At 69.3% G+C, this 57,391-nt stretch carries 48 protein-coding genes (1 of these 48 cut by a window edge); 11 read left to right on the forward strand and 37 right to left on the reverse strand.

The genetic code is table 11. The features are described 5' to 3' along the window. Positions 1-125 precede the first annotated feature (125 nt). Both ACIBB8_RS20565 and fdxA read right to left on the reverse strand, forming a co-directional pair. Positions 126-1,223: a bifunctional succinyldiaminopimelate transaminase/glutamate-prephenate aminotransferase gene (locus tag ACIBB8_RS20565; protein ID WP_398954042.1), complete on the reverse strand. Its 1,098-nt coding sequence runs from the start codon at positions 1,221-1,223 to the stop codon at positions 126-128. Positions 1,224-1,373: 150 nt separating this feature from the next. Further along, positions 1,374-1,694 carry a ferredoxin gene (gene fdxA / locus ACIBB8_RS20570; protein WP_037688837.1) on the reverse strand — a complete coding sequence of 107 codons (321 nt, stop codon included), beginning with the start codon at positions 1,692-1,694 and terminating at the stop codon, positions 1,374-1,376. 117 nt (positions 1,695-1,811) lie between these two features. On the opposite strand from fdxA, the gene ACIBB8_RS20575 reads away from it, so the two are divergent. From ACIBB8_RS20575 to ACIBB8_RS20590, 4 genes are all read left to right on the forward strand, one after another. Next, a complete protein-coding gene (locus ACIBB8_RS20575; RefSeq protein ID WP_398954044.1) occupies positions 1,812-2,813 on the forward strand; it encodes a GNAT family N-acetyltransferase in 1,002 nt (333 codons plus the stop codon). 10 nt (positions 2,814-2,823) lie between these two features. Next, on the forward strand, positions 2,824-3,660 hold the full coding sequence (locus tag ACIBB8_RS20580; protein WP_398954046.1) for a tetratricopeptide repeat protein: 837 nt from the start codon (positions 2,824-2,826) through the stop codon (positions 3,658-3,660). Positions 3,661-4,419: 759 nt separating this feature from the next. Beyond that, positions 4,420-5,943, forward strand: a complete 1,524-nt coding sequence (locus ACIBB8_RS20585) for a hypothetical protein (protein WP_398954048.1) — start codon at positions 4,420-4,422, stop codon at positions 5,941-5,943. Between the two features lie 151 nt (positions 5,944-6,094). Then, positions 6,095-6,874 carry a class F sortase gene (locus tag ACIBB8_RS20590; protein ID WP_398954050.1) on the forward strand — a complete coding sequence of 260 codons (780 nt, stop codon included), beginning with the start codon at positions 6,095-6,097 and terminating at the stop codon, positions 6,872-6,874. A gap of 178 nt (positions 6,875-7,052) precedes the next feature. Here the strand turns inward: ACIBB8_RS20590 and ACIBB8_RS20595 are convergent, their stop codons facing one another. The 9 genes from ACIBB8_RS20595 to ACIBB8_RS20635 all read right to left on the reverse strand — a co-directional run bounded on the left by ACIBB8_RS20595 (position 7,053) and on the right by ACIBB8_RS20635 (position 15,215). After that, on the reverse strand, positions 7,053-7,508 hold the full coding sequence (locus ACIBB8_RS20595; protein WP_398954052.1) for a GNAT family N-acetyltransferase: 456 nt from the start codon (positions 7,506-7,508) through the stop codon (positions 7,053-7,055). A gap of 94 nt (positions 7,509-7,602) precedes the next feature. Further along, positions 7,603-8,214: a response regulator transcription factor gene (locus ACIBB8_RS20600; RefSeq protein ID WP_398954054.1), complete on the reverse strand. Its 612-nt coding sequence runs from the start codon at positions 8,212-8,214 to the stop codon at positions 7,603-7,605. Then, positions 8,211-9,389 carry a sensor histidine kinase gene (locus ACIBB8_RS20605; RefSeq protein WP_398954056.1) on the reverse strand — a complete coding sequence of 393 codons (1,179 nt, stop codon included), beginning with the start codon at positions 9,387-9,389 and terminating at the stop codon, positions 8,211-8,213. The genes ACIBB8_RS20600 and ACIBB8_RS20605 overlap by 4 nt, the downstream gene beginning before the upstream one ends. Then, entirely contained in the window at positions 9,386-10,141 is a 756-nt protein-coding gene (locus tag ACIBB8_RS20610) for an ABC transporter permease (RefSeq protein WP_398954059.1), read from the reverse strand. The genes ACIBB8_RS20605 and ACIBB8_RS20610 overlap by 4 nt, the downstream gene beginning before the upstream one ends. After that, on the reverse strand, positions 10,135-11,073 hold the full coding sequence (locus ACIBB8_RS20615) for an ABC transporter ATP-binding protein (protein ID WP_398954061.1): 939 nt from the start codon (positions 11,071-11,073) through the stop codon (positions 10,135-10,137). Before ACIBB8_RS20615 ends, ACIBB8_RS20610 begins: the two co-directional genes overlap by 7 nt. A 139-nt stretch (positions 11,074-11,212) precedes the next feature. Beyond that, positions 11,213-13,333 carry a hypothetical protein gene (locus ACIBB8_RS20620; protein ID WP_398954063.1) on the reverse strand — a complete coding sequence of 707 codons (2,121 nt, stop codon included), beginning with the start codon at positions 13,331-13,333 and terminating at the stop codon, positions 11,213-11,215. A 175-nt stretch (positions 13,334-13,508) separates the two neighbouring features. Next, positions 13,509-13,955, reverse strand: coding sequence for a DUF6113 family protein (locus ACIBB8_RS20625; protein ID WP_398954065.1), 447 nt, complete (start codon positions 13,953-13,955; stop codon positions 13,509-13,511). Further along, positions 13,952-14,899 (reverse strand): N-acetyl-1-D-myo-inositol-2-amino-2-deoxy-alpha-D-glucopyranoside deacetylase, encoded by a 948-nt coding sequence (mshB, locus tag ACIBB8_RS20630; protein ID WP_398954067.1) that lies wholly within the window; start codon positions 14,897-14,899, stop codon positions 13,952-13,954. Before mshB ends, ACIBB8_RS20625 begins: the two co-directional genes overlap by 4 nt. A 121-nt stretch (positions 14,900-15,020) precedes the next feature. Beyond that, positions 15,021-15,215, reverse strand: coding sequence for a hypothetical protein (locus tag ACIBB8_RS20635; protein ID WP_358861943.1), 195 nt, complete (start codon positions 15,213-15,215; stop codon positions 15,021-15,023). Between the two features lie 204 nt (positions 15,216-15,419). Between ACIBB8_RS20635 and ACIBB8_RS20640 the strand changes: the two genes are divergently transcribed. After that, positions 15,420-17,552 carry an alpha/beta fold hydrolase gene (locus ACIBB8_RS20640; protein WP_398954069.1) on the forward strand — a complete coding sequence of 711 codons (2,133 nt, stop codon included), beginning with the start codon at positions 15,420-15,422 and terminating at the stop codon, positions 17,550-17,552. Positions 17,553-17,964: 412 nt separating this feature from the next. On the opposite strand, the gene ACIBB8_RS20645 is transcribed toward ACIBB8_RS20640, so the two are convergent. The 12 genes from ACIBB8_RS20645 to ACIBB8_RS20700 form a co-directional block, all read right to left on the reverse strand. Further along, positions 17,965-19,116 carry an ABC transporter ATP-binding protein gene (locus tag ACIBB8_RS20645; protein ID WP_398954071.1) on the reverse strand — a complete coding sequence of 384 codons (1,152 nt, stop codon included), beginning with the start codon at positions 19,114-19,116 and terminating at the stop codon, positions 17,965-17,967. Further along, entirely contained in the window at positions 19,106-20,083 is a 978-nt protein-coding gene (locus tag ACIBB8_RS20650) for an ABC transporter ATP-binding protein (protein WP_398954073.1), read from the reverse strand. Before ACIBB8_RS20650 ends, ACIBB8_RS20645 begins: the two co-directional genes overlap by 11 nt. Positions 20,084-20,096: 13 nt before the next feature. Next, a complete protein-coding gene (locus tag ACIBB8_RS20655; RefSeq protein WP_398954075.1) occupies positions 20,097-21,071 on the reverse strand; it encodes an ABC transporter permease in 975 nt (324 codons plus the stop codon). Then, positions 21,064-21,987 (reverse strand): ABC transporter permease, encoded by a 924-nt coding sequence (locus tag ACIBB8_RS20660; protein WP_398954077.1) that lies wholly within the window; start codon positions 21,985-21,987, stop codon positions 21,064-21,066. The genes ACIBB8_RS20655 and ACIBB8_RS20660 overlap by 8 nt, the downstream gene beginning before the upstream one ends. A 92-nt stretch (positions 21,988-22,079) precedes the next feature. Next, complete coding sequence (locus ACIBB8_RS20665) at positions 22,080-23,711, reverse strand: ABC transporter substrate-binding protein (protein WP_398954080.1); 1,632 nt, start codon at positions 23,709-23,711, stop codon at positions 22,080-22,082. 452 nt (positions 23,712-24,163) lie between these two features. Further along, the gene (locus tag ACIBB8_RS20670) at positions 24,164-25,306 is read right to left on the reverse strand and encodes an ABC transporter ATP-binding protein (RefSeq protein WP_398954082.1); all 1,143 of its coding nucleotides are present in this window, start codon (positions 25,304-25,306) and stop codon (positions 24,164-24,166) included. Further along, positions 25,299-26,345 (reverse strand): ABC transporter ATP-binding protein, encoded by a 1,047-nt coding sequence (locus tag ACIBB8_RS20675; RefSeq protein WP_398954084.1) that lies wholly within the window; start codon positions 26,343-26,345, stop codon positions 25,299-25,301. Before ACIBB8_RS20675 ends, ACIBB8_RS20670 begins: the two co-directional genes overlap by 8 nt. A gap of 51 nt (positions 26,346-26,396) precedes the next feature. After that, positions 26,397-27,320: an ABC transporter permease gene (locus ACIBB8_RS20680; RefSeq protein ID WP_398954086.1), complete on the reverse strand. Its 924-nt coding sequence runs from the start codon at positions 27,318-27,320 to the stop codon at positions 26,397-26,399. A gap of 33 nt (positions 27,321-27,353) precedes the next feature. Continuing rightward, positions 27,354-28,280 (reverse strand): ABC transporter permease, encoded by a 927-nt coding sequence (locus ACIBB8_RS20685; RefSeq protein ID WP_393301730.1) that lies wholly within the window; start codon positions 28,278-28,280, stop codon positions 27,354-27,356. Between the two features lie 184 nt (positions 28,281-28,464). Next, the gene (locus ACIBB8_RS20690) at positions 28,465-30,120 is read right to left on the reverse strand and encodes an ABC transporter substrate-binding protein (RefSeq protein ID WP_398954088.1); all 1,656 of its coding nucleotides are present in this window, start codon (positions 30,118-30,120) and stop codon (positions 28,465-28,467) included. 718 nt (positions 30,121-30,838) lie between these two features. Continuing rightward, positions 30,839-32,710 carry a translational GTPase TypA gene (gene typA, locus ACIBB8_RS20695; RefSeq protein WP_398954090.1) on the reverse strand — a complete coding sequence of 624 codons (1,872 nt, stop codon included), beginning with the start codon at positions 32,708-32,710 and terminating at the stop codon, positions 30,839-30,841. Between the two features lie 689 nt (positions 32,711-33,399). After that, a complete protein-coding gene (locus ACIBB8_RS20700) occupies positions 33,400-35,778 on the reverse strand; it encodes an ABC transporter family substrate-binding protein (RefSeq protein ID WP_398954092.1) in 2,379 nt (792 codons plus the stop codon). Between the two features lie 284 nt (positions 35,779-36,062). On the opposite strand from ACIBB8_RS20700, the gene ACIBB8_RS20705 reads away from it, so the two are divergent. The 4 genes from ACIBB8_RS20705 (at position 36,063) to ACIBB8_RS20720 (ending at position 40,038) form a co-directional block, all read left to right on the forward strand. Further along, complete coding sequence (locus tag ACIBB8_RS20705) at positions 36,063-36,311, forward strand: hypothetical protein (RefSeq protein ID WP_398954095.1); 249 nt, start codon at positions 36,063-36,065, stop codon at positions 36,309-36,311. A gap of 170 nt (positions 36,312-36,481) precedes the next feature. After that, positions 36,482-37,351, forward strand: a complete 870-nt coding sequence (locus ACIBB8_RS20710; protein ID WP_398954097.1) for a hypothetical protein — start codon at positions 36,482-36,484, stop codon at positions 37,349-37,351. Next, positions 37,352-39,268: a fumarate reductase/succinate dehydrogenase flavoprotein subunit gene (locus ACIBB8_RS20715; RefSeq protein WP_398954099.1), complete on the forward strand. Its 1,917-nt coding sequence runs from the start codon at positions 37,352-37,354 to the stop codon at positions 39,266-39,268. Then, positions 39,265-40,038 carry a succinate dehydrogenase/fumarate reductase iron-sulfur subunit gene (locus ACIBB8_RS20720; RefSeq protein WP_398954101.1) on the forward strand — a complete coding sequence of 258 codons (774 nt, stop codon included), beginning with the start codon at positions 39,265-39,267 and terminating at the stop codon, positions 40,036-40,038. The genes ACIBB8_RS20715 and ACIBB8_RS20720 overlap by 4 nt, the downstream gene beginning before the upstream one ends. Positions 40,039-40,149: 111 nt before the next feature. Here ACIBB8_RS20720 and ACIBB8_RS20725 read toward each other — a convergent pair whose 3' ends face one another. The 5 genes from ACIBB8_RS20725 to ACIBB8_RS20745 form a co-directional block, all read right to left on the reverse strand. Further along, positions 40,150-42,708: a SpoIIE family protein phosphatase gene (locus ACIBB8_RS20725; protein ID WP_398954152.1), complete on the reverse strand. Its 2,559-nt coding sequence runs from the start codon at positions 42,706-42,708 to the stop codon at positions 40,150-40,152. Between the two features lie 193 nt (positions 42,709-42,901). Further along, a complete protein-coding gene (locus tag ACIBB8_RS20730; protein ID WP_358861431.1) occupies positions 42,902-43,330 on the reverse strand; it encodes an ATP-binding protein in 429 nt (142 codons plus the stop codon). 152 nt (positions 43,331-43,482) lie between these two features. Further along, positions 43,483-43,962, reverse strand: coding sequence for a (deoxy)nucleoside triphosphate pyrophosphohydrolase (locus tag ACIBB8_RS20735; protein ID WP_398954103.1), 480 nt, complete (start codon positions 43,960-43,962; stop codon positions 43,483-43,485). A 77-nt stretch (positions 43,963-44,039) separates the two neighbouring features. Beyond that, on the reverse strand, positions 44,040-44,222 hold the full coding sequence (locus ACIBB8_RS20740) for an SPOR domain-containing protein (RefSeq protein ID WP_398954105.1): 183 nt from the start codon (positions 44,220-44,222) through the stop codon (positions 44,040-44,042). A 463-nt stretch (positions 44,223-44,685) separates the two neighbouring features. Next, a complete protein-coding gene (locus ACIBB8_RS20745) occupies positions 44,686-45,438 on the reverse strand; it encodes a GntR family transcriptional regulator (protein ID WP_398954107.1) in 753 nt (250 codons plus the stop codon). Between the two features lie 219 nt (positions 45,439-45,657). Between ACIBB8_RS20745 and ACIBB8_RS20750 the strand changes: the two genes are divergently transcribed. Then, positions 45,658-46,761 carry a threonine synthase gene (locus tag ACIBB8_RS20750; RefSeq protein ID WP_398954109.1) on the forward strand — a complete coding sequence of 368 codons (1,104 nt, stop codon included), beginning with the start codon at positions 45,658-45,660 and terminating at the stop codon, positions 46,759-46,761. A 34-nt stretch (positions 46,762-46,795) separates the two neighbouring features. Here the strand turns inward: ACIBB8_RS20750 and ACIBB8_RS20755 are convergent, their stop codons facing one another. From ACIBB8_RS20755 to ACIBB8_RS20795, 9 genes are all read right to left on the reverse strand, one after another. After that, on the reverse strand, positions 46,796-47,278 hold the full coding sequence (locus ACIBB8_RS20755) for a cupin domain-containing protein (protein ID WP_398954111.1): 483 nt from the start codon (positions 47,276-47,278) through the stop codon (positions 46,796-46,798). A gap of 211 nt (positions 47,279-47,489) precedes the next feature. Further along, positions 47,490-51,872, reverse strand: coding sequence for a trypsin-like peptidase domain-containing protein (locus tag ACIBB8_RS20760; protein WP_398954113.1), 4,383 nt, complete (start codon positions 51,870-51,872; stop codon positions 47,490-47,492). After that, positions 51,869-52,213, reverse strand: coding sequence for a CU044_2847 family protein (locus ACIBB8_RS20765; RefSeq protein WP_398954114.1), 345 nt, complete (start codon positions 52,211-52,213; stop codon positions 51,869-51,871). The genes ACIBB8_RS20760 and ACIBB8_RS20765 overlap by 4 nt, the downstream gene beginning before the upstream one ends. A 348-nt stretch (positions 52,214-52,561) precedes the next feature. Then, positions 52,562-53,044, reverse strand: coding sequence for a S26 family signal peptidase (locus ACIBB8_RS20770; protein WP_398954116.1), 483 nt, complete (start codon positions 53,042-53,044; stop codon positions 52,562-52,564). Next, positions 53,041-54,873 carry an ABC transporter ATP-binding protein gene (locus ACIBB8_RS20775; RefSeq protein WP_398954118.1) on the reverse strand — a complete coding sequence of 611 codons (1,833 nt, stop codon included), beginning with the start codon at positions 54,871-54,873 and terminating at the stop codon, positions 53,041-53,043. The genes ACIBB8_RS20770 and ACIBB8_RS20775 overlap by 4 nt, the downstream gene beginning before the upstream one ends. Continuing rightward, on the reverse strand, positions 54,870-55,439 hold the full coding sequence (locus ACIBB8_RS20780) for a TlpA family protein disulfide reductase (RefSeq protein WP_398954120.1): 570 nt from the start codon (positions 55,437-55,439) through the stop codon (positions 54,870-54,872). Before ACIBB8_RS20780 ends, ACIBB8_RS20775 begins: the two co-directional genes overlap by 4 nt. A 15-nt stretch (positions 55,440-55,454) precedes the next feature. Continuing rightward, positions 55,455-55,790, reverse strand: a complete 336-nt coding sequence (locus ACIBB8_RS20785) for a MauE/DoxX family redox-associated membrane protein (protein WP_398954122.1) — start codon at positions 55,788-55,790, stop codon at positions 55,455-55,457. 73 nt (positions 55,791-55,863) lie between these two features. After that, positions 55,864-56,043, reverse strand: coding sequence for a hypothetical protein (locus ACIBB8_RS20790; protein WP_093896832.1), 180 nt, complete (start codon positions 56,041-56,043; stop codon positions 55,864-55,866). A gap of 73 nt (positions 56,044-56,116) precedes the next feature. Continuing rightward, positions 56,117-56,650, reverse strand: a complete 534-nt coding sequence (locus ACIBB8_RS20795; protein WP_398954125.1) for a peroxiredoxin family protein — start codon at positions 56,648-56,650, stop codon at positions 56,117-56,119. A 110-nt stretch (positions 56,651-56,760) separates the two neighbouring features. Between ACIBB8_RS20795 and ACIBB8_RS20800 the strand changes: the two genes are divergently transcribed. Beyond that, positions 56,761-57,391 carry the 5' portion of a BTAD domain-containing putative transcriptional regulator gene (locus ACIBB8_RS20800; RefSeq protein ID WP_398954127.1) on the forward strand. Its footprint extends 167 nt past the window's final position, so only the first 631 of its 798 coding nucleotides appear in the window; its start codon is at positions 56,761-56,763; the stop codon falls past the right edge of the window.

The raw sequence follows: 57,391 nt of genomic DNA on the forward strand, positions 1-57,391 counted from the left end.
GGCCCCCCCGCCCCGCGGGCGGGGTCCGGGCGGGGCGGGGCGGCCCCCCCCCCCCCCCCCCCCCCCCGCCCGCGCGCCCGCCCGCCCCCCCCCCCCCCCCCCCCCCCCCCCCTGTCCGGTACGGGTCAGGACAGCCGCTTGACCGCGGCCGCCACACGTTCGTCCGTCGCCGTGAACGCCACTCGTACGAAGTGATCGCCCGCCGGTCCGTAGAAGTCACCCGGCGCCACCAGGATGCCGAGCTCCGCAAGGTACGCCACGGTGTCCCAGCAGGGTTCGTCGCGGGTCGCCCACAGGTAGAGGCTCGCCTCGCTGTGCTCGATCCGGAAGCCGTGGGCCTCCAGCGCCGCCCGCAGCGCGGTACGCCGGTCCGCGTACCGGGTCCGCTGCTCCGCCACGTGCGTGTCGTCTCCGAGCGCCGCGACGGTGGCGGCCTGGACCGGGGCGGGCGTCATCATCCCGCCGTGCTTGCGGATCAGTAGCAGTTCGCCGAGGACGGCCGCGTCGCCCGCGATGAACGCCGCGCGGTATCCGGCGAGGTTGGAGCGCTTGGAGAGCGAGTGGACGGCGACGATGCCCTCGTACGTGCCGCCGCAGACATCAGGGTGGAGCACGGAGACCGGTTCGGCCTCCCAGCCGAGCTCCAGGTAGCACTCGTCGCTGAAGACCAGCACGTCGTGCTCGCGCGCCCAGGCCACGATCCGGATCAGCTCGTCCTTGGACAGGACCCGGCCGGTGGGGTTGGACGGCGAGTTCAGCCAGAGCAGCTCGAGTCCGGCCGGGTCGAGCTCGGTGGGGTCGTCGTAGACGACGGGCTCGGCGCCGCAGAGCCGGGCACCCACCTCGTACGTCGGGTAGGCGAGCCGCGGGTACGCCACCTTGTCGCCCGCGCCGAGGCCGAGCTGGGTCGGCAGCCAGGCGACGAGTTCCTTGGAGCCGACGACCGGCAGCACGTTCTCGTGTGCCACGGAGACCGCGCCGAGCCTCCGCTCCACCCAGCCGGTGAGGGCGTCGCGGAGTTCGGTCGTCCCCCACACCGTCGGATAGCCGGGGCTGTCCGCGGCGGCGACGAGCGCCTGCTGGATCAGCTCCGGCACCGGGTCGACGGGCGTGCCGACGGAAAGATCGACGATGCCGTCCGGGTGGGCCGCAGCGGTCGACTTGTAGGGCGCGAGCTTGTCCCAGGGGAAGACCGGGAGGCGGGAGGAGACTGCTGCGGACACGGCTCTCTGCTTTCTCGTACGAGGGTGACGAGGATGGTTCGGGTGGTTCGTGCGGCGCCGGGTATGTCGGCGGCCCAGACCGGAAAACACCTCGGTCCCGCACGGTGACGAGCCGTACGGGACCGGGGCGGCGCACGTGCTGGCCGCTGGTTACTGGTTCTGCGGCGGCAATGCTGCGATGAACGGGTGGTCGCGCTCGATCAGACCCAGCTTGGAGGCACCACCCGGCGAACCGAGGTCGTCGAAGAACTCGACGTTCGCCTTGTAGTAGTCCTTCCACTCCTCCGGGGTGTCGTCCTCGTAGAAGATCGCCTCGACCGGGCAGACCGGCTCACAGGCTCCACAGTCGACGCATTCGTCCGGGTGGATGTACAAGGACCGCTGGCCCTCGTAGATGCAGTCGACGGGGCACTCTTCAATGCAGGCCTTGTCCTTTACGTCGACACAAGGCTGCGCGATGACGTAGGTCACGCTGTCGTTCCTCCTCGGTAGGGCGTTGGCTCTCGCGCGGGAGCGCGGCGTCGTCGATGCCCGCACCTAGTATCTCCGTTCCTGGGCACGAACCGAACAGGAGGGGCTGAGAGAGCTGTGGAATTCACCATCGGCGGACAGGCTGAGGTCCGGATTACCCCGGCTGACGTGGGCAAACGGGTATCAGTCCGACGTCGTTCGGAGGACAGCGCGGCGGGCTGGAAGTTCACCGACACCGTCGGGGTTCTCACATCCTGGAACAACCATGTGCTGTCAATCACACCGAAGAGCGGTGAATCCGTCCACATCGAGGAATCCTCGCTGGTGGCGGGCAAGGTCGTCCCGTCCGCCCCGGCCCGGCGCCGGGGTCCGTCGGCCACGTTCGCCGAGCTCGCCCACGTCTGTGCCCGCGCCTGGCAGCCGGTGGAGAGCGAACTGCTCGGGAACTGGCAGCTGCGCGCGGCGGAGGGGTTCACCCGGCGTGCCAACTCCGTACTGCCGCTCGGCGATCCGGGGGTTCCGCTCGACGAGGCGCTCGCGCGGGTGGAGCGCTGGTACGAGGCCCGCGGGCTGCCCGCGTACATCCAGACCGCGACGGGCGCGGAGGGCACACAGGAGAATCTGTGCGCGGACCTGGAGGAGCACGGGTGGCGGCGCGAGGTCACGGCGCAGGTGCGGATCGCGGCTCTGGCGCCGATCGGCGATCTGGACGCGGACGTTGCGCGGGTGCGGCTGAGCCGGGAGATCGACGAGGCGTGGCTCTCCCGGTACCAGCGCTTCCGCACTCCGGGCCCGCGTGTACTGAAGGTGCTGGCCAGCGGACCCTCGGTGTGGTTCGCGACCGTGCCGGGCGACGCGGCGGCCGAGGCGCCCGCCGCGATCGGACGGTGTGTCGTGGACGGGCGCTGGGCGGGCTTCATGGCCGTCGAGGTCGACGCCGCGTACCGGCGTCGGGGCCTGGCCTCCGCCGTCATGACCGCACTGGCCCGGCAGGCGCTGGACGAGGGTGCGTCGGCGGCGTGGCTGCAGGTGGAGGCGGAGAATGAGGGGGCACACGCGCTGTACGACCGCATGGGTTTCGTGACCCATCACCTGTACCACCACTTCCGGTCCGCGTAGGGGCAGGAGCATGTCCCCCATGAACCCAGGGCTGAACCCACGCCGGCAGTTCGCCGAGGAGGCCCGCGCCGAACGCCCCGACCTCGCGCTGCTCTGCCTGCTGCTGGCCGCGGAGGCCGACCCGGCGCTGGACGCGGACGGGATCGACGCTGCGCAGATCGAACTGGACCGGCTGGCTGGACTGCTTCCGTACGGGGTACGGGGCGGGCGCGACTGGGCCTCGGCGGTGGCCGAACTGCTCGGCGAACGCTGCGGGTTCGAGGGCTCGTCGACGGACTACCAGCGGCTGCAGTCCTCGCTGCTGCACGAGGTGCTGCGGCGCCGTCGCGGGCTGCCGATCCTGCTGTCGGTGGTGTGGATCGAGGTGGCGCGGCGGGCGGGCGCTCCGGTGTACGGGGTGGCGCTGCCGGGTCATTTCGTCGTCGGGTTCGGCGATCCGGCGGAACAGGTGCTGGCCGACCCGTTCGCCGGCGGCAGGCCGATGACCGGCCAGGACGCGCAGCTTCTGGTGACGGGGACGACCGGGGCACCGCTCGAGCCGTCGATGCTGGTGCCGGCCCGGCCGCTGGAGATCGTGCTGCGGATCCTGAACAACATCAGGGTGTGGGCGGCGGCCCGCCCGGAGTGCACGCGAGTGGCGCTGTGGGCGGTGGACCTGTCGCTGCTGCTGCCCTCGCATCCGGCGCGGCTGCGCTACGAGCGGGCGCAGTTGCTCGTACAGAGCGGGGAGTTCCTTCGTGGGGCGGAGGAGATGGAGGAGTACGCGGAGCTCGTGGAAGCCGTGGAGCCGACGGCGGCGGAGATGGTTCGGGGGCGGGCGCGGGCGGCGCGGGCCTTGCTGAATTAGTGGCGCGGGGGCCTGCGGACCGGGGGCGTCCCGTGGGCGTTCGGACCTTGGCCGCCGGCGGGCCCGGCACGCCGACTGGCGGGCCCGAAACGCCCGCCGGTCGCTTCGAAGCGGGTCGCGGTCAGGCGAGAGGAGCCGCCGTTCCTTCGAAGGCCGTCGGGGGCGGGCCCCGTGGAGGACGCCGAGGCGCTGTCGAGATGTTCCTGCTCGTGTGCGATCTCAGCGGTTGCCAACGGTGCGCTGACTCCCTGCGGGCGGTGGTGGACGGCTGCCGAGGGTGCCCTGCATCGGGTCGGAACGGAGCCGCGCAGGTCCGGATGTTGCCCGAGAGGGCGCGTGCTCTCTCCTGCGTGCCACGCACGCCACTCCTCACACTGGCCCTGCAGGGCCTCTTGAGTGACCCGGAGGGCACTTCCCGGGCGATCACCTGTGTACAGGCATCGCCAACCACCCGTCGATGCAAGCGAGTTCGAGCCGACCGCGAGGGTTCCGCTGCCCCGATCGCACGATGCGTCACCATGAGGAAGTGTCAGCAAACGGGTGGGCCTGTGGCCCCAAACCTGATTACGCCACGATATGCAGTCCGATGGGTGATTATCGGTAATTCGCCACTCGAAGGGCTCATGGCGTAGCCCCAATGCACAGTTCCCCGATGGCGCCGAGTCGCATTCCGGTTAACGGTGGATCACGTCGCAACTGCGTCACCTTGAGTCGACATCCCGTCACTCATCGCAGTCGCGTCGAAAGGAATGTGTTCAGATGCGCTCTGCCCGCACACTGTTCGCTTCGGCCGCGATCACCGCGGTCCTCGCCATCACCACTCCTGCTGCCCATGCCATCACCCTGACCGATGACTGGGACGGCGGTTCCTCCTCCAGCAGCGACGACCACGGCGACCGCGGCGACGAGCACGGCAACAAGGGCCACCACGGCGAGAAGGGCGAGAAGGGCCACCACGGCGAGAAGGGTGAGAAGGGAGACCACGGCGACAAGGGCGACTGGGGCGACGACCAAGGCGACGAGGGCGACTGGGGCGACGACCAAGGCGAGAAGGGCCACCACGGCGAGAAGGGCGAGAAGGGCCACCACGGCGAGAAGGGCGACCACGGCGAGAAGGGCAGCTGGGGCGACAAGGGCGAGAAGGGAGACCACGGCGAGAAGGGCGGCTGGGGCGACAAGGGCGAGAAGGGAGACCACGGCGAGAAGGGCGGCTGGGGCGACAAGGGCGAGAAGGGAGACCACGGCGAGAAGGGCAGCTGGGGCGACAAGGGCGAGAAGGGCGGCTGGGGCGAGAAGGACGACAAAGGCGGCTGGGGCCACGGCAGCAAGGGCGAAAAGCCCAGCGGCGGCGTCCACACCGGTGGCGGCGCCATGGCCATGACGGTGGCCAAGGAGTGGCAGCCCGGCAACGACTCCGGCGACGGCGGCGACGACGAAGGCGACAACGAGAGCGCCTGGGGCGACGGCGACTGGACCGACGGCGACAAGGGCGACCACGGCGACGAGGGCGACGAGGGCGACAAGGGCGACAAGGGCGACGAGGGCGACAAGGGCGACCACGGCGACAAGGGCGAGAAGGGCGAGAAGGGCGAGAAGGGCGAGAAGGGCAGCTGGGGCGACAAGGGCGACAAGGGCGACAAGGGCGAGAAGGGCAGCTGGGGCGACAAGGGCGAGAAGGGCAGCTGGGGCGACAAGGGCGACAAGGGAGACAAGGGCGAGAAGGGCAGCTGGGGCGACAAGGGCGACAAGGGCGGCTGGGGCCACGGCAGCAAGGGCGAAAAGCCCAGCGGCGGCGTCCACACCGGTGGCGGCGCCATGGCCATGACGGTGGCCAAGGAGTGGCAGCCCGGCAACGACTCCGGCGGCGACGAGGGCGGCTCCGGCAGCGACGAGGGCGGCTCCGGCAGCGACGAGGGCGGCTGGGGCGACAAGGGCGAGAAGGGTGACAAGGGCGAGAAGGGCGACCACGGCGAGAAGGGCGACCACGGCGAGAAGGGCAGCTGGGGCGACAAGGGCGACAAGGGCGACCACGGCGAAAAGGGCAGCTGGGGCGACAAGGGCGACCACGGCGAAAAGGGCAGCTGGGGCGACAAGGGCGACAAGGGCGGCTGGGGCCACGGCAGCAAGGGCGAAAAGCCCAGCGGCGGCGTCCACACCGGTGGCGGCGGGACCGCGGTGACCGGTGGCGGTCTGGCTGCCGGTTCGGCGTTGCTCATCGGTGGACTCGGCGTCGGTGCATACAAGGTGCGCCGCCGTCAGGCCACGGGCGGCGCGGTGGCCTGAACGAACTGAACCGCTGATCTCGCGCAGCTGTCGCGGTCGCCGTCCCCCGGGGCGGCGGTCGCGGCGGCTGCGTTTCCCCGGTTCCGCCAGCTGACCGAGCACCAACTGACTGATGCCACACAGAAGACGGACAGAAGAAAGGCACGCTCCCATGGCCGCCCCGCAGTCGTCCGATTCCACCCCCTCCCGGCCTGGCTCCCCCGCCATCGGCCGCGCCCTGCTGTGGCCCGCAGCAGCGACAGGGCTGGGCCTGCTCCTGATCTACAACTCCCTCGGCGTCTCGGACGACAACAAGCCGTTGACCACCCCCGCGGTGCTCGCACCCGCCGTCCCCGGGCCCGGCGTTCCCGGAGCCCCGGCAGCCGCCCCACCGGCAGCCACCCCACCGGCAGCCACCCCACCGGCAGCCACCCCACCGGCTCCCAGCACCCCCTCGGCCTCCGCCTCCCGCCAGGGGCCGTCCATGCGCCCCTCCGAGCCGAAGCGGCTCCGGATCCCGACGATCGCCGTCGACGCCCCCTTCACCCGCCTGTCCATCGGCCCGACCGGACAGCTCGACGCACCGCCCCCCAACGACAAGAACCTGGTGGGCTGGTTCAAGGACGGCGTGACGCCCGGTGAGCGCGGCGCGTCCATCGTCGCAGGTCACGTCGACACGACGACCGGCCCGGCGGTGTTCCTGCAGCTCAGGTTCCTGAAACCGGGCGCCACGGTCGACATCACGAGGGCAGACGGCAGCGTCGCCTCGTTCAAGGTCGACTCGGTGGAGACCTTCAGCAAGGCACACTTCCCCGACAAACAGGTGTACGCCGACACCCCGTCCGCCCAGCTCCGCCTGATCACGTGCGGCGGCAACTACGACAGGAAGGCCAAGGACTACAAGGACAACGTGGTGGTGTTCGCACATCTCGACAAGGAGACGCGCGCCTGAAACACAGGGACAGGATAGGAGGGCACTGAAGATCTTGGCCGGGCTCCCGACGCCTTGCACGCACATCTGCGGCGTTGCCAAAACGGCCTGATAGCTCCGCTATGAGGCCGCTTCGGCGCCTTGCAGCTGCACGCACCAGACGCCGCTCGCTGATCCGGTCAAGATCTTCAGCACCCTCCTAGCCGGCGTTCTCCGTCCGTTCCAACTCCTTGAAGAAGTGATGGCGGGTGTGGCCGCCCGGGAGCCCACCGCCGCTCCCGGTCTCCAGGTAGCCCTGTCGGCGGTAGAAACCGGGCGCCTGGAAGGACATCGACGAGACGATCACGGAGGTGCAGCCGCGCGCCAGAGCCTCGTCCTCGGCGGCGCGCACCAGTCGGGCGCCCCACCCCTCGTGACGCCGGTCGGCCCGCACCCACACCTCGGAGATCCCGGCGCACCCACCCCAGGTCCAGCCAACCAGCCCCGCGACCAGGTCACCCGCCTCGTCGGCGACCCGCACCGAGAGCCCCCGGTCGTCGTGGGCGCCTGTCGCATGATTGTTGAAGGCGGTCAGCTCTTCGCTCAGCCGGGCGGAGAGCTCCGCGTCCTCCGCACCGACGCGCAGGTTCATGCCCGCGCTCCGTCCAGTCGTCATGAAGCAGGAGTGTCCCAGCTCTACTGATCTTGCGAAACCGGAATTTCTCCAGGTCAGGGCGGCGCCGAAGGCTGCCGCACGCCCGAGGCGGATGCTACAGCCAACCCTTCTCACTCGCGATGCGCACCGCTTCCGCCCGGTTGCGTGCCGCCGTCTTCTGGATCGCCGTGGACAGATAGTTGCGGACCGTGCCCTGCGAGAGATGGAGGGCCGTGGCGATCTCCGCGTTGGTGGAACCGTCGGCCGCCGTGCGCAGCACGTCGCGTTCGCGCTCGGTCAATGGGCTCGCGCCGTCGGCAAGCGCGGCGGCCGCCAGGGTCGGATCGATAACGCGTTCGCCGGCGAGCACTCTCCGTACCGCTATCGCGAGCTGGGACGCCGGGGCGTCCTTCACCAGGAACGCGTCCGCGCCGGACTCCATCGCCCGGCGCAGGTAGCCGGGGCGGCCGAACGTCGTGACGACGACGACCTTCACAGCCGGGAGCTCCCGGCGCAGCACGCCCGCCGCTTCGATGCCGGTCATGCCCGGCATCTCGATGTCGAGGAGGGCGACATCGACGGCATTCTCGCGGGCCGCCGCGAGGACCTCGTCACCGCGGGCGACCTGGGCCACCACCTCGATGTCGGGTTCCAGGCCGAGCAGCGCCGCGAGGGCCTCGCGCACCATGGACTGGTCCTCGGCAAGGAGGAGTCTGATCATGCTCATTCACCGGATCCTAGGGCGGATCCGAGCGGAACACTGAGCGTGAGGGTGAAGCCTTTACCGGAAACGGAGCCGGTGGCCCGGGTGGTCAGCATGCCGTCGACGGTGGCGAGTCGTTCGCTGATGCCGGTGAGGCCGTTGCCCGGCTTCGTTCCGGAGCCGCCCCGGCCGTCGTCCGCCACCGTGAGTTCGAGGATCCGGCCGTCGAGCGTCTGCCGGAGGGTGAGCGTGACCGCGCAGCGGCGGGCGCCGCTGTGGCGTACGACATTGGTGACGGCTTCCCGCAGCGCCCAGGCAAGGACCTCTTCCGGCTTCTCGGGCAGCTCGGCGGGGACGTCCGCCGGGATGTCGGCGATGATGCCCGCGGCGGCGAGTGCGGTACGGGCCCCGGCCAGTTCGCCGGGGAGGGTGGGCCGCCGGTAGCCGGTGACCGCGCTGCGGACGTCCACCAGCGCCTGGCGGCTGACCTGTTCGATGTCGGCGACCTGGAGCGCTGCCTGGTCGGGGCGGTCGGGAAGCATCCGCCCCGCCAGCTCGCTCTTGAGCGTGATCAGGGAGAGGGAGTGGCCGAGCAGGTCGTGCAGATCGCGGGCGAGCCGCAGCCGCTCCTCGTTGGCGGCGAGCTGGGCGACGGTGGCGCGGGCCTCGCGCAGCTCGATCGTCGTGCGGATCATCTGCCGTACGCCGGTCATGGCGAACCCGCCGAGCAGAGCGGGGAAGACCAGGGCGGTGATGACATCACGCGGATGGTCGACGGTCAGGCCGATACCGACGAGTACGGCGGTGACGACGGGGATCAGCCAGCCGGCGGTCCGCGGGGGCAGGGTGGCCCCGACGGTGACGGAGACGTACACGAAGAGGACCAGCCACGGGGTGCCCAGTGTCAGGGAGAAGACGGCTGCCAGGGCGCCGAGGAAGGCGACCGTCGCCCCGACCCGGCGGCGGTCCAGCGCCTTCGCGGTGTGGCGGAAGACCAGGACCAGGTACGTCCCGACGAAGACCAGCAGGCCGAGAGTGCCCAGCGCGGCGGCCCACGGGGTGTGGTTGCCGTCGATGAGGTCCTTGACCGGGGCGCTCATGAACGCGAGCCAGATGCCGATCCAGAGCAGCTTGACGCCCACCTGACGGCGGTTGGTCGGCGGGCGCCCGATCCCCACGAACGTCTCGTCGTCGTTCACGCCTTCAGGGTGTCCTTCCGGTAGAGCCAGGCCGCGCCACCCGCGAAGAGCAGGAAGTAGGCGCAGAGGATGGCGACGTCCTTGGCATGCGGCGAGCCGCCCGTCTCGACTGCCTGGCCGAGTGCAGCGTACGCGTGGGTGGGCAGCCACTCGGAAATGTTCTGGAGCCACTGCGGGAAGGTCGCGCTCGGCATCCACAGGCCGCCGAGGATCGACAGACCGAAATAGATGATCATGGTGATCGGGCGGACCGCGTCCCCGCTGGCGATGTAGCCGATGGCAACCCCGAGCGCGGCGAAGACCAGCGATCCGGCCCAGATGACCCCGATCAGCGCGAACCACTGCCAGGTCTCCATCCGTACGTGCTTGACGACGGCGGCGACCAGGAACACAACCACGATGCACGGCAGGGTGACCATCGCGGCACTGGCGATCTTCGCCAGGACGTAGCCGCGGCTGGGCAGCGGGGTGAGGCGCAGCTGGCGGACCCAGCCCTTCTCGCGCTCCTTGGCGATGCGCTCGCTGTTACCCATGAGGACGGCGGTCAGCGCGCCGAAGGAGGCCATCGAGACCATGAAGAACGCCTGCATGGTCAGATCGGTGTGCGGGACCTTGTCGGTGGTGTTCCGGGTGCCGGAGATCAGCAGGTAGATGACCGACGGATAGATGATCGAGAAGAACATGAACTTCTTGTTCCGCAGGGTGCGGGTCACTTCGAGTCTGATGAGCGCCCACGAGAAGAAATTCAGCATGCGGTCCTGGCCTCCTCGGCCTCGGTGATGGCGACGAAGGCCTGCTCCAGGCCGAGTCCTGCGACTTCGAGTTCGCGCGGGTAGAGGCCGAGTGCGTAGACCGCGTGGACGGTCGCGTCGGCGTTGTGCGACTGGATACGGACCCGGTTGCCGCTGACGTCGAGCGCGGACAGGAACGGCAGGCCGCGCAGGGCCGATTCGTCGACCGCGCCCTCCAGTTCGAACGAGATCCGGCGGGCTCCGGCCTTCGCCTTGATCTCGGCGGCGGTGCCGTCGGCGAGGAGCCGGCCCTTGTGGAGGACGAGCACACGGTCGGCGATCGCGTCGGCCTCTTCGAGGTAGTGGGTGGCGAACAGGACGGTACGGCCCTGCTCGGCCTGTTCCCGCATGGTGGCCCAGAACGCCTGGCGGGCGGTGACGTCCATGCCGGTGGTCGGCTCGTCGAGGACGATCAGATCACTGGCCCCGGCGGTGGCGAGCGCGAACCGTACGCGCTGCTCCTGGCCGCCGGAGAGCTTGTTGACCATCCGGTCGGCGATCGACGCGATGCCCGCGCGGGCCAGCACGTCGCCGACCGGGTACGACCGCGGGTGCAGATCGCAGACGAGCCGGACGAGCTCCTCGACGGTGACGTCCTCCATCAGGCCGCCGGTCTGCAGCATCGCGCCGACCCGGCCCTTGGCGATCGCCTCCTGCGGGGACGCGCCGAAGAGCCGGACCGTGCCGGAGTCCGCGGTGCGCAGGCCGAGGAGCAGGTCGAGAGTGGAGGACTTGCCGGCGCCGTTGGGGCCCAGGAGCGCCACGGTCTCGCCGGGGTGCAGGTCGAGGGTGAGCCCGTCGACGGCGCGTACGTCTCCGTACGTCTTGCTGACCTGGTCGAAGCTGACCACTGCGGCGTGCGCGGTGGTGGCTTCGGTGACTGTCGTTGTCATGCGTACAGCCTGGCGGAGCGGGGTGTCCGCCAGGCAGGGTCACGGGTCGTGAATATGGGATGACAGATGTCATGCCCCACGCATGACGCCGCCCCCCGGAACGGGAGACGGCGTCATGGGGATCCGCGCTTCGGTGGTGCTATCCGTTGCCGTCGAGGGCGATGGTGGCGGTGCGCTCGGTGGGGGTTTTGCCGAGCAGCGCGGTCTGCATGGCGTGTGCCACGTCGTCCGCACTGAGCTGGTGCTTCTTGCCGTCACCCTTGGTGATCATGATGCCGTCGAAGACACCGTCACAGAGGGTGTCGATCGCGGTCTTGTCGTAGACCTCGACCAGCCGGCCGTCGACCGCCTTCATGGAGAGGATCTGCGGCAGCGACTTTGCCGGTCCGAACTGGATCTGCTTGGTCCCCGCCTTGATCGTGATCAGGCCGGACATCGCGGGTTTCGCGAAGTCCTTCATCGCCCGGTCCAGTTCGGCCTGGGCGATGGTGGGCTGGCGGGTGGTGACGGGCAGTTGGACCGTGGCCGGCTTGCCCGTCTGCACCTGGGTGCGGTACGCGTCCCGCACCGAGATCATCGACCTGTTGACATCCAGCGTCTTGCCCACCTTGCCGGGGACCGCGACGGCCTTGCCCGGCTCGAACTTGATCGTGCCGTCGTTGGCAGAGCCGGACACTCCCGCCAGGTCCGTCAGCGCGACCCCGAGCTTCTCCTCGTCGACCGGGATCACCGGGTCGGCCTTGCGCTCGACGCCGAAGAGGGAGCCGATCACCGAGACCGGGTTGTAGTCGCTGCCCGCGGCGCCGCGCACGGTCTCCACGCTGTCCAGCGTGAGACCGGCCTTCTCCGGGGCGAGCTTCTCGTTCTTGCCGTCGACGGAGAGCTGGAGAGGGGTCTTGGCGCGCTCGCCGAGAGCCGTGTCCAGCTTGGCGACGGCCTGCTCCTTCGTGCCGCCGCCGATGTCGACGCCGAGGACGGTGGTGCCCTTGGGAACCTCGGAGTGGTTCATCAACAGCCCCGCGCCGTAGGCGACACCGGCCAGGACAACGACGCCCGCGCCGAGCAGGACCGGCTTCGAGCGGCCCTTCTTCTTCGCGGGGGCCGGGGCAGGACGGGCGGGGGAGGGCGTCCGGGCGGCGGAGCCGCCCGGTCCCGCCGGGCCGCTGCCCATCGGGTCGTTCGGGATCCGGGGCGACAGGTCGGCACGCGGACCGGGCCCCGCCGGGCCGCCCGCGTTCGAGAACGGGGACGGGGCAGACGCCGAGTGGTGCTCCGGCGGGACGGCAGGGATACCGCTGTTGAGCGTCTCCCCCGAGACATGACCGCCGGGGCCGGGCGGTGCGAACTGCGGTGTGAGGACGGCCGTGTCGTCGGACATCCGCGGGGGTACGCCACCGGGGGCGCCGGGAGCGGACGGTCCGCCGGGACGTGCCTGGCCTGCACTCGGACCCGCCGGGCCGGAGCCGTCCGGTCCGCCGAGACGGGGAGTCAGAGACGAGGTGCCGGCGACCGGGCCGGTCGTCGGGCCGGACGGGCCCGGCGTACGCACACCGAGATTCGGCGTGGCGCGCGGCCCGCCCGGGGCCGCGGAGTCGTCGCCGGGGCGGGGTGCGCCCTGGTCGCCGGTGCGCTGCGGGCCGTCCGAGAAGTACGGCAGATCGGCGCGCGGCGGGGTGGGAGCACCGGACCCGGCACCCCCGCCCGCACCCGCACCCCCGCCCGCACCGGCGGATCCGGCAGCGGCGGCACTGCCGGCCGCAGTGTCGACCACCGACGTGTTCGTCGGTGCCTTGCGCGGGGCGAACCAGTCGCTGCCGCTCTTCTCCCTGGCCGGCTTCTCGGCGCTCGGCTCCGCGCTCGCGGAGCCGTCTCTCGCATCGGTGGCCGGTCCGCCCGACGCGCCCGGCCCGCCCGACGCACCGGGCGCACCGCCGGACGCGGGTGCTCCCGGGCGCGGCGTGCTGCCCGTGCGCTCACGCGTGGCGTCCGTGTCGGCGTCGCTCACCGGCGTACGCATCACGACCGGCGGGATGGGCCGCGAGCCGGGGATGTTGATCCGGATACGCGTTGTCAACGTCGTCTCGGTCCTCGGCTCTTCGGACTGAGGCGAATCCGCAGGCTCCGGGGTCTCCTCCGGGGCGTCCTGCGAAGGGTGCAGCGACGGATACTGGCGTGATCCGTACGGCGGCGTACCCGAGGGATACGCGGCTCCCCCGCGCCCCTTGGCGCCGGTGGACGAACTGTCAGTTTCACGACTCAAAGCAGGTTCTCCCGATTGGCTCCGCCGCCCGTACTTCCCCCATGCCGCAGGCCAGGGAACGGCTCGGCGCGCGAACCACCATACTGGCCACCACCGACAGACACCCCGCGACCGGGGGAAACGACGGTGCGCCTCCCGGATGGACAGGGGGCATTACGGGATCGGACGTGGCACATTACTTGCCAGGTCGGCCGTTGTCGGCGCCCTGTTGGGGCGACCGCGACATGGTGGCACACATCACAGCGACGGCCATCCCTCCCAGCATGAAGAGGGTGAGCCCCAGTGCGTCTCCGAAGACGTAGTCGCCCTCCGGCCGGCCGCCGAGCAGAACGATGACCGAAATCAGCCAGCCCGCTGCGGGCGCAAGGGCGCCCATCTGGGTCCCGATGAGCAGGCGGCCCCCGTAGAACAGTCCGGCGCAGGCCACCAGTGCGAGCAGCAAACCGCCCGGGAACCAGGCGGCTTGGACCAACGCTCCCGCGAGCCCGACGAGCGCACCGAGGACCGCGAGGCCCAGGTAGGCCCCGATGCGGCCCGGGTTCAGGGGTGCGGCGAGACCGCTGGGCGCGTGCTCCCGGGGCGGGGTGCCGGTGCCGGGCCGGCGCTGCTTGCCGCTGCTCATGACCGTTCTCCCGACTCAGCCCCTGGCACGTCCTCCGCACCCGATGCGCCCGGTACGCCCGGTACGCCTGCGAAGAGATCATGTTCCCGGGCACCCGCGGGCGCTCCGGATGGTCCGCGTACCAACTCGTAGTACTCGGTGGTGAAGACGGGCTGACCCAGATCGTTCGAGAGGGCGAAGAACGGGCCGTCCACGGCGATCTGGGTGCGGTGTGCCCGCATCGCAGCCGTCTTGACCACCGCGTGGGCGGCACCGTCGATCTCCGTGGTGATCCGGGTGTCGTTCACCACACCCGGTACGTCGTCGATCGCGGCGATCCCCGGGAAGGCATCGGGAGCCGTCGAACGCAGCCGCGCGAAGGCCTGTTCGGCCACGGAGCGCGGCACCCGGTTCCAGTAGATCTTGTCGATGGCGTGCGGGGCGCCGAGTCCGCCGCGGTACGCGGGGTCGGCTGCCAGGTCCGCGGCGCGCATCGCGACGCGGTGCGCCTGGATGTGGTCGGGATGCCCGTACCCGCCGTCGGGGTCGTACGTGACGAGGACCTGCGGGCGTACCGAGCGGATCACCTCCACGAGGTACCCGGCGGCCTCGTCCACGTCCGTATTCCAGAAGGCGCCGGGGCGGTGATTCTGCTCGGCACCCATCATTCCGGAGTCGCGGAACCGTCCGGGTCCGCCGAGGAAACGGTGGTCGGTGACCCCGAGCTCCTTCATCGCGGCAGCGAGTTCACCGATGCGGTGGTCGCCCAGGGTGTCGTCCCGGTCGGCCACGAGATGGGCGAGTTCGGGCGGGATGACCTCGCCCTCCTCGCCGCGCGTGCAGGTCACCAGAGTGACCCGGGCGCCCCGGGCCGCGTACAGGGCCATCGTGGCGCCATTGTTGATCGACTCGTCGTCGGGGTGCGCATGCACCAGGAGCAGACGACGGGCGGAAAGGTCCGTCATGGGACCCACCCTACGAGCCGACTGCCCTGCGGGCCGACCGCGGAGGGGGTTGGAGCCCGTCGCAGCCACGCCTGCCGGGCCCCGCGAGCCCGGCAGGCGCTGACGGGGCCCCGGATCAGAATCAGAACCTGATGTCGCCGATCATGCCGGCCACATTCGTGGTCAGCTCCGAGATGGTGGGTGCCATGGACGAACTCGCAAGATAGAAACCGAGCAGCATGCAGACCACCGCATGTCCGCCCTTCAGTCCGGCTTTCCGGATCAGCAGGAAGACGACGATCGCCAGCAGCACCACCGCCGAAATCGAGAGTGCCACGGCGGTTCACCTCCATCAGTACGGTCGGGACGGGCAGCACACATGGAGCCAGCAGGTTCATACCCACCGAGCGCTATGGATCATAACTATCCGTGCGATCGCATTGATCGGAGCACAGCAGCACGAGGGGCGCACGACCGGACGGTCGGGCGCTGTATGCCATTCATTGGTTCGCGATCCGATCAAGCCTTAGGGTTCGGGGGTATGACCTCGCAGAAGCTCTCGTTTCCCCGTCAGCACGCCAGAACACAGCGATTCACCCTGGGTGCTCCGCGGGCGTTCACGGTCTCACCGGACGGGGAGCGGGTGATCTTCCTGCGGTCGGCCTCCGGCACGGACCGGACCAACCGGCTGTGGGTGCTGGACCTGGCGGACGGTTCCACGTCGAAGGAGCGGGTCGTCGCCGACCCCGAGGTGCTGCTGGGTGGTTCGGCGGAGAAGCTGTCCCCGCAGGAGCGGGCGCGGCGCGAGCGGAGCCGCGAGGGGTCCGCGGGGATCGTCGGCTATGCGGTCGACTCCGCAGCCGAGTTGGCGGCGTTCGCGCTCTCCGGGAAGGTGTATGTCGCCGAGTTGAGGGCCGGGACGGCCCGCGCGCTGCCGGTACCGGGCCCGGTGCTGGACCCGCGTCCGTCGCCCGACGGGCGCCATGTCGCGTACGTGTCGAAGGGCGCATTGCGCGTCGTGGGGGCGGAGGGTGACGGAGACCGGGCGCTCGCGGAGCCGGAGGACGCGCACATCTCTTACGGTCTCGCGGAGTTCATCGCGGCCGAGGAGATGGAGCGCTCGCGCGGCTTCTGGTGGTCGCCGGAGTCGGACCGGCTGCTGGTGGCAAGGGTCGACGACAGTGCGGTGAAGCGGTGGTGGATCGCCGACCCGGCACACCCCGACCGCAAGCCCGCCGAGGTCGCGTACCCGGCGGCGGGGACGCCCAACGCGGAGGTACGGCTTCTGGTGACGGACCTGGACGGGGCCCGTACCGAGGTGGTGTGGGACCGGGCCCGGTATCCGTATCTGGCGCAGGTGCACTGGTCGTCGGACGGCGCCCCGCTGATCCTGGTGCAGGCCCGTGACCAGCGCAGTCAGCTCTACCTCGCGGTGGACACGGAGAGCGGTGCGACGCGCACGGTTCACGTCGACGAGGACCCGGTGTGGCTGGAACTGTTCCCCGGGGTGCCCGCGTGGGCGCCGGACGGGCGGCTTGTGCGGATCGTGGACGAGGGCGGGGCGCGGGTCCTCGCAGTCGGCGACCGGCCGCTGACCGGGGCGCAGTTGCAGATCCAGGCAGTCCTGGACATCGGTGAGTCGGACGTCCTGGTGTCGGCTTCGGCGGGCGAGGAAGCGGCGGAACCGGAGATCGGGCAGAGCCATGTCTACCGGGTCAATGAGCTGGGCGTGGAGCGGCTCTCCGAGGGGGCGGGGGTGCACTCCGCCGTCCGGGCGGGCGAGGTGACCGTGCTGGTCTCGGCGTCACCGGAGCGGCCCGGCACGGAGGTGCGGGTACTCCGGAGCGGCAAGCAGGTCGCGACCGTCGCGAACCACGCGGAGAAGCCGGTTCTGACGGCCCGGGTGCAGTTCACCGAGGGGGGCGCACGGCGGATTCCGTGCGCCCTGCTGCTCCCCACCGACTATCAGGAGTCGGATGGTCCGCTTCCGGTCCTGATGGATCCGTACGGTGGACCGCATGCGCGGCGGGTCCTCGCCGCCCATAATCCGCACCTGACGTCGCAGTGGTTCGCCGATCAGGGCTTCGCGGTCGTCGTCGCGGACGGCCGGGGCACACCGGGGCGCTCACCCGGCTGGGAGAAGGCGATCAAGAACAATTTCGTCCTCAGCCTCGACGACCAGGTGGACGCGCTGCACGCGCTCGCCGAAAGGTTCCCGCTGGATCTCTCCAGGGTGGCGATCCGCGGCTGGTCGTACGGCGGATACCTGGCGGCCATGGCCGCGCTCCGGCGGCCGGACGTCTTCCATGCGGCCGTGGTGGGTGCGCCGGTGACAGACCTGCGGCTGTACGACACGCACTACACCGAGCGCTATCTCGGCGATCCGGCCGAGCAGCCCGAGGTGTACGCGTACAACTCGCTCCTCACCGACGACGGGCTGTCCGAGGCCGCGGACCAGATCCGGCCGATGATGATCATCCACGGGCTGGCGGACGACAACGTGGTGGTCGCGCACTCGCTGCGGCTGTCGTCGGCGCTGCTCTCCGCCGGGCGACCGCATGAGGTACTGCCGCTGAGCGGGGTCACGCACATGACTCCGCAGGAGCAGGTTGCGGAGAATCTGCTGCTGTTGCAGGTGGACTTCCTGAAGCGGGCATTGGGGCTGGACAGGTAGGCGGGCGCTCGTCCTTGGTCTCCCCCGCGCTCGAAGGCCCGGGGGAGACTCTCGATCACCACCGCCCCCGAGGCTCCCAGCAGCAGGAACGTGGTGGCAGAGGCGCCCCGGCCGGGCCGGGTGGGCAGCTGCTCGGAGAAGTCCCGCGGCGGCCTGCGGCCCGCCCCCGCGGTGACGATCAGCGCGATCCCGGCCGCGAGGGCCACGAAGGCGCAGATCAGGGCGCGGACGCGGAGCTCGTCGGGGAATCGGGCGTCCATCTCGTCGGCGCCGATGTTCCAGACGCCGGGCAGTCGCAGCGCGAGGGTGGTCACTCCGGTGGCGACCAGGGCGGCTGCGGCCACCGAGGACCGCAGAGCGGCGACACCGGCGACCGTGTACACCACGAGCGGGGTCGCGTTCCCGGCCGCGGTCAGTCGGCGTGCGCACTTCCGGGCGAGGGCGTCGGCCCGTCGCCCTCGCCCGTGCCGTCGTCGGGTGCGGCCGGCTCACCGGACCCGCCCGGCTCCTCCGGCGGCACCACCTGCTTCTCCTCCGCGAAATGGCACGCCGAATCGTGTGCGGCCGCGGTGTCCGTCAGGCGGAAGGCGGCCGGGACCGCGAGCAGCGGCACCTCCACTGCGCACCGCTCCTGCGCCTTCCAGCAGCGGGTACGGAAGCGGCAGCCGGACGGCGGGTTGGCCGGGGACGGCACGTCGCCGTGCAGGATGATCCGCTCGCGGTACTCGCGCGCCATCGGGTCCGGCACCGGCACCGCGGACAGCAGAGCCTGCGTGTACGGGTGCGTGGGGTGATCGTAGATCTGCTCGTCCGTACCGATCTCGGCGAGCCTGCCCAGATACATCACGCCCACCCGGTCGGAGATGTGCCGGACGATCGAGAGGTCGTGTGCGATGAAGACGTAACTCAGGTTGAACTCCGCCTGCAGCCGGTCGAGCAGGTTGATGACCTGGGCCTGTACGGAGACGTCGAGGGCCGAGACCGGTTCGTCGGCGACGATGATCTCGGGGTTCAGGGCCAGCCCGCGGGCGATGCCGATGCGCTGGCGCTGGCCACCGGAGAACTGGTGCGGATAGCGGTTGATGTACTCCGGGTTGAGGCCGACGACATCGAGCAGGTCCTGCACCTTGCGCCGCCGCTCGCCCTTGGGCGCGACCTCGGGGTGGATCGCGTACGGCTCCCCGATGATGTCGCCGACCGTCATCCGCGGGTTGAGCGAGGTGTACGGGTCCTGGAACACCATCTGGATGTTGCGCCGCACGGCCTTCAGCGCACGCCCGGACAGCTTGGTGATGTCCTCGCCCTTGTACTTGATCGCGCCGGACGTCGGCTGTTCCAGATGGACGAGCATCTTGGCGACGGTCGACTTGCCGCAGCCGGACTCCCCCACGATGCCGAGGGTCTCGCCCGCGGCCAGCTCGAACGAGACACCGTCGACCGCCTTGACCGCACCGACCTGCTTCTTGATCAGGATGCCCTGGGTCAGCGGGTAGTGCTTGACGAGGTCGATGACCTCCAGAATGGGTTCGCCGCCCGCGCGAATGCCCCCCTGTTCAGCGCGCATCGAGCGTCTCCCTCCAGAAGTAGCAGGCGCTCTCGCGGTGTTCGGCCACCTCGAACAGCGGCGGCACCTCGCCGCGGCAGATCTCCTGGGCCATCGGGCAGCGTGGGTTGAAGGCGCAGCCGGGCGGGATGCGCAGCAGGTTGGGCGGCAGCCCCTTGATGGCGTACAGCTCCTGGCCCTTCTGGTCCAGCCGCGGAATCGACTGGAGCAGACCCTTGGTGTACGGGTGGGCGGGCGCCTTGTAGATCTCGTGGACGGGGGCCGACTCGACGATGCGGCCCGCGTACATCACGGCGATGTAGTCGGCGACATCGGCGACCACGCCCAGGTCGTGGGTGATCAGGATGAGGCCCATGTTGAGCTCGCGCTGGAGCTCGGCGAGGAGGTCCATCACCTGGGCCTGGACGGTCACATCGAGGGCGGTGGTGGGTTCGTCCGCGATGATCAGCGACGGTTCCAGCGCCAGCGCCATGGCGATCATGATGCGCTGGCGCATACCGCCGGAGAACTGGTGCGGGTAGTTCCCGGCCCGTTCCTTCGCGGCGGGGATGCGGACCCGGTCCATCAGCTCGATGGCCTTCAGCCTGGCGTCCTTGCGGGACGCCCCTCGGTGCACCACGAACATCTCGCCGAGCTGTTCTCCGACGCTGAGCACGGGGTTGAGGGAGGAAAGGGCGTCCTGGAAGATCATGGCCATCTGCTGGCCGCGGACCTTCCGGCGCTCCTCCGCCTTCAGTTTCAGCAGATCACGGCCCTTGAAGACGATCTCGCCGCCGCTGATCCTCCCGGGAGGCATGTCGAGGATCCCCATGATCGCCTGCGCGGTGACCGACTTGCCGGAGCCGGACTCGCCGAGCACGGCGAGCGTCTCGCCTTCGGCCACCGAGTAGTTGACCCCGTTGACAGCCTTGGCCACCCCGTCCCGGGTGTGGAACTCCACGTGCAGATCGCGCACTTCGAGCAACATCGCAGCGGGCTCCTCAGCGCAGCTTGGGGTCGAGGGCGTCGCGGACCGCGTCGCCGAGCATGATGAACGCGAGCACGGTGATCGCCAGCGCCCCGGCGGGCCAGAGCAGCATGTGCGGGGCGTTGCGGATGTACGGGGAGGCTGCGGAGATGTCGATGCCCCAGGAGACCGCCGGTGGTTTCAGTCCGACACCGAGGTACGAGAGGGTCGCCTCCAGCGAGATGTACGTACCGAGGGCGATGGTCGCGACGACGATGACCGGGGCGATGGCGTTCGGGGTGATGTGGCGGAGCATCATCCGGCTGTTGGAGGCGCCGAGCGCGCGGGCCGCCTGCACGTAGTCGTTCTGTTTGGCGGTGATGACCGAGCCGCGGGCGATACGGGCGATCTGCGGCCAGCCCAGCAGGACGATGAAGCCGATCACCGGCCAGACGGTGGAGCCGGTCACCACGGAGAGGAAGACCAGACCGCCGAGGACGACCGGGATACCGAAGAAGACGTCGGTGATACGGGAGAGGACCGAGTCCCACCAGCCGCCGAAGAAGCCGGCCAGCCCGCCCAGGATGCCGCCGAGGAGCGAGACCCCGAGGGTGGCGCAGACGCCGACGGTGACCGAGGCCCTGGCTCCGTAGACGGTACGGGTGTAGACGTCGCAGCCCTGTCCGTCGAAGCCGAACGGATGGCCGGGCTGGGAGCCCTCCTGGGCCTTGCCCAGATCGCAGTTGAGGGGGTCCTGGTCCGCGATCAGTGACGGCCAGATCGAGATGATCACCAGGAAGAGGATGATCAGGGCGGAGATGACGAAGACCGGGTTGCGGCGCAGGTCGCGCCAGGCGTCCGACCAGAGACTGCGCGGCTTCTCCGCGGGTCCGGTCCCCTCGGGGCCGCCCGGGGTCTTCTCCAGCGTCTCCCCCTCCTCGACGGCAAGGCCCATCCCCGCACCCGCGCCTCCCCCGGAGATCGCTTCGTCCGGCGTCTGCTCAGGCATAGCGGATCCTCGGGTCGAGTACGGCGTACAGGAGGTCGACGACCAGGTTGGCCGCCAGGAAGACGAGGACCAGGATGGTGACGAACCCGACGACGGTCTGGGAGTTCTGGCGCAGGATGCCCTGGTAGAGCTGGTAGCCGACGCCGTGGATGTTGAAGATGCGCTCGGTGACGATCGCCCCTCCCATCAGGGCGCCCACGTCCGTACCGATGAAGGTGACGACGGGGATCAGCGAGTTGCGCAGCAGGTGCCGGACGACGACCCGGCGCCTGGGGAGACCCTTGGCGACAGCGGTACGGACATAGTCGGCGCGGGCGTTCTCGGCGATCGAGGTCCGGGTGAGCCGGGTGACGTACGCCAGGGAGACGGAGGCGAGAACGAGTCCGGGGACGAGCAGTTCGTTGACCGGCGCCTCCGGGGAGACGGACGGCTTGATGATGCCCCACTGGACACCGAAGAGGAGCTGGAGCAGCAGACCGGTGACGAACGTCGGGACGGAGATCACGACGAGGGTAAGGATCAGCACGGTGGTGTCGACGGGCCGGCCGCGCCGCAGGCCGGTGACGACGCCGAGGCTGATGCCGATGACGATCTCGAAGACGATCGCGACGATGGTGAGCCTGAGGGTGATGGGGAAGGCGGTGGCCATCAGCTCGGTGACCTTCTGGCCGTTGAACGCGGTGCCGAAGTCGCCGGTGAAGACATTGCCCATGTAGGTGGCGTACTGCTGCCAGACCGGCTTATCGAGGCCGAATTCCGCGCGGAGTCGGGCGGCGGTCGCAGGATCGCACTGGCGCTCGCCGCAGAGACCCGCAATGGGGTCACCCATCACGTTCACCATGAGGAAGATCAACAGCGTGGTGCCGAAGAAGACCGGGATCATCTGCAGCAGCCGCCGGATCACATAACGTCCCATGAGGGGCTCCGGGGGTCGCGGGGGCAGTTGCTCGGGATGGGGAAGCCGGGTGGCCGGTGCGGGGTGTGCACCGGCCACCCGGCTTCCGGGTCCTACTTGACCGTGATCCGCTCGTACACCGGGACGCTGAACTGGTTCAGCGAGACGTTGGTGATCCGGTCCGAGTAGCCGGCGCTGCCGTTCTGGTACCAGAGCGGGATGACGGGCATCTGTTCGGCGAGGACCCTCTCCGCGTCCTGGAACGTGGAGACGGCCTTGGCCTTGTCGGACTCGGCGTTGGCCTTGTCGATCAGGGAGTCGAACTGCTTGCTGCTCCACTTGCCGTCGTTGGACGAGGCGTTCGTGTAGTAGGTCGGCTGCAGGAAGTTCTGGATCAGCGGGTAGTCCATCTGCCAGCCTGCACGCCAGGGGCCGGTCAGCTTCTGCTGGGAGACCTGGATGCGGAAGTCGGCGAAGGTGCCGATCGGGGCGCCGACGCAGGCGTTGTTGTTGCCCAGCGCCTTGTTGATGCTGTTGCAGACGGCGTCGACCCACTCCTTGTGCGAGCCGGTGTCCGCGTTGTACGAGATCTTCAGCTGGCCGCCGGGGATCCCGCCGCCCTCCTGGACCAGCTTTTTGGCGTCCGCCGCGTTGTACTCGCACGGGGCACCGCAGAGCCCCTTCTTGAAGCCGCCCTCCTCGCCGAGGACCGGGGAGGTCCAGTCGGAGGCGGGAATGCGGGTCTTCTGGAAGATCTGGCTGGTGATCTGGTCCCGGTTGATCGCCATCGACAGGCCCTGCCGGACCTTGATGCCCCCGGGGGTGTCCCACTTCTTGTCGTAGAAGGGGAAGGCGATCGTCTGGATGATGCCGGCCGGGGTGTTGATGTAGCGGCCGCCGAGGTCCGCCCTGACGTTCTTCAGCTGCGCGGCCGGTACGTCGTCGACGAGGTCGAGATTGCCCGCGACCAGGTCGGTGTAGGCGGTGTTGTTGTCCGTGTAGACCTTGAGGTCGATGCCGCCGTTCTGCGCCTTGTCGTCCCCGGGGTAACCGTCCCACTTGCGCAGGCTCATCGAGGAGCCCTTGGTGTACGTCTCGATGGTGTACGGGCCGTTGCCGACGGGCTTGGACAACCAGGCGGCGTGGTCGGTGAAGAAGCTCTTCGGCAGGGGCGCGAAGGCCGGGTAGCCGAGGGTGTCCGGCCAGAGGGAGAACTTCTGCATGAGCTTGACCGTGAAGGTCTTGTCGTTGACGAGCTTGAGGCCGGAGAGCGTATTCGCGCTCGCGCTGCCGGACGCGGGGTGGACCTTGTCGTACCCGTCGATGTAACCGAAGAAGTAGGCGTTCTTCTGATTGTTCTTCAGCAGGGCCCCGTAGTTCCAGGCGTCCACGAATGACTTCGCGTTGATCTTCTCGCCGTTGCTGAAGGTCCAGCCGTCCTTCACGGTGATCGTGAAGTTCTGATTGTCCTTGGATTCGATCTTCTCGGCGAGCATATTGGTGGCCGCGCCGGTCTTCGGGTCGTACTTCTTGAGCCCCCGGAAGATCATGTCGAGGACCTTGCCGCCCTGCACCTCATTGGTGTTCGCGGGCTCCAGAGGGTTCTGCGGGTCACCCCAGGAAGAGCTCACGATTCCGTTGGCTCCACCGCCGCCACCGCCACTGCCGCCCCCACCGCACGCCGTTGCCGTCAGGGCGACGGCGACCGCGCACGCGGCCCACTTGGCCTGCGTGGCTCCGCGCATGGAGTGCCTCCTTATGGATCTTCCTCACACTTAGGGCCCAATATCCACCCGAAGCAATAAAAATGCACACCAACTACGGCCATACGTGTGCATTTCTCACAGGAAACATCGAAGGGACCGTCAGGAAGGTGGACCCGTCCGTGACACGGCGGCCACCCCCGAGACCGCCGCCTTGCCCCCCGAATACGCAGAAAGGCACCGGCCCGATCGGCTCCGCGCGCGTTCACGACCGCTCGCGTACACGCCGTCCCGCATTCGAAACAGGAAACTCAAAGATCGCTCAAATCAGTTACATACACCTGAGTTGATGGGAAGCTATGGCCTACCGGTAGCCCAGCAGGCACCGAACACGACGGACTGTCATAGTCGCGGAGGATGACAGTCCGCGAACGCCGGAAGGCCCGGAACCGAAACGGTTCCGGGCCTTCCGGCTCATGTCCGGCCGGACATCGTCACGCCGCGCCGACGACGTCCCTCTCCTCGGCGAAGTGGCAGGCCGACTCATGCGCGGCCGGCGTGTCCGAGGACTTGAAGCGCTCGGGAACCGCCAGCAGCGGCGTCTCCGTGGCGCACTTGTCCTCGGCCTTCCAGCAGCGCGTACGGAAGCGGCAGCCCGAGGGCGGGTTCGCGGGCGACGGGACATCACCGACGAGCACGATCCGCTCGCGGCCCTCGCGGGCCTCCGGGTCGGGAACCGGGACCGCCGACAGCAGCGCCTGGGTGTAGGGGTGCGTCGGGTGGTCGTAGATCTGCGTGTCCGTACCGATCTCGGCTATCTTGCCGAGGTACATGACGCCGACCCGGTCGGAGATGTGCCGGACGATCGACAGGTCGTGCGCGATGAAGAGGTAGGAGAGATTGAACTCGTCCTGCAGCTTCTCCATCAGGTTGATGACCTGCGCCTGGACGGAGACGTCCAGGGCCGACACCGGCTCGTCGCAGATGATGATCTCGGGCTGGAGCGCGAGGCCGCGGGCGATGCCGATGCGCTGGCGCTGACCGCCGGAGAACTGGTGCGGGTAGCGGTTGATGTACTCGGGGTTGAGACCGACCACATCGAGCAGATCCTGCACCTTGCGGCGCCGGTCACCCTTCGGGGCCACCTCGGGGTGGATGTCGAAGGGCTCCCCGATGATGTCACCGACCGTCATACGGGGGTTCAGCGAGGTGTACGGGTCCTGGAACACCATCTGGATGTTCCGGCGGACCGCCTTCAGCGCTTGCCCGGACAGCTTGGTGATGTCCTGGCCCTTGTAGAAGATCTCGCCGGCCGTCGCCGTCTCCAGCATCATCAGGAGCTTGGCGACGGTGGACTTGCCACAGCCGGACTCGCCGACGATACCCAGCGTCTCGCCCTGGTGCAGGTCGAAGGAGACCCCGTCGACCGCCTTGACGGCACCGATCTGCTTCTTGAACAGGATGCCCTGGGTCAGCGGGAAATGCTTGACCAGATTGCGCACCTGGAGGATCGGCTCGCCCTGCGCGACCGGCGCCTCGATGGCGGCCACGGCCGCCGCCTCGGTGGATGCGTCGACCGTCTCCACTTCGGTGACGTTCGGGGTGGCGTCCACGGACTCCTTCTTCATGTCAGCCATGGATCGTCTCCTTCCAGAAGTGGCAGGCGCTGCCGCGGCCGACCAGCTCGGTGCCGTCCTGCTCGGTCACCGGGCTGAGTACCGGAATGTCCGTACGGCAGATGTCCTGCGCGGCGGAGCAGCGCGGGTTGAACGCACAGCCCGCCGGGATGTTCTGCAGGTTGGGCGGGAGGCCCTTGATCGCGTACAGCTCCTGGCCCTTGTGGTCCAGGCGCGGGATCGACTGGAGCAGACCCTTGGTGTACGGGTGGGCGGGGCGCTTGTAGATCTCGTGGACCGGGGACGTCTCGACGATCCGGCCCGCGTACATCACGGCGATCTTGTCGGCGACGTCCGCGACCACACCCAGGTCGTGCGTGATCAGGATCAGGCCCATGTCGAGTTCGCGCTGGAGCTCCGCGAGGAGTTCCATCACCTGCGCCTGCACCGTCACGTCGAGCGCGGTGGTCGGCTCGTCGGCGATGATCAGGTCCGGCTCCAGGGCGAGCGCCATGGCGATCATGATGCGCTGGCGCATACCGCCGGAGAACTCGTGGGGGTAGTCCCCGACGCGCTGCTTCGCGGCCGGAATGCGCACCCGGTCCATCATCTCGATGGCCTTGGCCTTGGCGTCCTTGCGGGACATGCCGAGGTGCGACCGGAACATCTCACCGAGCTGGAAGCCCACGGAGAGAACCGGGTTGAGCGAGGACAACGCGTCCTGGAAGATCATCGCCATCTTGGCACCGCGCAGCTTGCGGCGCTCGTTCTCCGGCATGGACAGGATCTCCTGGCCATGGAAGAAGATCTCGCCACCCGCGATACGGCCGGGCGGGCTGTCCAGAATGCCCATGATCGCCTGCGCGGTGACGGACTTGCCCGAACCGGACTCACCGAGCACGGCGAGGGTCTCGCCCGCGTTCACGCTGTAACTGACACCGTTGACCGCCTTGGTCACGGTGTCGCGGACCTTGAACTCCACGTGGAGGTCCCGGACTTCGAGCAGCGGTGCGGCCTCGGCCGGTCCGCTGCCGACGCCGGCTGTCTCGGCGCTGGTCATGTCATCACCTTCGGCTTGCTTGCTCAGCTTGCTTGCACTCATCGCGGTGCCTCACCGGAGCTTCGGGTCGAGTGCGTCGCGCAGACCGTTGCCCAGCAGAACGAAGCCGAGCGCGGTGACGACGATGGCGAGGCTCGGATACGTCCACATGAAGTCCTTGACTCCCATGAAGTTCCGGCCGGCCGAGACCATGTTGCCCCACTCGGCGACCTCGGGCGGTACGCCGACGCCGAGGTAGGAGAGCGATGCCTCGGCCACGATGGCGATACCGACGTTGCTGGTCGCGTAGACCAGCACGGCCGTCAGCGAGTTGGGCAGGATGTGCTGGCGGATGATCCGGAACCGGCTCGCGCCCAGTGCCCGGGCGGCATGCACATAGTCCATCTCGCGCACCGAGAGGATCTGGCTGCGCAGCAGGCGGGCGAAGGTGGCCCAGGAGAAGATACCCAGCGACAGCACGACGGGCAGCACTCCACGGCCCATCAGCAGAATGACGACGATGGCACCGATGAGCAGCGGGAACGCGAAGAAGACATCCGCGACACGCATGATCACCGAGTCGATGGCGCGGCCGAAGTAACCGGCCAGGGCGCCCAGGATGATGCCGATCGTGAGGGCCACGAAGATCGACGCCATACCGACGATCATGGCGATCCGGCTGCCGTAGATGAGACGCGACAGCTGGTCGCGGCCGAGCGCGTCGGTCCCGAGCAGATGCTCTCCGCCCGGCGCCTTAAGGGTGTTGGTGAGGTCCTGCTTGAGCGGATCGAACGGCGCCAGAAGCGGCGCGAAGATCGAGACCAAGATCAGAACGACCAGGATGACGAGACCGACGACAGCGAGCTTGTTGGCGAAGAAGCGGGCCCGGATGTCGGCCCACTGGCTCACCCGCGCTACGGCGGGTTCGGCGCCCGCCGCCGCTATGCCGGGATCGGCCACCGCCGGCCCCTCCTTGCCCGTGACGAGTTCAGTCATGGTGTAACTCCTATTTCGGACGACTCGGCCGGATCAGGCGAGGCGGATACGCGGGTCAAGGGCGGCGTAGAGCAGATCGACGATCAGGTTCAGCACGACGAAGACCCCCACGCTGATCGTCACGACCCCCACGATGATGGGGTTGTTGTTCTGCTGGATCGCGTTGACCAGCGCCAGCCCGATGCCGTCCCAGTTGAAGATCGTCTCGGTGATGATCGCGCCGCCGAGCAGCGATCCGAAGGAGATACCCACGTAGGTGACCACCGGGATCACGGAGTTGCGCAGGATGTGCCGGAAAAGAACCGTGGCGCGGGGAAGTCCCTTGGCCACCGCGGTCTTGACGTAGTCGGCACCCATCACTTCGAGCATGGTGCTCCGGGCGATCTGCGCCACCAGAGCGGCGTCGATGATCGCCAGCGTGAACGCGGGCAGGATCAGTGAATTGACGGTGCCGTCGGAGATGAGCGGGAACCATCCCAGCTGGATCACGAAGATCCACTGCATGATCATGCCGAGCACGATGGAGGGTACGCCGATAGCCAGGGTGGTGGTGAAGGTGACCGACATGTCCCAGATGGAATATCTGCGCATCGCGGCGATCACACCGGCCGCGACACCGATGATCACATCGAAGACGATCGCGACGACGGCCAGCTCCGCGGTGTTGACCAGCTTCGGGCCCAGGATCTCGGTGACCGGACGGCTCTGGGTGTAGTCCTGGCCCAGGTCGCCGGTGGCGAGCTTGCCGACATAGGTGCCGTACTGCACCACCAACGGCTTGTCCAGGCCGTACTGCTTATGGAGCTGCTCGATCACAGCCGGATCACGCGCCTTGTCGCTGCCCGCGATCTGTCCGACCGGGTCACCCGGAAGCACGAACAGACAGGCGAACAACACCAGAGTCGCGCCCAGGACGACCACGACCAACTGGCCGAGCCGACGGACCACATACCTTCCCATGACTTACCTCTCTACCTCACTGCGCCTACCAGAGCAGTGCCCTCGCCCCGGATGCGGGGGGGTGGGGTTTGGGGGGCGGGGGGGGTGGATCGCACCACTCCCGACGGGCATCAGGGGCCGTGGCGCTGAGCGCATGCTCAGCACCACGGCCCCCAATTCGGTGCCGCTCTTGAGCGGCGACCGGTTACTTCAGGCTGAGCTCGGCGAGGTTCGGGTCCTCGTGGAAGTCCATCTTGATGTCCGCGAACTTCTTGGTGTTGGCGAGACGCAGCTGCGTACGGTTCCACAGCGGGATGAGCGCCTGGTCGTCCAGGGCGACCTTCTCGGCCTCCTTGTAGATCACGTTGCGAGCAGCGGGATCCTTGGTGGCACGGGCCTTGGCGAGCAGGTCGTCGAACTTCTTGTTGCTGTAACGGCCACGGTTGTCACCGGTGACCTTGCCCGACTCGTCCTTGTTGATGGACGCGGTGTCCAGCAGCGGGAACAGGAAGTTGTCCGGCGTCGGGTAGTCCGCACCCCACGCGAAGCGGTAGGCGCCCTCGGCCTTCGGCTTCTGCTGGTCGGCGAGGAGCTCGGCGAAGGGCTTGCCCGTCGCCTTCACCTTGACGCCGAGAACCTCCTCCAGCTGCTGGGAGACAGCCTGGATCCACTCCTCGTGGCCCGCACCGGTGTTGTAGCCGAGGGTGATGGTGGTACCGGGCTTGAGACCGGCCTCCTTCGCCAGGGCCTTGGCCTTCACCTTGTCCTGCTTGACGCAGGAGGCGCAGAGGTCCTTGGTGTAGACGTCCTTGAAGACCGGCGGCAGGATCGTCGTCGACTTGGTCTGCATGCCCTGGAAGACACCGGAGATGATGGCGTCCCGGTCGATCGCGTACGACACGGCCTGACGAGCCTTCACCGACTTCAGCGGTCCGTTGTCGGTGATCGGCAGGAGGTAGTTCATGCCGTTGGTGTCCTGCCCGATCCACTCGCCCTGCGGCTCGTACTTGGCCTTGGCCGGAGCGAGCTGCGGGGTGGGCATACGCGCCCAGTCGAACTGGCCCGACTGGAAGCCCTGGTACTCCAGAGTCGAGCCGTTCTGGGAGTTGAGGATCGAGATCTCGACCTTGTCGAGCTTCGCCTTCGCCAGACCGTAGTCGTCGTTACGGACGAGCGTGATCTTCTTGTTGTGCTCCCACTTGCCCTCCATCTTGAAGGGGCCGTTACCGATGGGAGTCACGTTGTACGCCGCGTTCTTGGCGTCACCGGCGACCTTCGGCACCGGGCTGAACACGGTGTGGGTCGTCTTGATGTCGAACTCGAAGTCCGGCTCCGAGAGCTTCACCTGGAGGGTGTTCGCGTCCGGGGCGCTCAGGCCCGACATCTTGTCGGCCTTGCCCGACTGCACGTCGGCGAAGCCCGCGATGCCGGCCATGTGGTAGGCGACGTCGGAGGCGGCCTTCTTCTGCGCGACACGGTTCCAGCCACGGATGAAGGACTCGGCGTCCACCACTTCACCGTTGCTGAACTTGGTGCCGGCCTTGATCTTGAAGGTCCAGGTCTTGCCGTCGTCGCTGACCTGCTTCGACTCGGCGAGCACCGGGATGACCTGGCCGTCGGCCGTGGGCTCGTACAGACCCGAGAAGAGGTTGTCCGTGACCAGGATGCCCTCGGACTCCTGGGCGTTGTACGGGTCGATCGCGACGGGCTCGGTGATGCCGAGACGGAACGTACCGCCGGCCTTGCCCGAGCCCCCCTTGTCCTTGCCGGAGCTGTTGTCGTCGTTACCACCACAGGCCGTCGCAGCCAGGGCGATGATTGCCGCCCCCGCGACCCACTTGGCGCTCTTGGCACCACGCATGGGTTTCCTCCTCATGAGTCCACTTTTGACTACAGAAGGGCACTGTCGCGATACACCGACACCCCTGACGGTGATCGTTTCAGTGCCCAGAGTGTGCTCGTGAGTCGGCACTCCCCACAGTGCGTGACCCATTGACCCGAGCTCAATGAAGCCAACTATTGAGTACAGCCGGGCTGTAAACCACACTTAAAGGGTCTCGGTTTGACAACATCAGGCGTGCGCGCGGCCCAAAATCCGGACATAGCGACCTCAGACAGACACCCCTGAAACGGACTGTTAATACGCGATTCGACGAGCGGTGTTCGATAACCGGACGATCGAGCCACGAAACCGAGTTGACCGACCGCGTCCGGAAGTGCCAGTACGGCCTCGCGGAGCACAGGACACCGGCCCGGACCCTCCCCTCGCAGGGACGGACGCCGGGCCGTCAACTATGGTCCGCTCAAACCGAAACCGCTCCGGGCAGTACGCGTGGACCGCACGCTGCACCGTGCCCGGCCTGGTCGCCGTGGCGCCGATTCTGGCACCCAAGAGCACGGGAACACACGATGTTTGAGAGATTCCCGAGCCTCATGGGGAACGGGTGCACACATGCCGATCGGGAACGCGGAGCAGAAGGCACACTCCCTCTCGCACGCAGATGCTGAAGCGGCAAGGAAAGACCCGGCCCCCCGCACAGCGTGCGGGGGGCCGGGTCTCGTGGCGGATGTGCGTCAGGTCAGCGCTTGGCGCGCGACGCGGCGCGGCCACGCTCCTTCTGGTCCAGGACGACCTTACGGATACGCACGGTCTCCGGGGTCACCTCGATGCACTCGTCCTCGCGGCAGAACTCCAGGGACTGCTCCAGCGACAGCTTCCGGGCCGGCACCACGTTCTCCGTGGTGTCCGCGGAGGCGGCACGCATGTTGGTGAGCTTCTTCTCCTTGGTGATGTTCACGTCCATGTCGTCGGCGCGGGAGTTCTCGCCGATGATCATGCCCTCGTAGACCTCGGTGCCGGCCTCGGTGAAGATGACACCGCGCTCCTGGAGGTTGACCATCGCGAACGGCGTCACGGAACCCGCACGGTCGGCGACCAGCGAGCCGTTGTGACGGGTGCGCAGCTCGCCGAACCACGGCTCGTGGCCCTCGAAGATGGAGTGCGCGATGCCCGTACCGCGGGTCTGCGTCAGGAATTCCGTACGGAAGCCGATGAGGCCGCGGGACGGGACGATCCACTCCATGCGGACCCAGCCCGAACCGTGGTTCGTCATCGTCTCCATGCGGCCCTTGCGGGTCGCCATCAGCTGCGTGATCGCACCGAGGTGCTCCTCGGGGGAGTCGATCGTCATGCGCTCGATCGGCTCATGCGTCTTGCCGTCGACCTGCTTGGTGACGACCTCCGGCTTGCCGACCGTGAGCTCGAAGCCCTCACGGCGCATCTGCTCGACGAGGATGGCCAGCGCGAGCTCGCCGCGGCCCTGGACCTCCCAGGCGTCGGGGCGCTCGGTGTCCAGGACGCGGAGCGACACGTTACCGATCAGCTCGCGGTCGAGGCGGTCCTTCACCTGGCGGGCGGTGACCTTGTGGCCCTTGCCGCCCTTGCCGACGAGCGGCGAGGTGTTCGTACCGATGGTCATCGAGATGGCCGGCTCGTCGACCGTGATCAGCGGCAGCGCGACCGGGTTCTCGGGGTCGGCCAGCGTCTCGCCGATCATGATGTCCGGGATACCGGCGATGGCGCAGATGTCGCCCGGGCCCGCCTTCTCGGCCGGCTTGCGGGTGAGCGCCTCGGTCATCAGCAGCTCGGTGATGCGGACGTTGGACATCGTGCCGTCGCGCTTGATCCAGGTGACGGTCTGGCCCTTGCGCAGCTCGCCCTGCTCGACGCGGCAGAGCGCGATACGACCGAGGAAGTTGTCGGCGTCCAGGTTGGTGACGTGGGCCTGCAGCGGCGCCTCGTCGTCGTACTCCGGAGCCGGTACGTGCGCCAGGATCGTGCTGAAGAACGGCTCCAGGTTCTCGCTGTCGGCCGGGACGGTGCCGTCCTCCGGCTTGGTCAGCGAGGCGACGCCGTCACGGGCGCAGGCGTAGACGATCGGGAACTCGATCTGGTCCTCGTCCGCGTCCAGGTCCAGGAACAGGTCGTACGTCTCGTCGACGACCTCGGCGATCCGCGAGTCCGGACGGTCCGTCTTGTTGATGCAGAGAATGACCGGCATCTTCGCGGCGAGCGCCTTGCGCAGCACGAAGCGGGTCTGCGGGAGCGGGCCCTCGGAGGCATCGACGAGCAGCACGACCGCGTCCACCATCGAGAGACCGCGCTCGACCTCGCCGCCGAAGTCGGCGTGGCCGGGGGTGTCGATGATGTTGATCGTGATCGGTTCCCCGCCGTCCTTGGGGTGATACTTCACCGCCGTGTTCTTGGCGAGGATCGTGATGCCCTTCTCACGCTCCAGGTCGTTCGAGTCCATCATGCGGTCGTCGAGGTGCTCGGCGGCGTGCGCGGCGAAGGCGCCGGCCTGCTTGAGCATGGCGTCGACCAGCGTGGTCTTGCCGTGGTCGACGTGGGCGACGATGGCTACGTTACGGATGTCGTGGCGCGTGGGCATGGGTGGCTTGCGCTTCTCTCGGATCGTGGGATCAGGCGTCTTAGTCGGTCTCAAGTCCTCGTACGCCCGCCGGGCGGACACGCCACGGCTACCCCCCATGGTACGGGGCTGGCGCCGTAGCGGCTTCCTGGGCAAGGGTTACCGGCCGCTCACAGACGGCGACCGACGCCGCCGGCTGCGCAGGCTGCGGCCGGGCCGTTCTTGCCGAACTCCTCGTCACAGCCGACTGCTCAGGCACCCGAAACAGTTCAGTTCGCCACATGTCCGACGGTCTGCTCGCCCTTCGCTCCCCCGCTGCGGAGGAGCGGAAAACGGCCTCGACCAGCCGGAGGGTGCTGTACGCCACATACCGGCCCTCCGGCCGCGCGGCCGGGGCCCCTGTCCGCCGCCTCCCGGACCGGAGCCGTCTCCCCGCCCTTCGGCGCGATGGCAGCCATCGCCCTCGCGCTTCGTGTTTCTGTCCTCGTCGTCGTGTCTTCCGGTGAATTTCACCGGAAGACACGGCCTCCCCGGCCGGGGGCGTCTCGACGCGGCAGTTGAGCGGCTTCGGTGGGGAGAGGCGATGCACAGTGCGGGTGGTCCGCGCATTGGCTGCCCGGGTCAACAGGTAGCCACGACCTTGCCCGCCGAGCACCTCGGCGGGCAAGGGAACTGAGTCACTTCTGAGCTTCCACTGCGGCCCTGACCTGCTACTTCTTACGATTCGCGGGAGATCCTGCCGCTTGCGGCTTCTTGAAACCGATGTCCTGGTAGTGCGGGAATCCGAAGCCGAAGGCTCCGACATTCGCAAGCTTCTTGCCAGTGGCCACAAGCTGTGGGCGCTGATACAGCGGAATCGATCCTGCGGCCGCCCAGATCCGGGCGTCCGCCTGCTTCATCAGGTCCTCGGCAGCCCCCTCGTCGAGTTCGGAGACCGCCTGGTCGAAGAGCTGGTCGATGTGGTCCGTACCGACGCGGGTGTAGTTCTGCTCGACGAGCAGCGAACCGTCGGTGGCAGGGACCGGCTTGGCGAAGATCGGCCGGTCGTCGGTGGCCGGGTAGGCGGTGGCGGGCCAGGAGTACAGCGCCAGGTCGTAGTCGCCCGAGGCGACATGGTCCTTGAAGTAGCTGGCGTCCGAGACCTTGATGATCTCGGTGCGGATGCCGACCGCATCGAGCATGGCCGAAATCTTTTCCCCCACGGTCCGCAACGACTCCGAGCCGGGTCCGGACGGCAGAACGAAACGCAAGGTCAGCAACTTACCGCCCTTGCTGAGGGGGCCACGGACGGAGTCGGCGGCCTTGGCCGGGGCCGCCGGCGCCGCAGTCCCTGCGGGGGCGTAGGCGCCGACGGCGCCGCCCGGCCCGCGCTCCTGGGCGGTGACCTTCTCCCGGGTGCCCTCGGCAGGGCGGGTATCGGTGACGGTACGGGCGCCGGCGTACGCGTCCGAGAAGGTTCCGGCCTGACGCAGCAGCGCGGCGCTCTGGACGGCGGCGGCCGGAGCGGGGGCGAGGACGCGGCTGAATCCTTCGCCGTCACCCGGCTTGTTGTCGCCGTCGGTCTTCGCGGCCTTCCCTTCCTTCGTGGCCTTGTCCGTCTCTTCCTTCGTGGCCTTGTCCGTCTCTTCCTTCGTGGACTTGTCCGTCTTCTCCTCAGCCGCCTTGCCCTTGGTCTTCTCGCCCTCGCTGCCCGCCTTCGTGCCGCCGGGCTTCTTCGCCCCGCCGCCCCGGGTCCAGCCGGCGTCCGCCAGTAGCGCCTGCGCCGCCCCGGCGTCCTGGTCGCCGAGCGCCCCACTGCCGTCGTGGTAGCCACGCTGTCCGGCCACTGCCAGGTGGCTCCCGAGCGGGACAGCGGGCAGGCCGAGTGGACTCAGTACGGCGTCGGCGAGTTCCTGGCGGTTCAGGGCCCGGGCGACCGCGCGGCGCACCCGGTTGTCGGCCAGTGGCCCGGACTCGCCGTTCAGCGCGAGCTGGGTGTAGGCGGGCTCCAGCGACTTGCGGAGAACGTAGGCGCGCAGCCCGTCCTGCTCGGAGGCGTACACCTCGGCGGCTGCCCTGGCCTTCTCCCTGGCCGCCTGGGCGACCGCCGCCGCTTTCTCGTCCGAGCCGTGCGCCACGGCCCAGGAGCGCATCGCCGCGGCCGGGCCGGTCTCCCCGCCGGGGCCGTGGGTGAGCGGTTGCCCGTTGCCTCCCTTGTCCCGTCCCGCGGCCACGATCCGGTGCGCTGCGGCCGCGTCGACAGCGGCGACATCGACCTTGCCCTCGACCAGTGCCGCGGTGCGGTCCTGCGGCTTGACCGCACGGAAGACGATCGAGTCGAGCTTCGCCTGGCCACCCCACCAGCGCGGGTCGCGGATCAGGGTGACGGCGCCCTTCCCCTGGTCCACGCTGCGCAGCCGGAAGGGTCCGGAGGTGGCCCTCAGCGTGGTCCGCGCTCCGTCGTTGAAGGCGCTCGGGGTGCCGGTCACCTCCTTGGGGTACAGCGGGGAGAAGAGGGAGCGCCAGTCCGCGTACGGCTTGGCGAAGGTGACCCGGACCTCCTGGTCGTTGGCGCCGCGCTCGATCCGTTCGATCCGCTCGTAGCCGGCGTTGCGGGCGGTCCAGAACGCCGAGTCCTTGCCGCTCAGCGCCCGCCACTGGGCGACGAAGTCGGGGGCTCCGATCTCCCGGCCGTCGCTCCAGACCGCCTGCTGGTTGAGCCGGTAGAGCACGACCTGCTTGGGCTCGCGCTCGACAACCTCTGCGGATTTCAGATAGGCCTGGTTCATCTGCGGGGTGCCCTTGGCGTCGAGCGGGAAGAGCGTCGGCAGCAGTGCCCCGGTGACGCGTGTAGTGGTGGCGTCGGCGTCCGCCTGGAAGGCGTTGAAGGTCGCGGGCATCGCGTCGATCGCCCAGTTGACCGTGCCGCCCTCGGCGACCTGGCCCCGGCCCGCGGGGGCCACGTCCTGCGGAACGGCGACGGCGGCGGTGGCCTCCTCGTCCGAGCTGCCGCACCCGGCGAGTGCGGGGATCGTGAGCACACCCGCGACAAGGAGCGCGAGCGGGCGGCGCTTTCGGACCATCTCGCGCGGGACGCCGACGTGGGACATGGCTGATACCTCCGGGGCCGGCCCGGCCCACCCGTACTCGAATGGACCAGATGATGCGTATTTGGTGACATTGGCTGTTGATCACACTGGTTCCGCTCATCCAATGAAGGTGCCCACGCGCGCGAGACGGCGCAGACACGGCGCACGGCCCGCGAACCTCACCTGTGCGGCGGAGCACCGGTCGAAAACGGGTCGGCCCGCTCCCTTCCCAAAGGGGATGTGACGCGCGACACTCGCATGCGCATGAACATTGCCGCCCGCTACCGCGGAGGTGAGAGCAAGTCATGTCACTGCAGGACGAGTTGACTGCTGTTCAGCACTGTCTCGACGACCTGGTCCGCACCGTCGGACGGCTGGAGCGGAGCCTTGCGCAGCTGCGCGCGGCCGACACCGGTCCGCAGCCACCCGGACCCGCCGCCGGCACCCACCCCGTCGACGGCGTCATCACGATCACCGAGGCGCCGTACGACGCCACCCTGTGGACGGACTCGGACGACGAGGGTCTGGGCGTCCGCGGCAGGCACGCCCCCTAGGCGTGTTTCGAAAGTCCCGCCTGCCAGGCGACGCCTGGCCCGCACACTCGCCGCATTGTCGGGCTCGCCCCGTACCGAGCCTCCGCCTTGCGATCGCACGCACCAGACGCCGCCAGGCCCGCCCTACGGGCGGACGACGCTCCTTTCGAAACACGCTCCAGGAGGGTTCCTTGGCCACCGGCACAGAACCAGGTACGGAACCATCTCGGCGCAAGGCCCCCGCGCGCCACAGCGCACGTACCACCCGGCCGTCCGGCGTGCACAACGCCTCGCGCGCCGCCATCGCCGCCCGCCATCTGCGGACCGACCGCTGGTGGCTGGCGCCCGCGGTCACCGCGGGCGGGCTCCTCGCCTTCATCGTCTACTCGACCTGGCGGGCCTTCTCGAACGCCGGCTACTACGCCGCCCCCTATGTGTCGCCGTTCTACTCGCCCTGTCTGGCGGAGAACTGCGCCCCCATGCGGCACGGTCCGAACTGGGAAATCCTCGGCAGCTGGTGGGGCCTCTCCCCCGCCCTGCTGATCCTGGTCTTCCCGCTCGGCTTCCGGCTGACCTGCTACTACTACCGCAAGGCCTACTACCGGGGCTTCTGGGCCTCACCCCCGGCCTGCGCGGTCGCCGAGCCGCACACGACGTACACCGGCGAGACCCGATTCCCGCTGATCATGCAGAACATCCACCGGTACTTCTTCTACGCCGCGATGCCGGTCGCCGGAATCCTCACGTACGACACCGTGCTGTCCTTCCGCGACGAGCACTACGCCTGGGGCCACATGGGCCTCGGCTCCCTGATCTTCCTGATCAACATCACGCTGATCTGGGCATACACCCTGTCCTGCCACTCCTGCCGGCACATCATCGGCGGCCGGCTGCGGCACTTCTCCAAGCACCCCGTGCGCTACCGGCTGTGGGGCTGGGCGGGCCGGCTGAACGCCCGGCACATGCTCCTCGCCTGGGCCTCCCTGATCAGCGTGGCGCTCGCCGACTTCTACGTGTATCTCGTCGCCTCCGGCGCCTTCGACGATCCGAGGTTTTTCTGAATGACTGAGCTCGAACGGCAGAAGTGGGACGTCGTCGTGGTCGGTGCCGGTGGCGCCGGGCTGCGCGCCGCCATCGAGGCGCGGGAGCGCGGGGCCCGTACCGCGGTCATCTGCAAATCGCTCTTCGGCAAGGCACACACGGTCATGGCGGAGGGCGGAATTGCCGCCTCCATGGGCAATGTGAACTCCGGGGACAACTGGCAGGTGCACTTCCGCGACACCATGCGCGGCGGGAAGTTCCTCAACCAGTGGCGGATGGCGGAGCTGCACGCCAAGGAGGCGCCGGACCGGGTCTGGGAGCTGGAGACCTGGGGGGCGCTCTTCGACCGTACGCCGGACGGAAGGATCTCCCAGCGCAACTTCGGCGGCCATGAGTACCCGCGGCTCGCCCACGTCGGGGACCGTACCGGCCTCGAACTGATCCGCACCCTCCAGCAGAAGATCGTCTCGCTGCAACAGGAGGACCACCGCGAGCACGGCGACTACGAAGCCCGGTTGAAGGTCTTCCAGGAGTGCACCGTCACGCGGGTACTCAAGGATGGCGAGCGCGTCAGCGGAACCTTCTGCTACGAGCGTGAGTCCGGCCGCTTCTTCGTCCTCGAGGCGCCCGCGGTCGTCCTCGCCACCGGCGGCATCGGCAAGTCCTTCAAGGTCACATCGAACTCCTGGGAGTACACCGGCGACGGACACGCCCTCGCGCTGCTGGCGGGCGCGCCCCTGCTGAACATGGAGTTCGTACAGTTCCATCCGACCGGCATGGTCTGGCCCCCGTCGGTGAAGGGGATCCTCGTCACCGAGTCGGTGCGCGGCGACGGCGGGGTGCTGCGCAACTCCGAGGGCAAGCGGTTCATGTTCGACTACGTCCCCGATGTGTTCAAGGAGAAGTACGCGCGGTCGGAGGACGAGGGCGACCGCTGGTACGAGGACCCGGACCACAACCGCCGCCCGCCCGAACTGCTGCCGCGCGACGAGGTCGCCCGCGCCATCAACTCCGAGGTGAAGGCAGGCCGCGGCTCACCGCACGGTGGCGTCTTCCTGGACGTGTCCACCCGGATGCCGGCCGAGACGATCAGGCGGCGGCTGCCCTCGATGTACCACCAGTTCAAGGAACTGGCGGATGTCGACATCACGGCGGAGGCGATGGAGGTCGGCCCGACCTGCCACTACGTCATGGGCGGGATCGCCGTCGACTCGGACACCGCGGCGACCGTCGCCGTGCCCGGTCTGTTCGCGGCGGGCGAGGTCGCGGGCGGCATGCACGGCTCCAACCGGCTCGGCGGGAACTCCCTCTCCGACCTGCTGGTCTTCGGCCGACGCGCCGGGCTGCACGCCGCCGAGTACGCGAGCGGGATCGGTGACCAGCCGGGGGTGGACGAGGCACAGATCGACGCGGCGGCGGCGGAGGCACTGCGTCCGTTCAGCGCCGGGGAGCCTGACGCCGCCGGGGGGCCCGCGGAGAATCCGTACACCCTCCACCAGGAACTCCAGCAGACGATGAACGACCTGGTCGGCATCATCCGGCGGGCACCCGAGATGGAACAGGCGCTGGAGAACCTCGCCAAGCTGCGGATACGGGCGCGCCGCGCCGGGGTCGAGGGCCACCGCCAGTTCAACCCGGGCTGGCACCTCGCCCTGGACCTGCGGAACATGCTGCTGGTCAGCGAGTGCATCGCCCGGGCCGCGCTGGAACGCACGGAGAGCCGCGGCGGTCACACCCGTGAGGACTGTCCGACGATGGAGCGCTCCTGGCGGCCGGTCAATCTGCTCTGCCGGCCGACCGACGACGGCGCCTTGCCGCTGGGCGGCCGGATCGAACTCGTACGGAAGACGACCGAACCCATCCGACCGGACCTGCTCTCCCTCTTCGAGAAGGAGGAGCTGGTCAAGTACCTCGCCGAAGAGGAGCCGTACGAGTGAGCAGCTACGAAGCCCGGTTCAGGGTCTGGCGCGGCGACACCGACGGCGGCGACCTGCAGGACTTCTCGGTCGAGGTGAACGACGGCGAGGTCGTCCTCGACATCATCCACCGGATCCAGTCCACCCAGGCGGGCGATCTCGCCGTGCGCTGGAACTGCAAGGCGGGCAAGTGCGGTTCGTGCAGTGCGGAGATCAACGGCAGGCCACGGCTGATGTGCATGACCCGCATGTCGGTGTTCGGCCGGGAGGAGACGATCACCGTCACCCCGCTGCGGGCCTTCCCCGTCGTCCGCGATCTGGTGACGGACGTGACCTTCAACTACACCAAGGCACGGGAAGTGCCCGCCTTCGTACCGCCGGAAGGGGTGAAGGCGGGCGACTACCGGATGCAGCAGGTCGATGTGGAGCGTTCGCAGGAGTTCCGCAAATGCATCGAGTGCTTTCTCTGCCAGGACACCTGCCATGTGGTCCGCGACCACGAGGAGAACAAGGCCGCGTTCGCCGGACCGCGCTTCCTGATGCGGATCGCCGAGCTGGACATGCACCCCTTGGACGCCGCCGCCGAGTCGGGACTCGACCGGAAGGCGACGGCGCAGGAGGAGCACGGGCTGGGCTACTGCAACATCACGAAATGCTGTACGGAGGTCTGCCCCGAGCACATCAAGATCACGGACAACGCGCTGATCCCGCTGAAGGAGCGGGCGGTGGACCGCAAGTACGACCCACTGGTGTGGCTGGGGAACAGGATCCGTCGGCGGGAGGCTCCCTGATGCCGGTCAGCCGAGCAGCTTGACGATCGCCTCGGTGGTGCCCGTCTCGCCGAACCTCGGGAATATCTTCTCGAGGCTGCCGGTGCGGGACCCCACGTCCCGGTCCCACGTTCAGAATCTGCTCAGCAGCTGCTCGACCGTGCGCTCTGCGGCCGGTTCCCCGTCGGGCAGCGGCAGTTCGAACCAGACGGTCTTGCCGCGCGGAGTCCGCCTCGAACCCCAGGCCGCACTCAGCAGTCCGACCAGCTGCAGCCCGCGCCCGCCCTCGTCCGTGTCGCGTGCTCGGCGTCGCCGCGGCTGGACGAGGCCTGCGTCCCATACCTCGCACACGAGCGTACGGTCGCGCAGCAGCCTGAGCCGGATCTCTCCCTCGCCGTAGCGCAGAGCGTTGGTGACCAGCTCACTGACGAGCAGTTCCGTGGTGTCCACCAGGTCATCGAGTTCCCAGGCGAGCAGTTGTCGACGCGCCAGTTCGCGGGCGCGGGCGACGGAGCGGGGTTCGCGCGGCAGCCGCCAGTCGCCGACCGCGTCGACCGGCAGCCCCTGGATGCGGGCCATCAGCAAGGCGATGTCGTCCTCACCGTGCCGGGTGTCGAGGGTGGTCAGTACGTGGTCGCAGACGTCCTCGAGCGGGAGCTCGGGTTCGATGAGAGCGTTGCGCAGTGCCTGCAGTCCTTCGTCGAGCGGGTGGTCGCGGGACTCGACGAGACCATCGGTGTAGAGGGCGAGGAGGGCGCCCTCCTTCAGTTCGACCTCGACTTCCTCGAAGGGTTCGCCGCCGACGCCGAGCGGCATCCCGGGCGGGACGTCGAGCAGCAGGGCAGGTTCGCCCGGCTCGACCACAACAGGGGGGAGGTGTCCGGCGTTGGCGAAGGTGCACCGCCGGGTGACCGGGTCATAGACGGCGTAGACACAGGTTGCCAGGTAGACCTCGGAGAGATCTGCGTCCCGGGCCTTGTGGGACGCCCGTGAGGGCCACTGGGCGCCGCCGGGGCCGTCGGAGGAAGTGCTGACACCGGGGGTGCCCAGACCGCGGGCGACCTCGTCGAGGGCGGAGAGCACCTCGGCGGGTTCCAGGTCGAGGAGGGCCAGGGTCCTTACTGCGGTGCGCAGTTCGCCCATGGCGACGGCGGCTCGCAGTCCACGGCCCATGACGTCGCCGACCACCAGGGCGGTGCGGTGTCCGGGGAGTTCGATCACGTCGAACCAGTCGCCGCCGACCTCGGTCGCGGTGTTGCCGGGGAGATAACGGCAGGCGATGTCGAGACCGGCGGCCTCGGGATCGCCCGGTGGCAGCAGGCTGCGCTGGAGGATGAGCGCGCGTTCGTGCTCGCGCCGGTAGAGGCGGGCGTTGTCGATACAGACGGCGGCGCGGGCGGCAAGTTCGGTGGCGAGGGCCCGGTCGCGTTCGCCGAAGGGTTCGCTGCCCTTGGTGCGGGAGAACTGGACGAGGCCGACGACGGTGTCATGGGCGACCATCGGAACGGCAAGGGTGGACTGGACGAAGCCGCAGTCGTCGCCGGGGACGACCTCGATGTGCCCGGTCCGCAGGGCCATGGAACAGGGGGAGTTGAAGGAGTAGCGGTGGACGGCGCCCAGGGCGGGCGGGTCGGTGGCACCGCCGGTCGAGGCGCTGTCCGAGGCAGTGCCCGGCAGGAAATCCGACACGGCGCTGGCGAAGGCGACACGGCGCAGTTCCGCGGATCCGCCGACGGACTCGTGGTGGAGCGAGCCCCAACTGCCGGGCGGTGCCTCGTCACCGGTGAGCAGCCCCTGGTAGAGGTCGACCGAGGCGAGGTCACAGAAGCCGGGTACAGCGACGCCGAGGAGTTCGCGGGCGGTGGTCTCCAGGTCCAGGGAGTTGCCGATACGGGCGCCGGCCTCGTTGAGCAGGGCAAGGTTGCGGCGGGCGCTGGCGGCCTCGCGGGCGGCGATGTGCCGGCGGGTGACGTCGGTGGCCAGTCCGGCTATGCCGATGGGGCGGCCTGCGCCGCTGTGCACGCGGTAGAGGTTCATCGACCAGTGGCGGCTCTCGGAGTCGCCCGGTGCGGTGCCGACGAGCTGGAGATCGGTGACGGAGTCCCCGGTCTCCAGAACCCGCCTGAGTGTGGCGGTGAGCCGCTCGGCCTCGGGGCGGGCGAGATAGTCGTCGACCGTGCGGCCGCGGTGGTCGGCGGCCTGGCCGCCGAAGACGGTGGCGAAGCGCTGGTTGGCGCGCACGACCGTGAAGTCCGTACCGAACAGCACAAAACCGAAGGGAGATTGACCGAAAATGGCCTGCGATGCCGCAAGGTCCGTCTCGATACGCCGCAGGGCGCGGACGTCCACGACGATACAGAGAGCGGCCGGTTCCCCGCTCTCCGTCTCACTGGGCATGACATAGACCTCGGCGAGACCGTGCACGGCGTCCTCGCCCGGCATCCGGAAGGGGACGAGGCCCGTCCACTCCTTGCCGTCGAGTATCTCGCCGACCCGGCGATGACCGCCGGTGCGCAGCTCTGCGGGCATGAAGGTCTCGACCGGGTCCCTGCCCACCGCCTCGTGCGCGGCAATGCCGAAGAGGCCGGCGGCCCGGCGGCTCCACTGCTCGATCAGCCCGTCGGGGCCGATCGAGAAGGAGGCGACCCTGATGTAGTCATAGATCGAGCCAGGCGGGCTGCTCTGCCACACGACGTCGCCCGCTGTCCCAGGTATTTCGCTCACGCGACCGTCCCCTCCAGCTCACACACCGGACCGGTCCTGCCCGCAGTATTCAGCACTACGGCGCTTACCGACACGGCGTTCACGATCACAGCACGGCCACAGTCCCTTCCAGCCAGGTTCTGCCCGGCCTCTGGTGATCGCTGTGCGTCCCACCCCACTCCTAACCAGGGAGGGCCAGCTCGAACCACACCGTCTTGCCACTCTTTCCGCGCCGGGTCCCCCAGCGGCGTGCGGAACAGGCCACCAGCTGCAGTCCTCGGCCACCTTCGTCGTCGGGTGCGGCAGCACGTTCGGTGGGCGGATCCGGAAGCGGATCGGAGACTTCCACAAGCAGTCCGGGGCGGGCGTCCGGAGCTTCGCCATCGAGGCGGGGGCGCACCAGCCGCACCCCGATGGGGCCTGAGGCATAGCGCAAGGAATTGGTCACCAGCTCGCTGACCAGCAGGACGGTCACATCACCCACGGCCGCGTCGAGCCCCCACCCCCGCAGCGTCTCGTGGACCGCATGCCGAGCAGTACGCACGGCGCCGGGCACTGCCGGAAAGGTCCACTCGGCGCAGTCGCCTTCGGTATCGATCACGCCGATCACTTCCCAAGACCAGCAGCGAGAAACGTTCTGTTTATGGGGGCTAATCAGCACATACCCGATATTTTGGGCGACCTATCGCCGGAATCGACGCGTAGGGGCGTACGGGCGTACGGCGACGTGCGCGCAACGCGCGCAGAGGGGGGTGTGCCCGATCAGCGGCACGCGCCGCCCGGCAGGCTTCGGGTCGGCGCAGATCCAGTCGGCGCGGATCCGGACGGCGCAGATCCGGTCGGCGCGGACCCGGCCGGGAGGCGGCGCATGGCTTCGGCAACGGCGGGCCGGTCCTGATCCAGCCAGTCGACCTCGTCGCCCTCGCCGGGCCCGAGCCAGCGCAGCTCGTCGTGATCCTGGAGCGGCGCCGGCACGCCGGACACCACTCGAGCGGTCCACACCCGAAGTACGTATCCGGGCCCCAGCGGCCACTCGCCGGGGATGCGCTCCAGCGGCTCGGTCTCGACGCCGAGCTCCTCGCGGAGTTCACGTACCAGCGCCTGTTCGCCGCTCTCCCCCAGCTCCAGCTTTCCACCGGGCAGCTCCCAGCGGCCTGCCAGCTCGGGCGGGGCACTGCGACGCGCGGCCAGCAGGCGCCCCTGGTCATAGACGGCTCCGGCCACCACCACGCGATCACTCATAGCCCGGAGCGTAGCCCCCGGCTCCACCCCTCACAGGCCCCGCCCCGCCCCGTACCACCCCCGCGGTCGGCCGTCGGTCACGGCCGGGCGCTCGGCCCTATGCGCTCCACCCAATAGAGCTGCTCATGTCCGCGGCTGTCGAGATCGTCGGCGATCTTCTGCGCCTCGGCCTGCGTGGCATACCTGCCGACGCGGTACCGATTGCCGTTGTCGTCCTGCCGTATCACCAGCCAAGGGAGCACGGCATCGCCGTCGCTCATCGTGTCCCTCCCGAGCATGGAGCCCCTCCCCCGAACGCCGTGCACGTCTCTATGGATCCCCAGGAAACCGCAGTACGCATATGCCCGAGCGTACGCCTGACCTTTACGCAACGGATAAGTAATGACACAAAGAGATACCGATCCGGCCAGCGCGAAGGGGCGCATCCACTCGGATGCGCCCCCGGTGCGCGCCGGATCGGTTGTGCCGCTTACGGCCCCGGCGCCGCGCACATTGTCGGCGTCGGCGTCGGCATGAGGACCGGGCCGGCAGTCGGGTCCTTGCGGCAGATATCCCCGCACTCCGCGTCCAGCGAGCAGCGAGCAGCACAGCGAGCCCCGGCCGTGAGCCTGCCGGGGCCCGGGAAAGTCCCACGGGAACGCTTCGCGAAGAGACCGGCGCCGAGCCCGACCGAGGGCTCGACAGCGGGCCCACGACGAAGCCCACCAGCGCGCGAACCGCCGCTCACCTGACAGGAAGGTGGTAGGCGATCCGGTAGCGGTCGGCGGGCACCACCACGTCCGCCGTCTCGACCGCCCGCCCCGATGCGTAGTACGTACGCCCGATCACCATCACCACATGACCCGGCACACCGCCGAGCGCCAGGATCTCCTCCGCCAGCCCCGGGCGCGCGCCCACCTGCTCGACCACGTTGTCCACGACGACATCGATCGCGGCCATCCGCTCGACCACCCCGCAGCCGCCCAACGGCCCCTCCTCCGGCAGCATCACCGGCGTACGCCCCGTAACGGCGAGGGGCTCCCAGGAGGTGGAAAGCATCATCGGCTCACCCGCTTCCCGGAAGATGTATCTCGTACGCATCACCCGGTCACCCGCCTCGATGCCGAGCCGTTCGGCGATGTCCGGACTCGCTCCTTCCTGCTCGCTGCGGGACTCCCACGTCCCCCGCACCCCGTCCGCCGTCTGTTCCTGGCGGAATGGGCTGGCACCGGCGCCCGGACGGTATCCGGAACGGGCGATGCGACGCGGGACCGGGCGCTCGCGCACATACGTACCGGAACCCGAGCGTCCCTCGACCAGCCCTTCGGCCATCAGCACCTTGCGCGCCTCCAGCGCGACCGTGTCGGAGACTCCGTACTCCTCACGGATACGCGCCTGCGACGGCAGGCGCGTATGCGGCGGCAGCGAACCATTGGCGATCTTCTCTCTCAGATCGCTCGCAACGCGTAGATAGGCGGGCTGCTCACCGAAAGTCACAGGGCACTCCCATCAGGTTGACAGTCTGCAACAGCCTGGCAACCGTCGGTTGTGGACCGCAAGCACGGGCCAAAGTTTCACCCGAAGTGATGACTAGGAGGGTGCTGAAGATCTTGGCCGGATCACCGAGCAGCGTCTGGTGCGTGCAGCTGCAAGGCGCCGAAGCGGCCGGCCATATCTTTGCCGTTCACCCGCCACACGGCTGACATCCTGGCGGGCATGGCCACGTATCTCTGCCCGCAGGACGGCACCCGCGCCGACACCACATCCCTGACCTGGTGCTGTCCGGTCTGCCGCGGCCCCTGGGACCTCGACTTCGAGCCGGACGCACCCCTCTGCGTCAACGCGCTTGCCGGGCGCGTCAATTCACTGTGGCGTTACGAAGAGGTGCTGCCCCTCTCCTCGCCCGCCACCAGCCTCGGCGAGGGCCGCACACCGCTCGTGCCGCTCACCGGCACGGTCTCCGCCAAGCTCGACTTCCTGATGCCGACGCTCTCCTTCAAGGACCGCGGCGCCGTGATGCTCGCCGAGCTGGCCCGCCGTCTCTCCCCCGATCGCGTCGTCACGGACAGCAGCGGCAACGCGGGAACAGCCGTCGCCGCGTACTGCGCGCGGGCCGGGCTGCCCTGCACGGTGTACGTCCCCGACGGCACGTCCTCCAAGAAGACCGAGCAGATCCGGGCCCACGGCGCCCACCTGGAGATCGTCCCCGGCGACCGCGAGGCCACCGCGCTGGCCGCCAGGGCCGCCGCCGACTCCCCCGGAACCTTCTACGCCTCCCATGTCTTCAACCCGTACTTCCTGCACGGCACGAAGACATACGTGTACGAGATGTGGGAAGACCTCGGCGGCAAACTCCCCGACGCCATCGCCGTACCGGTCGGCAACGGCACGCTGCTGCTCGGCGCGGCGCTGGCCACCGCGGAACTCCTCGCCCAGGGCCTGATCGACGTGCGTCCCGCCCTGATCGCCGTACAGGCCGAGGCCGTGTCGCCGCTGGCCACCGCGTTCCACCGGGGCGCGGACGGCCTGCCCGGCCATCTGGGCCGGGCCGCCTCCGCCGCCCCCACGCTCGCCGAGGGCATCGCCATCCCCCGCCCGCCGCGCGCCCGCCAGATCCTGGCGGCGGTGCGGGAGTCGGGCGGCACCTTCCTCACCGTGACGGACGATCAGATCCGTACCGCGCAAAGGGACCTGGCGGCCCGCGGTTTCTACGTCGAGACGACCGGGGTCGCCTGCTGGGCGGCGGTCGGCGACTGGACGGACCGCAGTCTGGTCGTACCCCTCTGCGGGGCTGGACTCAAGACGGGCCTGGCCCCCTGATCACGGGCTCCCGAAAGCGAGGGAGCGGGCCGGGTCAGTCCGTCCAGTACGTGTCGTGCTTGATGAAGAACTCGGTCCGCTCCTCCTCCGACCACTGCGCGGCCTCCGCCACCTTCTCGAAGTACTCCTCGCGAGGCGCACCCGGTGTGAACAGCAACAACATCGACGCCGGGGCCTCGGAATCGTTCCGGAAGGCGTGCAGTCCGCCCTGCGGTACGTAGACGAAGTCGCCCTGCGTCGCGTCGACCCACTGCTCGCCGTCGTAGATCCGCACCGTCCCGTCGAGGATGAAGAACGACTCCGAGATGGACCGGTGGAAGTGTGTGGCCGGGCCGCCGGCTCTGGGCGCCATGTCCATCCGGTAGAGCCCGAATTCGCCGTGCGTCGTCTCCGTGGTCGCCAGGTAGTGGGTACTCCCGCCGCTGCGGGTCAGCAGGTTCGCCGCCGTGCTCGCCGGCCGGTACGTGGCGCTGATCTCGCCCTTGCCGTCCGGGTACGTCGGTTCCGGGTACGACATTCCGTCTCTCCTCCGTCGATCGAACTGTCGGCCGTTCACCCCGCGCGTCGCCCGCCCGCGGCTCCGACGTCCTTACGTTCGCACAGTGGGCGTCTTCGCGCGCCCCTCTTGCCACGGTCCTCCCCGCCCTGGCCGCGGGAGCACTGACCGCCCCGCCGACGCCCCGCTGGGCGTTGCGTCCCGGGCCTCGCGGAGAGCGGTCGGAGAGCGGTCAGGGCCCGGCGGTAATCGCCGACGGAAAGGGGTCGGGAAGTGGGAACGGCTCCGGGGAGGGCGCCGGGGGCAGTTCCTGGCACACTCGCATGAACGGCACGTTGGGGGCGATCACGTCCCATCGCTCCTTGTCCGGGTTCTCGCCCGCGAGACGGCAGGCACGGCGTCCGGGGTCGCGCAGGGCGGCGGTGAGCGAGGCAGTGTTCCAGACCGTGACGGTGTGGGAGTCGTCGTAGGTGGTCAGCGTGCTGCCATCCGCCGAGATGGCGAGTTCGCGCAGGCGCTCGCCCAGATCGAGGCCGACGATCCGGTGCGGCGAGGACGGGTTGGACACGTCCCACAGCAGGACCTGGTTCGTGCTGCCCGCTGTGGCCAGCAGTCGGCCGTCGCTGCTCAACGCGTAGGCGTCGTCCAGGTCGTCCGTGCCGGTGAGTGATGCCAGGGGGTGGGGGTGCGCCGGTGAGGACACGTCGTAGAGCTGGGCGGACCGTGCGAAGCTGCCGACCAGGAGTGTCTTCACGTCCTCGGTGAACGCCTCGGGCATGCCCATGAAGAAGTTGGAACCCTCGGGGTCGGGCAGAGTGGCCAGCCGCTCGGGTGAGTGAGGATCGGCCGTACTGTAGAGCGACGTGCCCAGGGCAAGGAGATTTCCCCGCGGGGCGAAGAGCACGCCGAAGCTGGAGCTCCGGTACGGAATCCGTGCCAGACGCACCGGCTGGCCGGGCCGCGAGACGTCCCACAAGAAAGTAGGCGGCTTACGGCCGGCCTGCACGGCGAGCTGCCGGTTGTCCGGGGAGAAGGACAGTTGGGGCAGTGAGTCGGGCACGCCGGTCTTCAGCACGTTGCGCTGCCTCGGCTCGGCCGGGTCGGAAACGTCCCAGACTGTCACAGTGCCGTCGTCCGTGGGGAGAGCCAGCCGCTTGCCGTCGCGTGAGAACAGCCCTACGGGCGAAAGATGCCTGCTGTCCACCGGAATCACGGCGGCCGTCCGTCCCGCACTACTGCCCGTGAGCGGGATCAGGCTCAGTTCGTGGTCTCCTGTGAGCAGCGCCAGCATGCGCCCGTGGGGATCGAGGGCGTGCGTCGGCACCCGCATCCAGCCGGCCCGGTAATGGGTGGGCCGCACCGGGGTCACTCGGCGGAGCCGCACCGGTGTCAGCCCCCGATCCGAGACCGCCCAGAAGTACAGCCTGCCGTTCGGAGCCCCGGTGACCACCGTGCGCCCGTCCCGTGAGAACGCGATGCCCTCGACCACATCCCCGGTCAGGACAGCCGTGCGTACCGGCTGTTCGTGATCCGACACGTCCCAGAGCACCGCCGTGCGATCAGTGCTGCCGGTCGCCAGATAGCGACCGTCACGGCTGTACGCGACCGAGGTCAACGGGCCGCCGTGGCCACTGATGACCGCGGCGCGCCGGGGCCGCGAAGGGTCGGCCAGGTCCCAGAGGCGGGCCTGCGCATCGTTCGAGGCGACGGCGAGCGTCTTCCCGTCGGGGCTGAACGCGGCGGCCCGCGGTGGGCCTCCGGTGCCCTGGAGCGCTGCGAGCCGCCGTGGCTCTGCGGGGTCCGCTACGTTCCACAGCTCCACGAGGCCGTCTTCCCACCCCAGCGCGAGCAACCGGTCGTCCGGCGAGAACGTCATCGTCTCCGCGCTGCTGGGCCGCAGGGGGAATGTGGTCAGGGATCGGGCAGGGCGGGAATCCGGGCTCACGGCCCACAACCGCGGTCCCTCTCGCGTGTTGCCAAGGGGTGCCGTAACCAGCAGCTTGCCCCTCGTACTGAATCCGGCGTGCTCCAGGCCCGGCGCGAGTGACTGGTCGCGCAGCGGCTTCGGACGGGTTCGGTCGGCGAGCGAGAACCGGGCGAGATGACCGTTGGCCCCGGTCAACATCATGACGGAGTCCCCCGTCCAGGTCGCCACGAACCCGAACGACCTCTCCCGGGTCGCCACGCCGGCCGTCCTGTGCGGCAGCCCCGGACCGTCGGCATCGAACAGCTCGGCGTTGCCCTGGCCCCCGCCCACGACAAGTGTCCGGCCGTCAGGGCTGTAGGACAGGGGCGCGCCGCTCGCGATGCGCGTGTCCACGGCGCCGGAGAACTGTGTGCTCGTCAGCACGTCGATCAGCGTGGAGCGCGTGGTCGGGTCGCCAGGGGCCATACGATGGGCCGCGATCGCGACGTACAACGCCGCCTGCGGATCCGACGTGAGGTCCGCTCGCGCCGCCTCCTCCAGCTGGCGGATCTGCGCAGCCCGGCTGTTGCGCTGCGCCTCCCGGCTTTTGTCCTGGGCGGCGGCGTTGAGCCGAACGGCTAACCCACCTGCCACCAGCGCGAGGGCCAGCGCCGTCACGGCCGCGGTCAGTCGCCGCTTGAGCTGCCGGTTGCTGGCCCGCTCCCGCTCCCGTTCGGCCCGTTGGGCCGCTTCGCTGGCGGCCAGGAACGCGGCGACGCCGGCGGGCAGTCGGCGCTGTGTGGCCCAGTCGAGACCGGCGGCCAGGTCGGTACCGTCCAGCAGGTCGCCGGGGAGCCCGCTCGCGGTCCAGCGAGTGCGCTGTTCCTGGGCGCGGCGCAGCCAGTCGTGGAACAGGTGATCCTGAGCGACCCAGTTGCGCAGGTCGGCCCAGTCGCGGATGAGCGCGTCGTGGACCAGCTCGGCGACCGGCTCGCCCGAGGCACCGGTCGGCCCGCCCGGGTCGCGGGCCCTGCCTGTGGTGATGATCCTTTGCCGGATCAGCAGGTCGAGTACATCGTCGATCACCCGGCCGTCCGGTTCGTGCGTGCCGGCCGCCAGATCACGCAGCACCGTCAGGGATACCTGCTGGCGGGCGGCGGGAATGTTGCGGGCGTCGTCCGCGGGCCGTACGAGGGCGGTGAGGATGCGCTGGGCAACCGGTTGCCGGGCCGGATCCAGCTGTTGGAGCGCGGTGTTGCACCAGGTGGCGAGGGCACCGGCGACCTCGCCGAGGCGCTGGTACGCCGTATGGGTCAGATGTCCGTCGTCGTCGTTGTCGGGGTCGTCCCACAACTGAGTGAGCGTCAACTCCAAGGGTGCCAGCAGGGTCACTGGTGCGGTCCCGGTGGTGGCGCCCGCCGGGTCGGCGGCCAGTACGTCGGTGATGATCCGCTCGGGCAGCCCGTCCTCGTAGCGCGCTCCAGCCTCGTCGGCGGGCCGGGTGATGATGGCGTACAGGTCCTGACGGCTCAGCGAGGCGGGCACGTTGAGCAGGCCCGGGCCGACGGCCTCCAGCAGGTCAGGGGCGAGGGCGGCCAGCCGTGAGTAGAAGTCGTCCCGCATGACCAGGACCAGGCTGAGCGCCACCGTTGCGCGGGCCGCCTCCAGCAGCTGGTCCAGCACCCCACGCGGGCGGTGCTGGGCGAGCAGTTCCTCGAACTGGTCGATGACAAGGAGCACCCGGTCCCTGCGCGGGTCGGCGGCGAGCCTGCGCCTGGCGGCGCCCGCGATCCCGACCGTCGCGGCGCCGGGCAGACCCGCCTGCTCCAGGGCGCCCGCCAGATCCTGTCCTGGTCGGACGACCACCGGCAGCCAGCGGGCGCTGCCCGGCAGTCCGCCTCCGGCGAGCTTGGGCAGCAGGCCCGCCTGCACCAGTGAGGACTTGCCCGCCCCGGACGGCCCCAGCAACAGCAGGAGGCGCCGCTGCGTGCCCAATCCGGCCAATCCGGTGAGCACCCTCTCGACTGCGGCCTCGCGCCCGTAGAACCAGCGGGCGTCCTGCGCGGTGAACGGCTGGAGATGCCGGTACGGCGACACGTCCTGTGTGACGAGTTCGGGCCATGCCTCGCGCAGCGCGGCAGTGGGCGTGGCATAGGCGATGCCGGTGCCCCGAAGGTGCTCATCGGGTGCGGAGATGGCGGTCACCATGCCGACGACCCGGCCGGTCATCTCGTCGAACACCGGGCCGCCGCTGAAGCCCGTCGTGAGGTCGTTGGCGCCGGTCAGTTGCAGAAGCGGACCGGCGGCGGTCGTGAGCAGGTCACCGGCCGTGGCGTACCCGAAGTGCCCCGTCGAAGGCGCCCGCCTGGGGAACCCGAAGACGCGTACCTGGTGGCCCCGGCAACGCTTCGCCGAGCCAAGAGGCAGGGGGCCGACACCTGTCGGGGTGCCGTCCAGGCGCAGGACGGCGATGTCCTCCGCTTCCGGCGCCCGCCAGGGTTCGGTGAGGACGGCTCCCGTGAACCGAGGCGAGCGGTCGGCGTTCGGGAACGCGACGCTCACCTGGTCCCCCGGGCCCCGGCCGGCGGCACGTACGACATGAGCGCAGGTGACGACCAGGTCGCCGGCGATCAGAAAGCCCGCTCCGGCCACCTCGCCGTCACCACTCAGAATCTGGGCGACCGCGGCGGAAACCCTCGTCCCGGTCATGACCCCGCGGCCCCCGCCTGGCCGTCCTCCGCCTTCCGCCACAACGCCCGCACTTTGAGGTGGCAGTTCGCCTCGGTCTGGGTGATGACCGCGCCGGCCTGCGCGGCAAGATCGACCCCGAACTCGATTTCGAGCTCTTCTGGCCCCGCCTGCCGCAACTGATCGACTTCGGCCCTGGCGGTGCCCCTCACCGGGATCAGCGCCGACTGGAGACTCGACGGCAGGTCATGGATCGCGTCGGCCATCCGCCCAGCCTTCACCGGCCCGTCGGACACCTCCGGCACGGCCTCGAACAGGATGGAACCGCCGTTCTCCAGTGGTAACCGAGCAAAGCTGCGCATCCACGCCCCCTCGTCCCACGTTCACCCTTCACGATAGATGAACGGCGGCCACGGTTGTCCGCTCATCGTCAAGTTGGCGCGTAGTGATCAGTCACGCCCCGGTGACCAGCCTTCCGCCCATCGCCGGCATCGTCGCGGACACCCGTCTGTCCAGAACCCGCCATGCGGACGGCCACGACGGAGTCTCGCCGAGCGGGCGGGGTGCACATCGATGCCTGGAACGAAACCCCGGCCCTGTTGTTCAGCACGGAGATCTCCTTGGACGGCCCGCCCACCGTCCCCGCCCTGCACGCTGACGGCCCCGGCGGCCGGCTGCGCACACCGGAAGGCACGCCCGCTGTCCCGGCCTCAAGAAGGAAGCGAAGAAGGTGCACCGGAAGCCGCAGCGGCCCGCAGGCGGAACAGGACAGTTCCGATGAGCTTGTCCTCGGGGCAGTAGCCCCACTGTTTGGAGTCCATCGAGCCCGGCTTCTCGCCCAGGAGGACGAGCATGCCCGGCGGCACGTGGGTACCGGGGCATCGGCCGGCCCAGTGCGGTACGGGCTCTCCGGCGACGGCGACGATGCGTTTGACGTACCACGATTCGGACGTGGTGCCCGGGGGGACGTGCCAGCCGTGCTCGGGGTGGGGTGCGACGACGACGGCCACCCGGCCCGTGGCGACACGGCGTCTGCCGCGGAGCATGAGGATCAGGTCGCCGGGCATGAGGGTCGGCGACATGCTGTGTCCGCGGACGGTCACAGCCACCAGCCGCCCACGCGCCAGCAACAGGGCTGCGGCGAGGACGAAAAGTCCTGCGAGGGCGAGGAGCACCGGGGCTGCGGCGGTCACCGGACGGTCTCCTCGTAGCCTTCGGCTTGCGTGGTGAAGAGCTCGGCATAGGTGCCGTGGGCGGTCATGAGCTGTTCGTGGGTGCCTGCCTCCTGCACGGTTCCGTCGGCGATGACGACAATGGCGTCTGCGGCGCGGACGGTGTTGAGGCGGTGGGAGACGAGGATGCTCGTCGCGCCCTGACGGAGTGAGGTGAGCCGGTCGTGGACGTGGCGTTCGGCGACCGCGTCGAGGCCGGTACTGGGTTCGTCGAGGATCATGAGATCCCGTTCGGCACGCATCAGGGCCCGGGCGAGCGCGAGGCGCTGCCACTGGCCGCCCGACAGCTGGACGCCAGGGTTGGTGTCTTCGGTGTCGTCGGGGAAGAACATCCGGCTGAGCATGGTGTCGTACCCCTGTGGGAGGCGGGCGAGGGCGGTGTGGATGTCCGCGGCGGTGGCAGCGGCGTGGATGCGCCCATGGTCGTGGAGAGAGCCGAGGTCACCGAGGCCGATGTTCTCCCCGGCGGTGAGGTCGTACTCCATCGGGTCCTGGAAGACAACGCTGACTCGCCGGCGCAGCTGGTCCGCAGGGAAGTCCTTGATGTCGATGCCGTCCCAGTGGATGCTGCCCCGCTGCGGGTCGTAGAGGCGGCACAGCAGTTTGACGAGGGTGCTCTTGCCGGCCCCGTTGAGACCGACGACGGCCAGGCTGGTGCCGTGCGGGATGGTCAGGCTGATTCCGCGGAGGATCCACGGTCCGTCGTCGGTGTAGCGGAACCAGACGTCCCGGAGTTCGATGCCGTGGCTCAGGGGCGGTGGGGCGATCGGGGCGGCCGGGGCGGGGAGGTCGTCCCGGACCTGGGTGACATGCAGGTAGTGGCTGAACAGCAGGGCCGTCTGGTGGCTTTGGGCGATGCATCCCACCAGGCCGATGAGTGCCGTCTGCATGCCGGCGAGGGCGGCGACGAGGAGGGACACATCACCAACGGTGAGGGCGTGGGCGGCAGCCTGGTGCACACCCCAGACGAGTGCGCCGGTGGAGACGCCGGCTCCGAGGGCAGCGAGGGCCGTCTCGTAGGTGGCGAGGCGGCGGTCGAGCCGTTCCTCCTGCCGGTTGATGCTGTCGAGATCGGTACGCATGCGCTGCGCGAAGTAGCCGCCGAGGCCATAGAGGCGGATCTCTTTCGCCGCTTGAGTGCCGGTGAGGAGCCCTCGGTAGAAGATCTGGCGGCGGGCGAGGTTGCTGGTGCGCCAGAACATGTCCGCGCGATGCCGGCTGTTGGCCAGGTGGGCGAAGAGGGCCGGAACGGCCGCGGCGATGAGGATGGCGGCCAGGGTGGGGCTGATGAGCAGAAGACTTCCCAGGAAGCCCGCCAGGGTGAGGACTGCCTGGGCGCCCTGGAGTGCTGCACCGACGAGTCGCTCGGCCCCCTGCGCGCTCTGGATGGCGAGTTGGACACGGTCGTGGAAGGCCGGCTGTTCGAGCTTGGACAGGCCGCTGAGCCGGTTGACAGCCGTGAGCAGGTCGCTCTGGGCCCGGGTGGAGGTGGCGCGGCGGATGCGGCCGTCCGCGTAGGAGGAGATGGCTGAGGCGGCAGCGAGGAGGACAGTGAGCAGGCCGATGCCGGCGGCGGCCCAGTTGAGGTCCGAGGCACGGAAGTCATCCGCGGTGAGGCTGTCGACCACGTACTTGAGCAGCCAGGAGGCCGCTATGGGGGCTGCACCCGCGATGACGACGGTGGCGATGCGGACGGCGAGGGCCCCGGGGCAGGACCGCAGCGTGAGGGCGAGTACGGCGGTGAGGCCCCGCAGGAATTCGGCCGTGCGGGAGGTGGACTGCCCGCTCATGCGGTGAGGAGGTTGAGCGCGGGCAGGGAACCTTGGCCGATGCCTGTCTCCGTGATGGTCCCGTCGGCGTCGAGGAGGACGAAGGTCGGGTGGTGGCGCACGCCGAAGGCGCCGGCGATGGGACCGTCCGGGGGTTCGGTGGTGGTGAGTTCGGTGAGCGGGCCGACTGCCTCGAGCAGCGGGCCGGCTTCGGGTGGCTGTCCGCTGATGACGGCGACGAGATGCGCACCTGACGGAGTGTTCGCCTCGGCCCACCGCTGGATCTCGGGGAGGCTTTCCCTGGTGGGCCCGCAGTCGGGGCGGAGGAAACAGATGAGGGCGGGGTGCCCGGCCAGGGTGGATTCGCTGACTTCGCCTCGGGATGTGTGCAAGGTGAAAGCAGGGGTGTGGTCACCTTCGTGTACGGCAAGGGCTGGAGGGCCCGGGGCAGGGGCGGCCGAGGCGGGGGCGGCCGGGGCAGGGGCGGCCATCGTGGCGCGCCAGCGTTTGATGACCGCAAAGGTGAGGAGGGCGTTGACGAGGGTGACCGCGGCGAGAAGGGCGAGGCCGGTGATGGCGTAGCTCACTCTGTGATCGTCCTTTCAGCTTTGGCCGGTGCGGACGGAGAAGAAGAAGGCGGGGTCGTCGGTGAAGACGGCGAACGCGGTGCGATGGACGGCGACGGCGCTGAAGGCCGCGCACAGGGCGGCGGCGACGGCCAGGCCCGCGGTGAGCGTCCGGGGCAGGGCGAGGAGCACGGCGGCGATGAGCTCGGCCGCGGGCACCAGGATGGCGAGAGCCGGCCGGGCGGCGTCCGGCAGGTAGGTGAGGTCGCCCGGTGCCGTGGCGAATCGGCGGCGTTCGCGCAGCTTGGCGAGGCCGGCCACGGTCAGCACGCAGATCAGCGTCAGGCGGCAGACGAGCAGCAGGTCGGACAAGGGTGACTCCGAAAGAATGGGTCCTGGGCCGGCGGGCACGGGGCGAGCCGCACGCGGCCCGCCCCGTGGTTGTTCAGCAGTAGTTCCAGCTGCCGCAGCTGACCCCGCACGCGCCCGTGTAGCAGCAGCGACGGCACCGCTGGGCGCTGGTGCTCCACTCGGTCCAGCAGTCCGGCGGGCAGCCTGCCTCGGCTTCGGCCTTGGGCAGGATCCGCTCGATCAGACGGCCCGCACCGGCCTTGAGTGTGCGCATGGTTCTCCTCTTCCTGTGTGGATGGGATGGGCGTACTCCGCGGTGCGACCGCGGTCCGCGCTCGCACCGGGGTTCAGGAGGCCGCCAACACCGGTTCGCGGCCGGCGGCGGGGGGAGCGGCGACGACGCCGTCCCGGTAGCTGAGGATCGTGGGGAAGGCAGGGACGCGCAGGGCGCGGAACAGTGGTGATGCCTCGGGCTCCAGTACCACCTCGTCCGCCGTCCCGACGAGTTGGGCGGTCAGGCTGCTCTCGCCGGCTTCGGCGCCGATCACCAGGGCCAGGACCCGGCCGCCCGCTGCCTGGGCCCGGTCGGCCCGTTCGGCGAAGCCGGGGAGGCTGTCGGTGCAGGACGGGCAGTCGTGGGAGAAGACGCCCAGCAGCAGCTCCCCGGAGCGGAAGTCGTCCTGGGTCAGGGGCCGGCCGCTGAGCGCGGTGGCGGTGAAGTCCGGTAGTCCGTCTCCGGGTTGCGGGCCCTGGCCTGCGAAGTCGTCGCGTCGGCGTACGACTTCGAGCTCCTGCCAACGGCGCAGGATGACCATGAGCAGGACGAGGTTGAGCAGGGCGACGGCTCCGACGAGCACCAGACCGGCAATGACGTAAGGCAATTTTCGACCCCCTGGCGCGGTTGCACGGGGGAGCAGTGTGATACGCGAGGCCTGTCGGGAGAATGCCAAGATCTTGCCAGGAACATGACGAGCCGAGCATCATTGCCGCCATGCTTGCCACGGGGTCGCATTTTCGAGTGCTCGGCAAAGTTGAGTGGACCGTCGACGGACACCCCAGAGCCATCGGCCGCCGCCGCGAGCGTCTGCTGCTGGGTCTGCTCCTGCTGGAGATGGGCCGGCCGCTCCCGATGGACCGGCTGGTCGACCTGCTGTCGGACGAGGACGAACGGCCGCGGTCCCGGGCCGACCTGTACGTGGATGTCTGCCGGCTGCGGGCGAACCTTCGCCGGGGCGGGTGCGACGGGTCGGTGCGGCTGGTGCGGAGCGGTTCGACGTACGCCCTGACCGGCGATCCGCAGTTGGTGGATCTGCACCGTTTCACTCAGTTGGTCAACCGGGCCCAGCGGAGCACCGAGCCGCAGGAGGTTTCACAACTCACCTCGTCCGCCCTCACCGAGTGGCGGGGGGCGGTGCTGGAGGACGTCGCATCCGAGCGGACCCGCCGCAGTGTCGGCACCGCTTTCGACGAACTGCTGATCTCAGCTCAACTTCTGCGTGTCGCAGCGGAGTTCAAGCTGCGTAACTACTGGTCACTTGCCGCGGAGCTCGCGCGGCTGACCGAGGACCACCCGGAACACGAGATGTTCTTGGCCTTCCGTGCGGCCACGCTCTACGAGTGCG

It is taken from the genome of Streptomyces sp. NPDC051286 (assembly GCF_044455345.1).
Lineage (GTDB): Bacteria > Actinomycetota > Actinomycetes > Streptomycetales > Streptomycetaceae > Streptomyces.

What these genes read in the sequence shown, in the direction of transcription:
- ACIBB8_RS20580 (WP_398954046.1), top strand. Translation starts at nt 2,824, where the DNA reads ATGTCCCCCATGAACCCAGGGCTGAACCCACGCCGGCAGTTCGCCGAG.
- ACIBB8_RS20585 (WP_398954048.1), top strand. Translation starts at nt 4,420, where the DNA reads ATGCGCTCTGCCCGCACACTGTTCGCTTCGGCCGCGATCACCGCGGTC.
- ACIBB8_RS20590 (WP_398954050.1), top strand. Translation starts at nt 6,095, where the DNA reads ATGGCCGCCCCGCAGTCGTCCGATTCCACCCCCTCCCGGCCTGGCTCC.
- ACIBB8_RS20595 (WP_398954052.1), bottom strand. Translation starts at nt 7,508, where the DNA reads ATGACGACTGGACGGAGCGCGGGCATGAACCTGCGCGTCGGTGCGGAG.
- ACIBB8_RS20600 (WP_398954054.1), bottom strand. Translation starts at nt 8,214, where the DNA reads ATGAGCATGATCAGACTCCTCCTTGCCGAGGACCAGTCCATGGTGCGC.
- ACIBB8_RS20610 (WP_398954059.1), bottom strand. Translation starts at nt 10,141, where the DNA reads ATGCTGAATTTCTTCTCGTGGGCGCTCATCAGACTCGAAGTGACCCGC.
- ACIBB8_RS20615 (WP_398954061.1), bottom strand. Translation starts at nt 11,073, where the DNA reads ATGACAACGACAGTCACCGAAGCCACCACCGCGCACGCCGCAGTGGTC.
- ACIBB8_RS20625 (WP_398954065.1), bottom strand. Translation starts at nt 13,955, where the DNA reads ATGAGCAGCGGCAAGCAGCGCCGGCCCGGCACCGGCACCCCGCCCCGG.
- mshB (WP_398954067.1), bottom strand. Translation starts at nt 14,899, where the DNA reads ATGACGGACCTTTCCGCCCGTCGTCTGCTCCTGGTGCATGCGCACCCC.
- ACIBB8_RS20640 (WP_398954069.1), top strand. Translation starts at nt 15,420, where the DNA reads ATGACCTCGCAGAAGCTCTCGTTTCCCCGTCAGCACGCCAGAACACAG.
- ACIBB8_RS20645 (WP_398954071.1), bottom strand. Translation starts at nt 19,116, where the DNA reads ATGCGCGCTGAACAGGGGGGCATTCGCGCGGGCGGCGAACCCATTCTG.
- ACIBB8_RS20650 (WP_398954073.1), bottom strand. Translation starts at nt 20,083, where the DNA reads ATGTTGCTCGAAGTGCGCGATCTGCACGTGGAGTTCCACACCCGGGAC.
- ACIBB8_RS20655 (WP_398954075.1), bottom strand. Translation starts at nt 21,071, where the DNA reads ATGCCTGAGCAGACGCCGGACGAAGCGATCTCCGGGGGAGGCGCGGGT.
- ACIBB8_RS20660 (WP_398954077.1), bottom strand. Translation starts at nt 21,987, where the DNA reads ATGGGACGTTATGTGATCCGGCGGCTGCTGCAGATGATCCCGGTCTTC.
- ACIBB8_RS20665 (WP_398954080.1), bottom strand. Translation starts at nt 23,711, where the DNA reads ATGCGCGGAGCCACGCAGGCCAAGTGGGCCGCGTGCGCGGTCGCCGTC.
- ACIBB8_RS20670 (WP_398954082.1), bottom strand. Translation starts at nt 25,306, where the DNA reads ATGGCTGACATGAAGAAGGAGTCCGTGGACGCCACCCCGAACGTCACC.
- ACIBB8_RS20675 (WP_398954084.1), bottom strand. Translation starts at nt 26,345, where the DNA reads ATGACCAGCGCCGAGACAGCCGGCGTCGGCAGCGGACCGGCCGAGGCC.
- ACIBB8_RS20680 (WP_398954086.1), bottom strand. Translation starts at nt 27,320, where the DNA reads ATGACTGAACTCGTCACGGGCAAGGAGGGGCCGGCGGTGGCCGATCCC.
- ACIBB8_RS20685 (WP_393301730.1), bottom strand. Translation starts at nt 28,280, where the DNA reads ATGGGAAGGTATGTGGTCCGTCGGCTCGGCCAGTTGGTCGTGGTCGTC.
- ACIBB8_RS20690 (WP_398954088.1), bottom strand. Translation starts at nt 30,120, where the DNA reads ATGCGTGGTGCCAAGAGCGCCAAGTGGGTCGCGGGGGCGGCAATCATC.
- typA (WP_398954090.1), bottom strand. Translation starts at nt 32,710, where the DNA reads ATGCCCACGCGCCACGACATCCGTAACGTAGCCATCGTCGCCCACGTC.
- ACIBB8_RS20700 (WP_398954092.1), bottom strand. Translation starts at nt 35,778, where the DNA reads ATGTCCCACGTCGGCGTCCCGCGCGAGATGGTCCGAAAGCGCCGCCCG.
- ACIBB8_RS20705 (WP_398954095.1), top strand. Translation starts at nt 36,063, where the DNA reads ATGTCACTGCAGGACGAGTTGACTGCTGTTCAGCACTGTCTCGACGAC.
- ACIBB8_RS20715 (WP_398954099.1), top strand. Translation starts at nt 37,352, where the DNA reads ATGACTGAGCTCGAACGGCAGAAGTGGGACGTCGTCGTGGTCGGTGCC.
- ACIBB8_RS20735 (WP_398954103.1), bottom strand. Translation starts at nt 43,962, where the DNA reads ATGAGTGATCGCGTGGTGGTGGCCGGAGCCGTCTATGACCAGGGGCGC.
- ACIBB8_RS20740 (WP_398954105.1), bottom strand. Translation starts at nt 44,222, where the DNA reads ATGAGCGACGGCGATGCCGTGCTCCCTTGGCTGGTGATACGGCAGGAC.
- ACIBB8_RS20750 (WP_398954109.1), top strand. Translation starts at nt 45,658, where the DNA reads ATGGCCACGTATCTCTGCCCGCAGGACGGCACCCGCGCCGACACCACA.
- ACIBB8_RS20755 (WP_398954111.1), bottom strand. Translation starts at nt 47,278, where the DNA reads ATGTCGTACCCGGAACCGACGTACCCGGACGGCAAGGGCGAGATCAGC.
- ACIBB8_RS20760 (WP_398954113.1), bottom strand. Translation starts at nt 51,872, where the DNA reads ATGACCGGGACGAGGGTTTCCGCCGCGGTCGCCCAGATTCTGAGTGGT.
- ACIBB8_RS20765 (WP_398954114.1), bottom strand. Translation starts at nt 52,213, where the DNA reads ATGCGCAGCTTTGCTCGGTTACCACTGGAGAACGGCGGTTCCATCCTG.
- ACIBB8_RS20775 (WP_398954118.1), bottom strand. Translation starts at nt 54,873, where the DNA reads ATGAGCGGGCAGTCCACCTCCCGCACGGCCGAATTCCTGCGGGGCCTC.
- ACIBB8_RS20790 (WP_093896832.1), bottom strand. Translation starts at nt 56,043, where the DNA reads ATGCGCACACTCAAGGCCGGTGCGGGCCGTCTGATCGAGCGGATCCTG.